The organism is Bacillus sp. RC51 (assembly GCF_044908115.1).
Taxonomy (GTDB): Bacteria; Bacillota; Bacilli; order Bacillales; family Bacillaceae_G; genus Bacillus_A; species Bacillus_A mycoides.
On record NZ_JBIYCW010000004.1, the window covers coordinates 57672 to 114430 of the forward strand.

65 protein-coding genes and 2 pseudogenes (2 of these 67 cut by a window edge) are annotated in these 56759 nt (G+C 32.7%); 52 read left to right on the top strand and 15 right to left on the bottom strand.

The features are described from left to right. From ABH959_RS10670 to ABH959_RS10680, 3 genes are all read right to left on the bottom strand, one after another. Nucleotides 1-339: the start of an MFS transporter gene (locus tag ABH959_RS10670; RefSeq protein WP_113937513.1), read on the bottom strand. The gene continues 864 nt to the left of window position 1, outside the view; 339 of the gene's 1203 nt are visible here — the first part of the coding sequence; it begins with the start codon at nt 337-339; its stop codon lies beyond the left edge, outside the window. Nucleotides 340-631: 292 nt separating this feature from the next. After that, nucleotides 632-1066, bottom strand: a complete 435-nt coding sequence (exsC, locus tag ABH959_RS10675; protein ID WP_113937512.1) for an exosporium protein ExsC — start codon at nt 1064-1066, stop codon at nt 632-634. 168 nt (nt 1067-1234) lie between these two features. Further along, nucleotides 1235-1387, bottom strand: coding sequence for a YqbF domain-containing protein (locus ABH959_RS10680; protein WP_078179002.1), 153 nt, complete (start codon nt 1385-1387; stop codon nt 1235-1237). A 484-nt stretch (nt 1388-1871) separates the two neighbouring features. On the opposite strand from ABH959_RS10680, the gene ABH959_RS10685 reads away from it, so the two are divergent. From ABH959_RS10685 to ABH959_RS10720, 8 genes and pseudogenes are all read left to right on the top strand, one after another. Continuing rightward, complete coding sequence (locus tag ABH959_RS10685; protein ID WP_016101211.1) at nt 1872-2210, top strand: hypothetical protein; 339 nt, start codon at nt 1872-1874, stop codon at nt 2208-2210. A gap of 227 nt (nt 2211-2437) precedes the next feature. Beyond that, the gene (locus ABH959_RS10690; RefSeq protein ID WP_002127814.1) at nt 2438-3223 is read left to right on the top strand and encodes a class I SAM-dependent methyltransferase; all 786 of its coding nucleotides are present in this window, start codon (nt 2438-2440) and stop codon (nt 3221-3223) included. A gap of 69 nt (nt 3224-3292) precedes the next feature. Further along, entirely contained in the window at nt 3293-3481 is a 189-nt protein-coding gene (locus tag ABH959_RS10695) for a DUF3970 family protein (RefSeq protein WP_002013371.1), read from the top strand. Between the two features lie 77 nt (nt 3482-3558). Further along, nucleotides 3559-4524, top strand: a complete 966-nt coding sequence (locus ABH959_RS10700) for a nucleoside hydrolase (RefSeq protein WP_113937510.1) — start codon at nt 3559-3561, stop codon at nt 4522-4524. A gap of 124 nt (nt 4525-4648) precedes the next feature. Next, nucleotides 4649-4891, top strand: a complete 243-nt coding sequence (locus ABH959_RS10705; protein ID WP_002013368.1) for a GlsB/YeaQ/YmgE family stress response membrane protein — start codon at nt 4649-4651, stop codon at nt 4889-4891. A 92-nt stretch (nt 4892-4983) separates the two neighbouring features. Then, a complete protein-coding gene (locus ABH959_RS10710) occupies nt 4984-5379 on the top strand; it encodes a hypothetical protein (protein WP_002084959.1) in 396 nt (131 codons plus the stop codon). Nucleotides 5380-5636: 257 nt separating this feature from the next. Further along, a pseudogene (locus ABH959_RS10715) lies at nt 5637-6482 on the top strand (aminopeptidase). A 24-nt stretch (nt 6483-6506) separates the two neighbouring features. Next, nucleotides 6507-7211, top strand: coding sequence for a YjgB family protein (locus ABH959_RS10720; RefSeq protein WP_113937509.1), 705 nt, complete (start codon nt 6507-6509; stop codon nt 7209-7211). Nucleotides 7212-7225: 14 nt separating this feature from the next. Here the strand turns inward: ABH959_RS10720 and ABH959_RS10725 are convergent, their stop codons facing one another. Continuing rightward, nucleotides 7226-8431 carry an MDR family MFS transporter gene (locus tag ABH959_RS10725; protein WP_404492564.1) on the bottom strand — a complete coding sequence of 402 codons (1206 nt, stop codon included), beginning with the start codon at nt 8429-8431 and terminating at the stop codon, nt 7226-7228. Nucleotides 8432-8493: 62 nt separating this feature from the next. Here ABH959_RS10725 and ABH959_RS10730 point away from each other — a divergent pair, with 62 nt between their 5' ends. From ABH959_RS10730 to ABH959_RS10750, 5 genes are all read left to right on the top strand, one after another. Then, entirely contained in the window at nt 8494-10269 is a 1776-nt protein-coding gene (locus ABH959_RS10730) for an SgrR family transcriptional regulator (protein WP_113937624.1), read from the top strand. A gap of 157 nt (nt 10270-10426) precedes the next feature. Beyond that, nucleotides 10427-11050: a YhbD family protein gene (locus ABH959_RS10735; RefSeq protein ID WP_113937507.1), complete on the top strand. Its 624-nt coding sequence runs from the start codon at nt 10427-10429 to the stop codon at nt 11048-11050. 13 nt (nt 11051-11063) lie between these two features. Next, a complete protein-coding gene (locus ABH959_RS10740; RefSeq protein ID WP_002189907.1) occupies nt 11064-11774 on the top strand; it encodes a bactofilin family protein in 711 nt (236 codons plus the stop codon). 25 nt (nt 11775-11799) lie between these two features. Then, on the top strand, nt 11800-12507 hold the full coding sequence (locus tag ABH959_RS10745) for a polymer-forming cytoskeletal protein (RefSeq protein WP_113937506.1): 708 nt from the start codon (nt 11800-11802) through the stop codon (nt 12505-12507). Between the two features lie 23 nt (nt 12508-12530). Further along, nucleotides 12531-14066, top strand: coding sequence for an MDR family MFS transporter (locus ABH959_RS10750; protein ID WP_113937505.1), 1536 nt, complete (start codon nt 12531-12533; stop codon nt 14064-14066). A 54-nt stretch (nt 14067-14120) separates the two neighbouring features. Here ABH959_RS10750 and ABH959_RS10755 read toward each other — a convergent pair whose 3' ends face one another. After that, nucleotides 14121-14441, bottom strand: coding sequence for a hypothetical protein (locus tag ABH959_RS10755; protein ID WP_113937504.1), 321 nt, complete (start codon nt 14439-14441; stop codon nt 14121-14123). 402 nt (nt 14442-14843) lie between these two features. On the opposite strand from ABH959_RS10755, the gene ABH959_RS10760 reads away from it, so the two are divergent. Then, a complete protein-coding gene (locus ABH959_RS10760; protein WP_113937503.1) occupies nt 14844-15623 on the top strand; it encodes a BC_2878 family exosporium-associated protein in 780 nt (259 codons plus the stop codon). Nucleotides 15624-15990: 367 nt separating this feature from the next. On the opposite strand, the gene ABH959_RS10765 is transcribed toward ABH959_RS10760, so the two are convergent. Next, complete coding sequence (locus tag ABH959_RS10765) at nt 15991-17214, bottom strand: ATP-grasp domain-containing protein (protein WP_113937502.1); 1224 nt, start codon at nt 17212-17214, stop codon at nt 15991-15993. 123 nt (nt 17215-17337) lie between these two features. On the opposite strand from ABH959_RS10765, the gene ABH959_RS10770 reads away from it, so the two are divergent. The 4 genes and pseudogenes from ABH959_RS10770 (at nt 17338) to ABH959_RS10785 (ending at nt 21780) form a co-directional block, all read left to right on the top strand. Further along, the gene (locus ABH959_RS10770; protein ID WP_113937623.1) at nt 17338-18435 is read left to right on the top strand and encodes a YheC/YheD family endospore coat-associated protein; all 1098 of its coding nucleotides are present in this window, start codon (nt 17338-17340) and stop codon (nt 18433-18435) included. A 152-nt stretch (nt 18436-18587) separates the two neighbouring features. Next, nucleotides 18588-18895: pseudogene (locus ABH959_RS10775) on the top strand (GNAT family N-acetyltransferase); the annotation flags it as partial. A gap of 718 nt (nt 18896-19613) precedes the next feature. Further along, complete coding sequence (locus ABH959_RS10780) at nt 19614-20309, top strand: CsxC family protein (RefSeq protein ID WP_002065863.1); 696 nt, start codon at nt 19614-19616, stop codon at nt 20307-20309. 127 nt (nt 20310-20436) lie between these two features. Further along, nucleotides 20437-21780 carry a BC_2427 family protein gene (locus ABH959_RS10785; protein WP_404492565.1) on the top strand — a complete coding sequence of 448 codons (1344 nt, stop codon included), beginning with the start codon at nt 20437-20439 and terminating at the stop codon, nt 21778-21780. A gap of 363 nt (nt 21781-22143) precedes the next feature. Here the strand turns inward: ABH959_RS10785 and ABH959_RS10790 are convergent, their stop codons facing one another. After that, nucleotides 22144-22575, bottom strand: coding sequence for a GNAT family N-acetyltransferase (locus tag ABH959_RS10790; protein WP_340952621.1), 432 nt, complete (start codon nt 22573-22575; stop codon nt 22144-22146). Between the two features lie 226 nt (nt 22576-22801). On the opposite strand from ABH959_RS10790, the gene ABH959_RS10795 reads away from it, so the two are divergent. After that, nucleotides 22802-23662: a DegV family protein gene (locus tag ABH959_RS10795; RefSeq protein ID WP_113937499.1), complete on the top strand. Its 861-nt coding sequence runs from the start codon at nt 22802-22804 to the stop codon at nt 23660-23662. Between the two features lie 52 nt (nt 23663-23714). On the opposite strand, the gene ABH959_RS10800 is transcribed toward ABH959_RS10795, so the two are convergent. Next, a complete protein-coding gene (locus tag ABH959_RS10800; RefSeq protein ID WP_002110388.1) occupies nt 23715-23918 on the bottom strand; it encodes a hypothetical protein in 204 nt (67 codons plus the stop codon). A 463-nt stretch (nt 23919-24381) separates the two neighbouring features. Here ABH959_RS10800 and ABH959_RS10805 point away from each other — a divergent pair, with 463 nt between their 5' ends. Beyond that, entirely contained in the window at nt 24382-25650 is a 1269-nt protein-coding gene (locus tag ABH959_RS10805; RefSeq protein ID WP_113937498.1) for a helix-turn-helix domain-containing protein, read from the top strand. A gap of 216 nt (nt 25651-25866) precedes the next feature. On the opposite strand, the gene ABH959_RS10810 is transcribed toward ABH959_RS10805, so the two are convergent. After that, nucleotides 25867-26454 (bottom strand): GNAT family N-acetyltransferase, encoded by a 588-nt coding sequence (locus tag ABH959_RS10810; RefSeq protein WP_002084997.1) that lies wholly within the window; start codon nt 26452-26454, stop codon nt 25867-25869. Between the two features lie 285 nt (nt 26455-26739). Here ABH959_RS10810 and ABH959_RS10815 point away from each other — a divergent pair, with 285 nt between their 5' ends. From ABH959_RS10815 to ABH959_RS10840, 6 genes are all read left to right on the top strand, one after another. Continuing rightward, the gene (locus tag ABH959_RS10815; RefSeq protein WP_113937497.1) at nt 26740-27108 is read left to right on the top strand and encodes a DUF3888 domain-containing protein; all 369 of its coding nucleotides are present in this window, start codon (nt 26740-26742) and stop codon (nt 27106-27108) included. Nucleotides 27109-27318: 210 nt separating this feature from the next. After that, entirely contained in the window at nt 27319-28944 is a 1626-nt protein-coding gene (locus tag ABH959_RS10820) for a M3 family metallopeptidase (RefSeq protein ID WP_113937496.1), read from the top strand. Between the two features lie 13 nt (nt 28945-28957). Beyond that, on the top strand, nt 28958-29659 hold the full coding sequence (locus ABH959_RS10825; RefSeq protein WP_113937495.1) for a 5'-methylthioadenosine/adenosylhomocysteine nucleosidase: 702 nt from the start codon (nt 28958-28960) through the stop codon (nt 29657-29659). Between the two features lie 29 nt (nt 29660-29688). Then, nucleotides 29689-30363, top strand: coding sequence for an HAD family hydrolase (locus tag ABH959_RS10830; RefSeq protein WP_113937494.1), 675 nt, complete (start codon nt 29689-29691; stop codon nt 30361-30363). 88 nt (nt 30364-30451) lie between these two features. After that, nucleotides 30452-31474 carry a phosphotransferase gene (locus ABH959_RS10835; protein WP_404492566.1) on the top strand — a complete coding sequence of 341 codons (1023 nt, stop codon included), beginning with the start codon at nt 30452-30454 and terminating at the stop codon, nt 31472-31474. A gap of 29 nt (nt 31475-31503) precedes the next feature. Further along, on the top strand, nt 31504-31953 hold the full coding sequence (locus ABH959_RS10840) for a GNAT family N-acetyltransferase (RefSeq protein WP_113937492.1): 450 nt from the start codon (nt 31504-31506) through the stop codon (nt 31951-31953). 42 nt (nt 31954-31995) lie between these two features. On the opposite strand, the gene ABH959_RS10845 is transcribed toward ABH959_RS10840, so the two are convergent. Beyond that, nucleotides 31996-32412, bottom strand: a complete 417-nt coding sequence (locus tag ABH959_RS10845) for a hypothetical protein (protein ID WP_113937491.1) — start codon at nt 32410-32412, stop codon at nt 31996-31998. 121 nt (nt 32413-32533) lie between these two features. Here ABH959_RS10845 and ABH959_RS10850 point away from each other — a divergent pair, with 121 nt between their 5' ends. From ABH959_RS10850 to ABH959_RS10860, 3 genes are all read left to right on the top strand, one after another. Then, nucleotides 32534-33181: a response regulator transcription factor gene (locus ABH959_RS10850; protein ID WP_113937490.1), complete on the top strand. Its 648-nt coding sequence runs from the start codon at nt 32534-32536 to the stop codon at nt 33179-33181. Beyond that, nucleotides 33174-34550 (top strand): sensor histidine kinase, encoded by a 1377-nt coding sequence (locus tag ABH959_RS10855; RefSeq protein ID WP_113937489.1) that lies wholly within the window; start codon nt 33174-33176, stop codon nt 34548-34550. The genes ABH959_RS10850 and ABH959_RS10855 overlap by 8 nt, the downstream gene beginning before the upstream one ends. Nucleotides 34551-34686: 136 nt before the next feature. Beyond that, entirely contained in the window at nt 34687-36483 is a 1797-nt protein-coding gene (locus ABH959_RS10860) for a Xaa-Pro dipeptidyl-peptidase (protein ID WP_113937488.1), read from the top strand. Nucleotides 36484-36561: 78 nt separating this feature from the next. Here ABH959_RS10860 and ABH959_RS10865 read toward each other — a convergent pair whose 3' ends face one another. Then, complete coding sequence (locus ABH959_RS10865) at nt 36562-36840, bottom strand: hypothetical protein (protein ID WP_113937487.1); 279 nt, start codon at nt 36838-36840, stop codon at nt 36562-36564. Between the two features lie 203 nt (nt 36841-37043). Between ABH959_RS10865 and ABH959_RS10870 the strand changes: the two genes are divergently transcribed. The 8 genes from ABH959_RS10870 to ABH959_RS10905 all read left to right on the top strand — a co-directional run bounded on the left by ABH959_RS10870 (nt 37044) and on the right by ABH959_RS10905 (nt 41871). Further along, nucleotides 37044-37805, top strand: a complete 762-nt coding sequence (locus ABH959_RS10870) for a class I SAM-dependent methyltransferase (protein WP_002085011.1) — start codon at nt 37044-37046, stop codon at nt 37803-37805. 112 nt (nt 37806-37917) lie between these two features. Next, nucleotides 37918-38478 carry an AAA family ATPase gene (locus ABH959_RS10875; RefSeq protein ID WP_404492567.1) on the top strand — a complete coding sequence of 187 codons (561 nt, stop codon included), beginning with the start codon at nt 37918-37920 and terminating at the stop codon, nt 38476-38478. 142 nt (nt 38479-38620) lie between these two features. Then, entirely contained in the window at nt 38621-38884 is a 264-nt protein-coding gene (locus tag ABH959_RS10880; protein ID WP_002142115.1) for a hypothetical protein, read from the top strand. Nucleotides 38885-39078: 194 nt separating this feature from the next. Continuing rightward, complete coding sequence (locus ABH959_RS10885; RefSeq protein ID WP_113937484.1) at nt 39079-39294, top strand: hypothetical protein; 216 nt, start codon at nt 39079-39081, stop codon at nt 39292-39294. Nucleotides 39295-39503: 209 nt separating this feature from the next. Continuing rightward, nucleotides 39504-40004 (top strand): transglycosylase SLT domain-containing protein, encoded by a 501-nt coding sequence (locus tag ABH959_RS10890; RefSeq protein WP_113937483.1) that lies wholly within the window; start codon nt 39504-39506, stop codon nt 40002-40004. A gap of 166 nt (nt 40005-40170) precedes the next feature. Continuing rightward, a complete protein-coding gene (locus ABH959_RS10895; RefSeq protein ID WP_000789035.1) occupies nt 40171-40401 on the top strand; it encodes a hypothetical protein in 231 nt (76 codons plus the stop codon). 385 nt (nt 40402-40786) lie between these two features. Continuing rightward, a complete protein-coding gene (locus ABH959_RS10900) occupies nt 40787-41278 on the top strand; it encodes an ankyrin repeat domain-containing protein (protein ID WP_113937482.1) in 492 nt (163 codons plus the stop codon). Next, complete coding sequence (locus ABH959_RS10905; protein WP_113937481.1) at nt 41275-41871, top strand: DJ-1/PfpI family protein; 597 nt, start codon at nt 41275-41277, stop codon at nt 41869-41871. Before ABH959_RS10900 ends, ABH959_RS10905 begins: the two co-directional genes overlap by 4 nt. A gap of 48 nt (nt 41872-41919) precedes the next feature. On the opposite strand, the gene ABH959_RS10910 is transcribed toward ABH959_RS10905, so the two are convergent. Then, nucleotides 41920-42846 carry an aldo/keto reductase gene (locus ABH959_RS10910; RefSeq protein ID WP_113937480.1) on the bottom strand — a complete coding sequence of 309 codons (927 nt, stop codon included), beginning with the start codon at nt 42844-42846 and terminating at the stop codon, nt 41920-41922. A gap of 288 nt (nt 42847-43134) precedes the next feature. On the opposite strand from ABH959_RS10910, the gene ABH959_RS10915 reads away from it, so the two are divergent. From ABH959_RS10915 to dltD, 8 genes are all read left to right on the top strand, one after another. Continuing rightward, complete coding sequence (locus ABH959_RS10915) at nt 43135-43491, top strand: FtsB family cell division protein (RefSeq protein ID WP_002085024.1); 357 nt, start codon at nt 43135-43137, stop codon at nt 43489-43491. Next, the gene (locus ABH959_RS10920) at nt 43430-43705 is read left to right on the top strand and encodes a hypothetical protein (protein ID WP_113937479.1); all 276 of its coding nucleotides are present in this window, start codon (nt 43430-43432) and stop codon (nt 43703-43705) included. The genes ABH959_RS10915 and ABH959_RS10920 overlap by 62 nt, the downstream gene beginning before the upstream one ends. An 88-nt stretch (nt 43706-43793) precedes the next feature. After that, a complete protein-coding gene (locus ABH959_RS10925) occupies nt 43794-44120 on the top strand; it encodes a DUF3870 domain-containing protein (protein WP_002012954.1) in 327 nt (108 codons plus the stop codon). A 104-nt stretch (nt 44121-44224) separates the two neighbouring features. Next, on the top strand, nt 44225-45286 hold the full coding sequence (locus ABH959_RS10930; RefSeq protein WP_181777938.1) for a dipeptide epimerase: 1062 nt from the start codon (nt 44225-44227) through the stop codon (nt 45284-45286). 39 nt (nt 45287-45325) lie between these two features. Next, nucleotides 45326-46327 (top strand): C40 family peptidase, encoded by a 1002-nt coding sequence (locus ABH959_RS10935; protein WP_113937477.1) that lies wholly within the window; start codon nt 45326-45328, stop codon nt 46325-46327. A gap of 20 nt (nt 46328-46347) precedes the next feature. Further along, nucleotides 46348-47970: a peptide ABC transporter substrate-binding protein gene (locus ABH959_RS10940; RefSeq protein ID WP_113937476.1), complete on the top strand. Its 1623-nt coding sequence runs from the start codon at nt 46348-46350 to the stop codon at nt 47968-47970. Nucleotides 47971-48083: 113 nt separating this feature from the next. Further along, the gene (locus ABH959_RS10945; RefSeq protein WP_002136774.1) at nt 48084-48617 is read left to right on the top strand and encodes a GNAT family N-acetyltransferase; all 534 of its coding nucleotides are present in this window, start codon (nt 48084-48086) and stop codon (nt 48615-48617) included. Nucleotides 48618-48886: 269 nt separating this feature from the next. Then, complete coding sequence (dltD, locus tag ABH959_RS10950) at nt 48887-50068, top strand: D-alanyl-lipoteichoic acid biosynthesis protein DltD (RefSeq protein WP_016095607.1); 1182 nt, start codon at nt 48887-48889, stop codon at nt 50066-50068. A 47-nt stretch (nt 50069-50115) separates the two neighbouring features. Here dltD and ABH959_RS10955 read toward each other — a convergent pair whose 3' ends face one another. Beyond that, nucleotides 50116-50340 (bottom strand): hypothetical protein, encoded by a 225-nt coding sequence (locus tag ABH959_RS10955; RefSeq protein ID WP_002032598.1) that lies wholly within the window; start codon nt 50338-50340, stop codon nt 50116-50118. Nucleotides 50341-50485: 145 nt separating this feature from the next. Here ABH959_RS10955 and ABH959_RS10960 point away from each other — a divergent pair, with 145 nt between their 5' ends. After that, nucleotides 50486-50983 (top strand): DinB family protein, encoded by a 498-nt coding sequence (locus ABH959_RS10960; protein WP_002136771.1) that lies wholly within the window; start codon nt 50486-50488, stop codon nt 50981-50983. A 28-nt stretch (nt 50984-51011) separates the two neighbouring features. Here the strand turns inward: ABH959_RS10960 and uptA are convergent, their stop codons facing one another. Continuing rightward, on the bottom strand, nt 51012-51617 hold the full coding sequence (uptA, locus tag ABH959_RS10965; RefSeq protein ID WP_016101251.1) for an undecaprenyl phosphate transporter UptA: 606 nt from the start codon (nt 51615-51617) through the stop codon (nt 51012-51014). Nucleotides 51618-51899: 282 nt separating this feature from the next. On the opposite strand from uptA, the gene ABH959_RS10970 reads away from it, so the two are divergent. The 3 genes from ABH959_RS10970 to ABH959_RS10980 are packed head-to-tail and all read left to right on the top strand — an operon-like array spanning nt 51900 to nt 54439. Further along, nucleotides 51900-53015, top strand: coding sequence for an HD domain-containing protein (locus ABH959_RS10970; RefSeq protein WP_404492569.1), 1116 nt, complete (start codon nt 51900-51902; stop codon nt 53013-53015). A gap of 37 nt (nt 53016-53052) precedes the next feature. Continuing rightward, the gene (locus tag ABH959_RS10975; RefSeq protein WP_404492570.1) at nt 53053-53559 is read left to right on the top strand and encodes a GNAT family N-acetyltransferase; all 507 of its coding nucleotides are present in this window, start codon (nt 53053-53055) and stop codon (nt 53557-53559) included. Nucleotides 53560-53599: 40 nt separating this feature from the next. Continuing rightward, nucleotides 53600-54439 (top strand): metallophosphoesterase family protein, encoded by an 840-nt coding sequence (locus ABH959_RS10980; protein WP_404492571.1) that lies wholly within the window; start codon nt 53600-53602, stop codon nt 54437-54439. 192 nt (nt 54440-54631) lie between these two features. Here the strand turns inward: ABH959_RS10980 and ABH959_RS10985 are convergent, their stop codons facing one another. Then, nucleotides 54632-55396, bottom strand: coding sequence for a DUF1836 domain-containing protein (locus ABH959_RS10985; RefSeq protein WP_002065900.1), 765 nt, complete (start codon nt 55394-55396; stop codon nt 54632-54634). A 257-nt stretch (nt 55397-55653) separates the two neighbouring features. Between ABH959_RS10985 and ABH959_RS10990 the strand changes: the two genes are divergently transcribed. The 3 genes from ABH959_RS10990 to ABH959_RS11000 all read left to right on the top strand — a co-directional run. After that, nucleotides 55654-56103 (top strand): hypothetical protein, encoded by a 450-nt coding sequence (locus ABH959_RS10990; RefSeq protein WP_002085037.1) that lies wholly within the window; start codon nt 55654-55656, stop codon nt 56101-56103. Continuing rightward, the gene (locus tag ABH959_RS10995; RefSeq protein ID WP_000447767.1) at nt 56091-56399 is read left to right on the top strand and encodes a YxcD family protein; all 309 of its coding nucleotides are present in this window, start codon (nt 56091-56093) and stop codon (nt 56397-56399) included. Before ABH959_RS10990 ends, ABH959_RS10995 begins: the two co-directional genes overlap by 13 nt. 156 nt (nt 56400-56555) lie before the next feature. Beyond that, nucleotides 56556-56759, top strand: the 5' portion of a protein-coding gene (locus ABH959_RS11000) for a hypothetical protein (RefSeq protein WP_002142100.1). The gene runs 519 nt beyond the window's last position; 204 of the gene's 723 nt are visible here — the first part of the coding sequence; its start codon is at nt 56556-56558; the stop codon falls past the right edge of the window.

The window sequence follows — 56759 nt, forward strand, 5'->3', positions numbered from 1 at the left end:
ATAAAATGCTGCGGAAATTTGAAGTACAATCATAAATGCAATCATGAAAGCGATACTTTCATATTGAATAGCGAAAAACATGAAAATAACACTAATAACACGACCGAAGCCAGCGTAAAGAAGAACTTTCTTTTTTTCATATTGATCAATAACACGCCCAGCCATTGGACCGACTAGAACACCAGCTAACAGTCCGATAAATAATATAACGGATTTCATAAAATCAGAAGGGACGTATTTTTGCATAAATTCAAGATTACCAAGAATACCAAGCCATAACCCTAGACCGGCAATAAACTCCCCAATTAACACAATCCAAACATTTTTATTACGCCACATAATGTAAAACCTCTCTGTCTTTTAAAATGAAAAACTCGTATATAAAACCTCCTTATTTTATGTATTATTTTTAACGAACTTTTTTAGAGTCAGAGTCTATATTACGTGTTTCATTAATGGATTTCAATCTTTTTGATTTGTAAAAAATGATGAATTAAGTGATACAATGGGTAACTAAAAATACAAAAAATTCACAAGTAAATTCAAAGGGAAGGTAAGTGTGGGGAAAATAAAAAAAGTAAGAACGCAGATAATACGTCTTACTTTTCTCAAAAAACCAAAATAGATTAAATTAGCAACACTTATGATCTTGTCCAATAGCTAAACCGCTAAAAGACAGAGGACCAACAATGTCTGCACTTGCACCACTAGTAAGGTTTTCTACAGTTAATGAATATTCGTGAGTCCCGCAGCTAACATTTTGATCTATAGCTTGAAATGTTTGCGCGTAAAATTGCTCAGAATCTGTAGATTCAATCCCTACTTGAGCGTTGAAAATTTCTGTATTGTCACGGAAAATTCGGAATAAAACTTGTGAAATCTCAGTTATACCTTCAACCCCAACTGTAGCAATTAATTCTACTCGATTATTAAGTGCATCTCTTCTTGAAATTTTTAATTTAATATTTGCTAGAATTGCTTTTTCTGGGGAATGGGGAATTGCAAAAGTTGTTTCACCGGTTTTATTTAAAGGTTGAGTAGCTTGGTAATCAATGATATGAGTCATATTCGTCACCTCCTCATATACTAAAATATGAAGGTAACGATGAATTAGCTTGGACATATACTATAAGATTTTAAGAGAATTGAGGAGTAATGTTGAATAAAGGGAGATAATATAAAAGCATCAAGAAAAACCCAATTATGAGAGTCGTTTTTTGATGCTTTTCATACTTTAGGCGGAATATTCTTCTTTACGTACTTCGAAGAATTCATTCCGGCGTAAGTAATTAAAAATTTTTTCTGAAACCTCTTCTTCATGAGACACTAAGAATCGTTGATCAAAAGCATAGAAAGATTGACCTTTAATTAATTTTACGTAGTATATTTTACACGCCCCCTTTAAATTAGGATTCTTAAATACTTTATATTATGATGACCTATCTGGTTGTTAATAATACTTAAAGTTTCAAAGGGGAGAAGTATAAATTCAAAAAAATATTGAAACAGCTTACAAATCTGTAATGTTTTTGTCACCTTTGCCGATAGTTAAAATTAACCAGTATCTTCTATACTACAAATAGGTTCCATAAAACAAGGGGGTAGAAAGATGGAGGAAGTAATTGGAGAAGTTGTAGCAGGGATTTGTGAATTTGTAGTTGAAGTTACGGTGGATGTTTTAGGAGATTTAGTTTCCGGAAATGATGAAGAGAAAGAAACATTATAAAATTTGTAAAAAGTTTAAAGATAAACAATGTATAAAAGCTGATTTCTAAAGGGAAGTCAGCTTTTATATTTTTTACATTATATTAATAATATCTAAATATTAATCTGTTATGATATTAATGAAATCAATAAAGGAGATGACCGATATGAATATGCCGAATTCTAGATGTGATGTACCTGATTCTAGTACGATTGTAGCGAATATAAATGAAAAAGAATATCACTTTATTGTTCGTATACATCCACTTGCAGGAAAGATGATAGCGCTATTTGAAAATGGGAAAGAATATGGCTTGCTTGATAAGGAAATCGCTAGTAGGGATAAATTTATTAGGTCAGAGCTTACTAAGTTGAAGCATTTCAACATAGATATTCTTTATGATAGTCCTGGGTGGATATGGATTGGCATGGACCAATATGGATTGCATGCAAGAGAGGCTACTAATAGCGAAGTAGAAGTTATTGTGAAGTTACAGGGGGATTAAGTTATTTAGACGTGTAAGAAGATCCTCAAATATAAGAGATACTTTGTAGGGTTGTGGGATAATTACCCATAACTTTTTTTGTTTTGTGCTTAAAAATAAAAGAGTTAAATTTTTTTGATAGAAGGTCTCTAATACAAGAGACGAGACTAAGCTAAAAGAGGATTTGAAATTATATAAAGAGAACTTATAAATTAAATATAATACTTTATAGAAAGAAGATGATAAAAGTGAGTAAAGAAGAACTTGTGAAACAACAATTTGGTAGTAATGCAGAGAAGTATGTGAAAAGTAAAATTCATGCAAAAGGACTGGATTTACAATATGTAGTTCAGCAAGTTGAAACTCGTCATAATACTCGTCTTCTTGATATTGCTACTGGTGGCGGACATGTTGCTAATTTGTTAGCCCCAATGTTCAAAGAGGTAGTCGCTCTTGATTTAACAGAAAAAATGTTAGAAAAAGCAAAAGGTTTTATAGAAGGGAACGGACATGAAAATGTATCATTTGTAGCAGGACATGCAGAAAGGTTACCATTTGCTGATGAATCCTTTGATACAATTACATGCCGAATTGCAGCACATCACTTTGTTGATCCTTTGCAATTTATTTTTGAAGTAAATCGAACGTTAGAAGATAATGGGTTATTTATATTAATTGATAACGTTTCACCAGAAAATAATGAGTTTGATACATTTTATAACTTTATCGAAAAGAAGAGAGATCCAAGCCATGAACGAGCTTTGAAAAAAACAGAATGGATTACTTTATTAGAAAAACATGGTTTGCAAATGCAGTCATGTCATACTTTTGACAAGAAGTTCGATTTTGATTGGTGGTGCGATATGATGGATGTTCCTATGCAAAAACGTGTAAAGTTAACAGAGTGTATGATGAAAACATCAAATGAAATGCAAGAATTTTTCAAAATTCAATTTGGAAACAATAAAATAGAATCATTTTATACTGAAATGGCACTGTTCGTATGTAAAAAAAGTTCAACATTAAAAAGATAAATTTCTTGCAGTCTTTCTAATGTACGATATACTTAGTACAGAGAAAATGAGAATTGAGGAATAGTAATAATGATTCGTGTACGTATTGAGGGAACTGAGGAAGAGATGCTTGAATTTTTAGAGAAAATGCCTGACATTCCTGGGTTTGAAAAAACACATATGAGAGAACCGAGAAAAGGGAATAATCCGAAATATGATTCAAGCAAAAGTGTACTAGCATATTTATCTTATAAAAAGATTGAAGTCGCCAATAAATAGGCGGCTTTTTTAATTGTCTCTGTTTCACCGCCTTGTCTTTTTCGCATAATAATGATAGTAGATTATGCTGAAGAGGGGTGAGGAAAGTTAATAAAAAAATAATCTTTTTCGGAGATTTTGGTATTGATGATGCAGTAACGTTAATTTATGCGAATAAAACATGCAAATTAGATATTATCGGTATCGTTGCAGAGTACGGAAATGTATCAAGAGAAATTGTTACGGAAAATGTTTATTTTTTAGAAAGATACTATGCTACAAAAGTGAAGATTATTGAAGGTGCCAGTAGACCAATGACAGCTGAAGAACCTTTGTTTTTCCCTGAAATTCATGGGGAGCACGGTTTAGGTCCAATTATTCCACCGAAGATGAGAATTTGTGACAGAGAAAATTTTTGTGAATTGATTAAATTAATTGAGCCTTGTCCAGAAGATGTTATTATAGTCGCGACGGGACGATTAACAACACTTGCAACATTATTTTTATTGTACCCCAATTTAATGAATCGAGTATGTTCTTATTATATAATGGGCGGTGCTTTTCTATTTCCGGGAAACGTTACACCTGTATCAGAAGCTAATTTTTACGGCGATCCAATTGCCGCGAATATCGTTATGAAATATGCGCAGAATGCTACTATATATCCGTTAAATGTAACGCAGCGTGCTCTTATTACCCCTGAAATGGTCGATATTATTGATAAAGAAGGAACAGGGCAAGCGAAACTTATTAAGCCAATGATTGATTTTTATTACGAGAACTTTTACAAAAAAGAATATCCAGGTATTGGTGGGAGTCCGATTCACGATTTACTTCCGTTCATTTCATTTATAAATGATGATATTTTTGAATATAAAAAATCAGCAGTTTGGATAAGTACGACAAATGATGTAACGAGAGGTCAAAGTGTTGCAGATTTTAGAAAAATAGCTGAGCCGACGAGGTTTGATGATCGTCCTATACAAAGAATTGCCGTTGAATTCAATTATCAAGCGTTTAAAGACGAATTTATGAGAACAATATTGAAGCCAGATTGTCCTTAAAAGGTTGAGCAGATTTGAATGATTTTCATAAGACGAATAACTTACGAAAAATGAAACATAACTAATGGTAAGCAATTGTTTCTGATTATAATTTTTATCGTTCAAAAATAAAGGAGGTAATGATATGATTTGGTCTTTAATCGTTGGTGGTATATTAGGATGGTTTGCAAGTTTAATTACTGGGAAGGATGTACCTGGCGGTGTAATCGGTAATATTATTGCTGGTATTGTCGGTTCTTGGCTTGGTACAGCGTTACTTGGTAAATTCGGACCTGTTATAGGCGGATATGCGATTGTTCCGGCTTTAATAGGCGCGATTGTTTTGATTTTCATCGTAAGCTTTATATTCCGTGCAATGCGGAAATGAATACAGGGGACTGTTTACATTTGTAAGCAGTCCCTTTGTATTATGTTGTCTAATCTGTTATGCTACTGTTATACAAACAGGAGGTGTCAGCATTGAAATCATTTACAGTAAATTTTCATCAAGAGGATAATGCAAAGGCAACAACAGTACATAAATTAAGTGAAGAGGACTTCGAGAAAGCAACAGAAAAAGGTACTCGTCATCTATTTGATTTAGATACAAACGTTGGTTTCTTCGTATTCTTTGATGCTGAAGATACAGAAGGAAATGAGCAATACTTAATGTTACAATATGAAGGAGATCATGAAGAACCAAGTGCTTGCTACGGATTTGATTTGAAATTGTTCTATCAATTTTTAGCACTATACTTAAATGATCTTGAATTCCAAGGTGAGACAAATGAAGAAGAGGAAGAAAATGGTCCAATTCATCATTTAGCGCACTTACTTTACCATATCGTTGAAGACGGTAAATCTATCGAAGTGTAAAAATACATATTTGAAGCTGTCCTTTAATAGGGCAGCTTTTTTAATTATATAAATAGGCAATTTTAATGGATTTCTGACGGCGAAAAATGGTTTGATTAAATTTCAGAAACCCCAAAAATATTAAACCAGCAGGGAATGATTATTCACTCCCTGCTGGTTTTTTGCATTTAAAGGAGCCTTTGTGACAGTGTATTTTAAGTTATAGAAAAAGGATATAACGAGTAAGGAGAGAAGGTGTAAATAAGGAGATGAATAAGATGATTAACAATACAATTCCAAGCTTTTTAAAGCTTTTGGAAAGCAATGATATAGGATTACATGACTTGAACAAATATTATGATATGCACCCAGAGGCATTCGAAGAGTATTTTAAGTTTCACTGTCCTAAGACAGAAGAACGTCTCTCTAGTGCGATTGAAAAGTATCCTGCAAAACTAGAAGACATTCGTATTATTTCAGAAATTTTACCATCAATTATTCAAGAAGTTAGTAAGGACTATCGCATTCAATTTGGTAGTAATATAGATTTGACTTTTCATCTATTTGTAGGTGGATTTGGTTCTAATGCATTTGTGGAAAGGGAGATTATTGGGGATATATTTTTTGCGGCTGAGAAATTATCTCCTGTAAGGGAGCACCTCCGTGTTATCGTTGCTCATGAAATCGGACATATATATCATAATGTAGCATTACAAGAGAGTGGAATGGATTGGACTAAAGCAGAATGGAATGATGCCCCGGTAAGTTTATATCGTGAAGGGGTCGCGACCTATTGATCACAACTAATAGTTAAAGGTTTAAGTGAGTCCGTTTACTATTCATATAGTAGTAATGGTGATTCATCGTTACAATATTATAAAGAAATTGAAGAGCGCATTAAGAAACGTTTTTTACAGAATTATGTTGAAAGATGGACAGTTGAAAAAGAGAAAGAATGGTTCCGTCTATCCGGAGGGAACTATTTCGGATACAATCGACTCGGTTATTTTTTAGGAACATCGTATATGGAGTATATTGTGAATACTTTCGGGGAAAGCGAAGCACTTACTTTTTGGACCAAAAATAATTTGAAGAGTAGTGTAATGGAATGGTTACAAAAGTGAATATGTTGAAGAGGGAGGCTGAAAATGATGAAAGTATATATGAAAGTACTTATATTTTTCCTAACTTTAACGTGTGTAGCGGCTTTAACCGCATGTACTAACGCTGAGGAAAAGAAACAAACTAATTCAACATCAGAAAATAGTACGGAAAAAAAGAGCGAAACGTCAGAAACGGGTAAAAAGAATGAGGATACCGCTCAAAAAACAGAGAAAGAGTCTGTGGAAAAACCAAAAGGTCATGATTCGGTAAAACCTTCAACGGAGTCTAATACGAAAAATACAGTGCTTAATCAAAAATCAATTAACCATGTAAAAGATTTATTTGAGCAAGCGAAAGAAGGTAAAGTACCTAACGTACCATATGCAGCACATACAGGTGACATCGAGGAAATAGAAAAAGAGTGGGGAAAAGCAGATAAAACTGATCAAGCAGGCAACGGGATGTATGCAACTTTTACAAGTAAAAATGTAGCATTTGGCTTTAATAAAGGATCACAAGTCTTTGACGTACGCTCTTACCATTCAGAGCTCAAATCGATTACGTTACAAGAAATCGAAAAGGCTTTAGGAAAACCAGCGTCTGTTAAAGAAAATGGTAATGATAAAATTTATGTTTATAAAGTAAATGACCAGTTTGAATTGAAATTCGCAATTCCAAAATCGACTGGTAAAGTACATCATATTTCTGTGTTCTCACCGGAGGATAGTATTAATAAAATGGCAGGTTAAATGAAGAGCTGTTCCTATAGGGACAGCTCTTTTGTTTTGTTTCTTTCTAACGATTGAACAAAAAAAGCTTGAATGATACCACCGATTATTAATAAGAAGGCACAAATATAAAATAGAGTACTACCACTTAATTTACTTAATAACAATGCACCTACAAAAGGCCCGCAAGTTCTTGAAATATCCCAATGTATACCGTATATAGAAAAATATAATCCGCGTCTATGACTTGGAGCGATTTGTGAAATGAATCGTAGTAAGTGATTCAAAGCTATACTTTGCCCAATTACTAAAAAGAGCAATGTGAAGAATAATGACCATATTGTTGTGGAATAACCGTAGCCAATCGCAGCTAACGTATAGCAAGTATAGGAAATAACAATGATTTTAGGCATAGAAAACTGTTCAGACCATTTCACAAGGGAAATTTGGAGAATCACTTCCATGACAGCTTTACAAGTTGAGATAAACACGAGTACAAATAGAAAATTTGGAAATACACTTTCGGCGAATATACGATAATTTGATTCGGTTTGGGCGTAGAAAAAACTAATCGGTAGCGTAGAAATCATAAGTCCAAACACAGCGTAATGCTTTGAAATAAATTGTTTTGGCGAATATACTTCTTTAGTTTTATTAACGTTTTTCATGAGTGGAGCTGTTTCAGGAAGTTGCGTCCAAACGAGAATAGCATATAGCGTAAGGGCTACACCTTGCAAAATAAATAAATACTCAGGGTGACTAGTATAGAAAAAGGCGCCGATTAATGGGCCAATTACAGAGCCGATTGCTCCCGTAGTATGCAGAACAGCAAATATTTCTGCCTGTTGTTCTTCCTTCGTTAAGTCAGCGATTTGTGCTCGCTGTGCCGGAATATATAAAGAGCGTCCAATACCATTTACTACATACAATAAGGCGAAAAAGGCGACCGATTCAGCAAAAACGAATCCGCTTACGGCAAAAGCTTGTAAAAGTAATCCGAGTAACATTATTTTCTTTCGGCCGTATTTATCTGTTACACCCCCAGCGATTAATGTAAACACAATATCAGCGAGAGGCTGTAATCCGAAAAGAAGCATTGTAACGATGACATTACCATTTAACGCTTTATTAACGTGAACAATAAAAATGATAGCTAACATCGATTCAGTCGTTCGGACTAACAATTCACCGAACAATCGAATGAGAATAGGCTTATTATAACGTTTTAAAAGATACTTCATTTTTATTTCCTCCTTTCTATATTGAAATGATAAGATGGAAGCCAGAAATGAAAAAGGGTAGAATGAAAGAGGAAGATTTTTCATCTTTTAGGGGGCGTTTTATGATTATTTTGGAGCAATATATGCACCTGTGGCTCCAGTATGGAAATGGGAGAGCAGAGGGAGAACAATTAGAAATAACAATACAAAATATATCTGAAACTTTATTTTGTACAGAGCGAAATAGTAAATTAATCATAAAAAAATTAGAAGAATTTAATTGGATTATGTGGTTTCCAGGCCGAGGGAGAGGAAATCGTTCAAAGTTGTTATTTCAAAAACATCCACTTTCTTTAATTTTAGAAAGAGGAAAAGAAATAACGAAACAAGGGGACGTAAAAAGTGGAAGTGCATTTATTGAAAGATATAGCTCGTATTTTCCATCACTTCAAACGCAATTTCAAACGTGGATTGATTCGATATTCGGTTATCAAGTCGAAAGGACATCTAAAGGGAGAAGAGATGTGCTACGTTTGCAAGTCCAAATGAATCTAGATATTGCATTAGATCCTGTATACGCTACGATGCGTTCGGAATGTCATATGGTAAAACATATATACGACACGTTAGTGTATATAGACGGAAATACAAACAGTGTAGAGCCAAGACTTGCGTTTTATTGGGAATATGATGACCAGAAATATATATGGACCTTCTACTTACGAAAAGGTGTTCAGTTTCATAACAGGAAAGAATTTACTGCTTATGACGTTGTACATACATTTAAACGATTCTTGAAAGCGAAAAATAATCCGCATGCGTGGATGTTACAGCACGTTGAAAGTTTACATATTCTTGATGACTACATTGTGCAGATTCGTTTATCTACAGATAATAAGCTGTTTTTACATGCTTTAAGTACAGAACAGTGTTCTATTGTAAATGAAGATGGAGATGGAAGGTTAATCGGTACTGGACCGTTTCGATTATGTGAAAAGAATGAGGATGTATTCGTATTAGAAGCAAATGATTTATATTTTCGCGAGCGACCATTTCTCGATCGAATTGAATTATGGAATGTAGAGAACAGCGTAAATACGTGCGATATTTTAGCGAAAGCACACTATAACAATATAGAAAAGCATCATAAAGAACTAACTAGACTTGAGTCGAATGTAACATACATTACATTAAATACCGCAAAAGAAGGACCTATGCAAAACACGATGTTTCGGAAAGCTCTATATAAAATCATTCATAGCAATGCACTTATCGAGGAATTGCAAGGAGCGCGCGGAGAAATAGCAGAAGAATTGGTTCTAACAAAGGGTGGCACTATACATATAAATGAGGACATATATACTCTTATTAAAGAGAGCTCTTACCGTAATGAAACACTGCGACTATATACATTTACAGAACAAGATCATGTTGAAGATTCATATTGGATACAAAAAGAGTGTGCGAAGTATGGCGTCACTATTGAAGTCGTTTTTCTTGAAACAAAAGAGTTATTGCAAGCAAGTACGATACAAAAGGCTGATATAATACATGATAGTGCGACAATTAGTGAACGTATTGAAGAAAGTTTACTATATATGTTTCTTACAAAAAACAGCTTTATTCATCAGCATAGCAATATAAAATTTAACGAAGTATTACAGCCTTATTTTACAGAAAATCAATTAGAGAAACGGGTGACACTGTTACGCGATATGGAGGACACACTGTTACGTGAAATGCATATCATTCCTTTATATCGCAATAAACAGCGAGTAAGTTCACACGAAAAAATACAAAATATAATGATTAATTCACAAGGCTGGATTGATTTTTATGATATATGGTTTAAAGCTTGATATATATAGGTTCTTACGCATTTAAAGATATGTGTAAGAACCTTTTTTGTATGTAAGACAGGTTTGTTTCACACATTGTTACGCTACTTGTTATAAAAGTCTGTTTACAACGTAACAGTGTTATGTTACATTGTTATCAGGAAGGAGTGACATACAGTTGAGTACAGATTTAATTTCGAAAAAAGATTTATTAGAACTAGCTGGTATTTCATACGGACAGTTATATAGGTGGAAGAGAAAAAATTTAATACCGGAAGATTGGTTTGTACGGAAGTCAACGTTCACAGGCCAGGAAACATTTTTTCCGAAAGAAAAGATATTAGAACGTATTGATAAAATCCAAACGATGAAAGAGGATTTATCACTTGATGAATTAGCAAATATGTTCTCACCGAGCGTGACAGAAATTCATTTAACAAAAGATGATTTGTTACGTAAGGGTATTGCATCAGAAACAGTTTTACAATTCTTTATAGAACAAACGAACAAAACGGCAGATTTTCAATTTGCAGATATTCTTTATGTATACGTGTTAGAAGAACTTCTTCAATCAGGAGACGTTAGCTTAGAAGAAGGGAAAATGGTTTTACAAGTTTTACGTGAAAATTATGAAGCGATTAAACATAAAAATTGTGACTTACTTATTATTCGGAAGTTAGGGATTTCTACATGCTTCTTAGTATCAAGCGTTGAGGATTTAATTTTTGAAAAGGGAACAAAGATTGTTTTACGTGTAGCAATTATGAAATATACCGAAGCATTAAAAACTAAACTGTTGTAGTGGAGGAGAAATAATGCGTACAGAAAATTTAATTATAAACGGATATGGTTCATCAAACGGTGGAGAGTTTCATAAAGTGCAACTAAATGGAAAAGGAACTGTTAATGGAAACGTTGAGTGCGACCAATTTGAATGTAATGGTTACGGAATTGTTACTGGTGATTTGAAAAGTAGCGATGCGAGAATTAGCGGATCAGGTAAAGTTGAGGGTACAGTTAGTGCAGAAATGATGCGAATCGATGGGAAAGGGACAATTACACAAGATGTAAAGGCTACCACTTTAAAAATTGCAGGAAAAGGGACGATAGGTGGTAATGTAACTGGTGAAGAATTTAAAATCAATGGTCAAGCGACGATTGATGGTAATTGTGAAGTTGATATTTTTTCTTCAGAAGGGCAATTTACAGTTGGTGGATTATTAAGCGCAGATGAAATTAATATAAATATTCATGGTACATGTAGAGCGAAAGAAATTGGTGGCCAAACCATTAAAGTAAAACATAGATTGAGTGCTTTTAGTAGACTATTTAAAACAGTATTTGGCTTACAGTTAGAAGCTGAACTGCTGGAAGGTGACAATATCGATATTGATTATGCTCACATTAAAACAGTAAGGGGAAACAATGTTACTGTAGGACCGAACTGTGAAATTGAACTAATTGAATATACTGGGGTTCTTACTGTTGATAAAAGCGCAAATGTAAAAGAAATTAAGCAAGTTTAAGTTTAAAAGGGAGAGAGGAATCGGTATGGAAAATCAACATAGTCTTACTGTAAATGGATCAGGTAGCTCAGCAGGTGGAGAGTATAACAAAGTAAAGATACGCGGCGAAGGAACAATTTCTAATCATATGAGTTGTAATGATTTTAAAACGTATGGTACGAGTGAAGTACGTGGCAATATGAAAGCGAAAAATTATGTCGTGTATGGAGATAGTGAAGTACAGGGGAATATGGAGGCGGAATATGTAAAAGTATATGGCAATGCCCAAGTACAAGGCGACGGACAAATTAATAAAACAAAAGTTAGAGGTATGATAGAATTTAAAGGGAAGCTATCCGGTGATTTCGTAGATGTGAAAGGCGCTTTAAATGTAAAGGGAGATATAGAAGTAGAGGAATTATTACTAACTGGTGGTCTTGAAAGTGATGGTTTGCTTAATGCTGAAAATATTGAAATCTCACTTCGTTATGAAGGAAGTAAAGTGAGAGAAATCGGTGGGAAAAAGATTACAGTACGTAAAAAATCGAGATTTATTCCTTTTACAAGTCATGCAGGAAGCCTTCAAACATCAATTATTGAAGGGGATGATATTTATTTAGAACATACAATAGCAGACGTAGTAAGAGGAAATCATGTTATAATTGGCCCTGGCTGTGAAATTAGTGTAGTAGAATATCACACTAGTTTTAATCAGAAAGGTAATGCAGTCGTAAAAGAACATAAACAAATATAAGTAGTATGAGGGAGAGCAAGGTTATGGTTGAGAAGAATAATAAGCTCGGTTTTGTTGTGGCGGGCTTATTGCTAGGGATTTTAATGGCATCAATGGATAATACCATTGTCGTAACAGCGATGGGAACAATCGTTGGTGATTTAGGAGGCCTTGAAAACTTTGTATGGGTCGTTTCTGCCTATATGGTTGCAGAAATGGCAGGGATGCCGATTTTCGGTAAACTATCAGATATGTATGGTAGAAAGAGATTCTTTATTTTCGGTTTAATCGTCTTTATGATTGGTTCGGCACTTTGTGGAACTGCTGAAAATATTACACAGTTAGGTATTTATCGTGCCATTCAAGGTATTGGCGGCGGGGCACTAGTGCCGATCGCATTTACTATCGTTTTTGATATTTTCCCTCCTGAAAAGCGCGGGAAAATGGGTGGATTATTCGGAGCTGTATTTGGTTTATCAAGTATCTTTGGGCCATTACTTGGCGCATATATTACGGATTATATTAGCTGGCACTGGGTGTTTTATATTAACTTACCACTTGGAATTTTAGCACTTATTTTTATTACATTATTTTATAAAGAGTCACGAGTTCATAGAGAACAAAAGATTGATTGGTTTGGCGCAATTACTTTAGTTGGTGCAGTAGTTTGTTTAATGTTCGCCTTAGAATTAGGCGGACAAAAGTATGATTGGGATTCTAGCTTTATTTTAAGTTTATTTGCTGGGTTCGCTATTTTAGTAATTGCTTTTATTGTTATTGAACGAAAAGTAGAAGAACCAATCATTTCATTTGAGATGTTTAAACAACGTCTATTCGGAATGAGTACAATTATTGCCTTATGTTACGGGGCGGCATTTATGTCAGCAACTGTGTACATTCCGTTATTTATTCAAGGTGTATACGGTGGTACGGCAACAAACTCAGGATTATTGTTATTACCAATGATGTTAGGATCAGTAGTTACAGCGCAGTTAGGTGGATTTTTAACATCGAAACTTAGCTACCGAAACATTATGATTATTTCTGCTGTAATTATGCTAATTGGATTATTCTTATTAAGTACATTAACGCCAGAAACAAGTCGTATATTATTAACAATTTATATGGTTATTATCGGTTTTGGAGTTGGTTTCTCATTCTCTGTACTAAGTATGGCTGCTATTCATAACTTCGGTATGGAGCAACGCGGTTCTGCGACTTCAACGAGTAACTTCATTCGTTCATTAGGTATGACACTTGGTATTACAATCTTCGGGATGATTCAAAGAACTGGTTTCCAGGATCAATTAGAAGAATCGTTTAAAGGTATGAGCGGAGGAATGAATACAAACGCTTTAGGAGATTCAAGAGCTATTCTATCAGAATCGGCAAGATCTCAAATTCCGCCGCAAATATTAGATAAAATTATTGAAGCTCTCTCTAGTTCAATCGTTCAGACATTTATGTGGGCGTTAGTCCCCGCAAGTTTAGCGTTCGTATTCATTTTCTTTATGGGAAATGAGCGCATGGTATATAAGAAAGAACAAAACAAGGTGAAAAGTGAAACATCAAAAGCATAAAGAAAAAGCTCCTTTCAATTTTGAAAGGAGCTTTTTCTTATGTACGGAGTCGAATTAGCCTTCGATAATTTCGTATTCTTCGTCTGCTAATAATAAAATTTGTGTTTTCTTACCTTTGTTTTCAACTTCGATTACATCATATGTACCTAAGTCTCTTAGCTTGCTTTGAGAAGCGTTAACCATAACTTCCATAGAATCAATTAAGATATCTTCTTCAACGTATGATTCAGGTAATGCCATATCTTCAGTATCTAATACACATGTATATAGATTTTGTAAGTTCTCAGCAGTTGGGTTTTGTTCCTCAACATCAATGATGTTTTTTACTGCTTCCATATTTTCTTCTTTTGCTTGATATACTTTAATTTTAGTCATTGTTTTAATCTCCTTTATAACGTAATCTTAGAGGCTGCAATTCATCCCGCAATAACGAGCAGTAGACTCCCACCTCAAGATGAAGAAGTAAATGATGAGGACGGCGGGAGATGACTGCCCGATTGGTGAGGGCTAACCATTAGTAGGAGATAAAGTTCCCTGCTAATAGAAGTTTCACTTTATTATAACGCTTTTTTGTTGAAAGATGAAATTGTTATATGCATTTATAGTGAAAAATATATTTTATTACTTATTTGAGGAACGATTAGTTTCTTAATTTGACAGGCATATGTCTGTATACTTATCTAGACTAATATTAGAGTTATATTGTCCAAGCTTTTCTTACGTGCCTTTCATATTATATTTATTAGGTAAAACATATAGGAAAGGAATGGAGAATCAGTGGATTGTGAGCCGAAACGTGATTGTCAATGTTGTCAAAATAGTATATGTGAATTTTTGAAAAGGTTAAATCCTTATTCTAGGGTTGAGAGTATCGTAATAGACGGAAACGAAATAGTTGTATCCTATTTTATTTCATTTAATGAGATAAAAGGTATAGTGTCGTTTGCACAAGAAGACAGTGAGGTAATATTTGTAGATTGTTCAAGAATTGATGCGATTCGAATAGGGAAAGTTTGTAGTTGTAAAACGAAAGTTAAATTTATTGAAGAGGAATTCAGTTTACTTGGAAATGTTTGTCCACATTGTTTAACTGAGGGAAGTACACTATTCTTCGATTTTAATAACCCTGAATTAAGTTTATCTTTACAGGCAAAAATGATTGATCCACCTAGATGTGTTGAATTTGTAGATGAGCTTGGGAATGTAGTAAAGCAAATTACTATAGTAGGTGAAGCGATTGTTTCTAAGGATTTTGTTCCAGTACCTGAACTGTTAGATTTTCGATTAATTTTATCGGATACAGCTGGGAATCCTTTGAAATTTGGATTGCTATTTATTAATTTCCCTGATGTTACTTATATTATTATTTTAGCATCAAGCGGATATCTTTCCATTTCGAACTGTTTAAAAATAGAGAGTGGAACTAGTAATGCCGAAATAGAAGAGATGAAAAAGATGATAATGAATGACAATAATACGTACAAGTCAATTATTAAGTTGACTAAAATATATAAAAATGGTGCGACGGAATCTTTTATTTCTAAGAAGGAGTTATAACGTATCTATTGATTAACCCTCTTAGTTAAAATTTTATGTTTCGAAAAAATTTATAAAATAATAAAAAACATTACTTTGTTATTATTCACGGAGAACATTTTTAATTAGATAAAAGCTCATTTGTAAGTATTCGAAAAACTATATAAAAGTAAATGCTTAATAGTAGCTTCAGAACAGAAGAAGTCATTTTGGAGTCGCTTGTTGGGTAAATAAATTAAAATTTCATAATAAAAAAGTTCACTCCTTCTATAAATGTAGATAAGGAGAGAACTTTTTTATTACGCATTATGATAATTAGAATTGTAAGAAACTTGATTTTAGTATATTTTTATGAGTTGGTGTATATATCTTGTTTTTTATGTTGCATTTATTCTTTTTGGATTTCAAATGAAATTTCTTTGGCTGCTTTTAAAGCTATTTTTTTAGCTTCTGTTTTAAAATAGGATGCTGCTAAAACGTAGCCACATCGATGTCCCATTGATGTAGGTGGTTTTAAGACAGTTCCTTTTTTAGGTTTTATATAAACTTTCTCTACACCAGGATATTTAGAACTACGGTTCTTTCCTGTAACTCGAATTAGTTTTCCTTTAGATTTAACTGTTAGGTAATGAGTGTATACATATTTATGATGTTTTTTATTTAGTGAAGGTTTATTTCCTAACATTAACTGAATAGTCTCTTGCACTAAGTTGATTCCATGTCCAATTTCAATTATATCATTCATTGCTCCACCTGATATTCTGGGGTTTATCTCAATTAATTTCCAATCATTATTTATTCTCCGGAGTTCTAGATGACAAGCTCCATTTTTCATATTAAAAGCCTGAATAACAGAATTAACTGCATTGAAAAGACTAGTATATAGACTTTTGTCTACCTGTCCTAGTAAAGAATAACCAGTAACAATAAAACGTTCAAAGAGTGTAATTTCTTGTTCAATTACTGCTATAATATGGACTTTTCCATTTTGAACTAAAATTTCGACTAAGTACTGAGGTCCATCTACATATTCTTCAAGAAGAATTTCTTCATTAGGTAGTTTTTTTAAAAGACTTTGTATAGATAAAATTAATTGATTTTTATTTTTTACTAATAATACATCTTTTGATCCTGATGATTTAGGGGATTTCACAATAAGAGGGAAATTTATCTTTTTATTTTTTTTAAGAAAAGATGATAATGGTTCTGTTGGTTTGTAAATTAAATAGTTGAGTGAGATTGGTAAATCTTTAAGGACATTACGAGTTAATATTTTGTTTTCCATCCGATAGATAGCTTCAGTAGATACAATATTTGAGCAGAATTTTTCTGATAAACGTGCAGCCAGATAAACAAAGGGATCAATAAAACTAAAGATCCCTTTTATGTTCTTTCCTGATTTATTTAATTTTTCAATTGTTGTAATTATATTATCATAATCATTTATATCGGTGAAAATCATCTGATGTACATCAGGGAATGTATCACGTTCTTCAATAAATTTTGTTTTTTTTGTTAACAAAACTGTAAAGAAATTAAGTTTTTCAGCTGCTTTGATTGCTTCCCTACTTGATCCAGATTTATTTGTTTCAATAAAAACAATAGTATCCATCTTATGCCACCCTAACCTTAATTATTTTATAAACCCTTAGATATAATATTTCTATAGGTAGAATATTAAAATGAGGGGAAGCTTGTTCTGGATTTTTCGAAAAATGGTTGAATGAAGGAGAACATGAATATATATATAATGAAGTTGATATTTGTTTTGAAAAAGATCTTTAAAAAGAGGGGAAGAGGAACCGATATGACTATAATTGGTATGCTTCATCATCGGAAAGATCCGAATGTCGTAAAGAAAGCATATACTTATGCTGCTGTAGCCAAAGCTGAAGGTATAAACTTTTTTTATTTTACTTTAGGGAAAGTAAATATAGAGACTGAGAAGATTTTAGGTAAAACTTATGAAAATGGTGAATGGGTTGAACAAGAATTTTCTTTTCCTGATGTTATTTATAATGCAAGTGTTCATGTTAGTGATAAAAATCAGCAAATTTTTGATTATCTATATGATAAAGTTCCATTCACAAGTCATTCAATCGGAGATAAATTAAGTGTATATAACAGAATAAAAAAAGCAGAAAAATTTAAGCAATATCTTATTCCTTTTTATGAATTAAATGATGTTAATAAGTTTTTTGACATGATTGATCGTTATGGAAAAGTTATTATTAAACCAATTTCTGGACATCAAGGTAAGGGTATCGTTTTCATTGAAAAACATGGGATGAATTACAGTATGAATGAGTCAGAACAAATTTCATTAATAAATAAAAAACAATTGCTAAGTTTTTTATCTGATAAGATTCAAGAGAAAGGTTACATAGTTCAACAGTTTATTTCATGTCAAATGAAATCTGGTCATGTTTATGATTTTCGATTGCATGTTCAAAGAAATGGAGAAGGAAAGTGGGTTATTACTTCAATATTCCCGAGAATAGGTCCATTAGGAAGTGTTGTATCAAATATGGCTAGCGGTGGTTATAGTACTTATTTAGATATTTTTTTAAAAACGGAGTTTGATAACGATTGGTATAATATTCAAAGGTATTTAGAACGATTTGCGGTAAGTTTTTCTAACCATTTTAATTCTTTATATAAGGATGTATTATTTGATGAGTTAGGAATTGATGTTGGGATTGATGAAAACCAAAAATTGTGGTTGTTTGAGGTGAATTGGAGACCAGGTGTACCTAATATATTTAATCTTGAATTAGATGTAGCTAGAAATTTAGTTCACTATGCTAGATACTTAGCTGATAAACATAAATAAGAAAAGGAAAATAGAAAATTGCGAATTTAAAGTAAGCGTAAAGTAACTCCAAAATATACATTAAAAGTTGATTTTGGAGTTATTTTTTGTTTACTTCACTTTTTTCGGCACTCTGCATCTAGATGGAAAATCCGTTGACCACGGCAAGACTTTATCAATTGATAGATGATTATATAAATCGAGGTATTGGTTATAGTATTTTCTATAAAGGAGACGTTGTATGCGGTGCATCATCATATAGTATTTATGATGATGGGATTGAAATTGAAGTTGCTACTGATCCGAATCATAGAAGAAAAGGATTGGTGACTGCAGTAAGTACGGCTTTAATATTGGATTGTTTAGAAAAGACGAAATATCCAAACTGGGATGCAGCGAATAGCACTTCTGCTAAACTAGTGGAAAAGCTTGGATATGTTTTTGATAAGGCGTATGATACTTTTTTGTAAATAATAGGTAAATGAACGAGTTTGTACGAATTGAATTTTACAACATAAAAAGGCTAGAAAATCCAATTAAATTAACATCAATTAGCCCTTTTTTATAATTACAAAGATAAAATATCCAAAGATAATTTTACCTAAACTAAAGGTGTTAAGAGAGATGTTAATTAATAGTATTAGAGGGGAGAACAACGACAAGATTGTTTTCATTAGAAGTATTGATAAATTCTATTGGAAAAGGTGAGAGTAAAAAAACGATGTGAATGATAAAGATGAAGTGATTCCACAACAATGTAGGTATAAAAACCGACTTTATTAAGTCGGTTTTTATTTTTTAACAATCAGGTGTTACCCAATATTAAATTGCAGTTGCAAAGATATTATGAGATGAAGAAATCAACAAACTTAAATTTATCTGCCTTAATAAATGTAAGAATAGATTTTTTGAAAGTTTCTTCGAAAATATGGTTATCTTTTTTACTATTGAACTTAATTAACGTATCATTGTATTTTTCCACGTTGAGAGTTAAGAAATTCTATTTTTCATAGGTAAATATACATGAAAATTAAGTACATTAAGTTATGTGTATTTGACTATTAAAGAGAGAGTACTCTTTTTATTTGTAAATGATAAAAGTGACTATGATACAAACCCACGCATTAATAGAAGACAAACATATACAGTATAGAGAGTTAAAAAGCTCTAAATTTTTCATATAAAGGAGATTATAAAATATGAGTGAACAATGCCCAATTAATGTACCATGTCAGGTAGCGGGACAAACCCAAACACCATTAAGTGATGCTGCAGCAACACCAATTACTACTCCAGGAGCACCAATCGTAAAAATACCAGTTGTATTAGCGGAAAGAACAATTCAAATTGTTGTAGAAGCCGATGTTCCATTAGATCCTCCAGCAACTGAGATTAAACGTGTCTTAAAAAATGTATTTTTAACACAAGGTAAGTTAGTTCCTGTAGCATTTACTCCGGTAGTTGGTACACCTTACAACCGAGTTACAAGAGGAAAATTATTTGTACAAGGGTATATTCGTAAAAATATTGAATATGCAAATGATGAGTGTAATGGAGTTCTATATGATCGTATTGCAAATGTTCCATTTTCTGGTTTTGCAGATCTAACAGAAGCTGATTTTCTATCACTAGCTTTAATAGCTGCTTCTTCAGACACTACATCTCATTTTATTAATCCTAACAACGGCGATTTACCACGTTTAGATAAATACTTCTTCCAAAATTCGGTTTTTTATAACGAACAACCATATGTCGAATTAGTAAGTGCTCAATTTTTCGAATTAGACTTTTCACCTTGTCCAACAGAATTAAACGAGCCATTTGGAACTCTTCGTGAAAAAATTGTACTAGACCTTACTTTAAAAGTTTTACAAGTACAACAAGTACAAGTATAAGACTAAAAAAGCATTGTCTTTAATAAAAAGACAATGTCTTTTTTATTATTATAAAACATATATAATGATGGAATGGTCGCGTACAAAAAGCATATTTTTATGAATTTCATCAGATGGGGGGATGGTGATGAATAAGCCATGGGTTGGTAAGGAAATATGGAACAAAGTTTACAAATGGAAAATGCTGAATGTTCAAGATGATTCGCGCGAAATAAGAGAAAAAAAGGAAAGTAAAGAAACAGAGTCAAAAAAAGAAGATGAAGTAATTGAATTAGAGGAAGAAAGTGAAAAAACTAGATCAGCAAAAGAAGATAAAGCGATTGGATTAGAGGAAGAAAATGAAGAAATTGAATCAAAAAAAGAAGAAAAAGTAATTGGATTAGAGAAAGAAAGTGAAGAAACTGAATCAAAAAAAGAAGAAAAAGCAATTGAATTAGAGGAAGAAAGTGAAAAAACTGGATCAGCAAAAGAAGAAAAAGCAATTGGATTAGAGGAAGAAAATGAAGAAATTGAATCAAAAAAAGAAGAAAAAGTAATTGGATTAGAGAAAAAAAGTGGAAAAACTGAATCAGCAAAAGAATATGAAGAAAGAGAATTAGAGCAAGAAGAAATAGCAATTGAATCAAACAAAGAAAGTGAAGAGACTGAACCAGCAAAAGAAAATAAAGTGATTGGATTAGAGAAAGTAGAAGTAGCAAATGAATCAGAGAAAAAAAGTGAAGAAACTGAATCAAAGAGAGAAAGTATAGGTTTAGGATCAAAAATAGAGACTTCAGTGCATTCAATGGTAGTGAAAACGCCATTTTCTATTATTTCAGAAGTGTCTAGCTTTAAAGTATTTCCAAAAATAAATGTGAAAAATCAAGATGCATTTGTATTTCGAAATGAAAAAGATGCGGAGGAGCGTGAATTAGATTCTAAGTTATTAACTACAGTGCAACAATATCATTCGGAGGCTTATTGTAAATTAGTTTCTTTAAATCTTCATGAAAAGAGAGTGCTTGTTGAATTATATAATCAAAAAGTTAAAGGGAATAATGAAGAGAATAAGGTAGAGACATCTTCATGGATTCCTATTCACAGCATAATATTAGAGAGTGGAAATGAAGGAGAAGTAAATAATTATATAACAGCCAGACTACCAGTAGAAATAGGAAAATATAAAGGTGAAATTAGTTTACGAGAAAAAGTGGTATTTACAGAAAAAGTCATAGGAATAAAAGAGGTGGAACAGGAGATTGTTTTGACAAAAACCGAATTTTTAGTACCTAAAGTAAAGAAGAATGGACAAAATAAATTTATAGTTGAAAAAGGGAGCTTATTGGTAGAAGGATATATATATCAATGTATTGAATACATATCAGAACAAAGTACATTTCATGACAATGTGTATCAGTTAGTACAAAATATTGTATTGGAATTAATCATTCAAGTGATACAAGAACAGGAAGTACAAGTGCGAATTACATAAAAATGATTATATTCCCTTGATTAGCTCATTATTTTTATTCGTAGCGTATCAATGCGTAATCTTTTGTAAATCATTCAGTGCTATAGAATATCCTCCAAACGGTTTATCCTCAATGAATTCATTTTAATATTTATGAAGGATGATATTATTGCTAGCTAGGATAGTTACTTAATTGTATGAATTTCTTCAGGTTTATGTTTTAAAAAGGTGCTAACAAGTTTGTCAACGAACTTGCTAACACTTATTAAAAATAGGCATAAAATGTGGCGTATATGTTGTTTGAATAAAGAAGCTAATTCACAGATAATTTCTTGTATAATTTGATGTGTAATACAAAGTGCATTGACTCCTTTTTTACAAAACTCACAACTTAAATAGTAAAACATGTTTATCGTAATTTTCCAAACACCAATTATATTTTTTTAGAATAATTGGGTGGACAACTTCTTTCGTAGTATCGACTTCAGTATAGCCATATTTTTTATAAAAGTTTTCTAGTTCCTCGAAAGGAAGACAATACACATTTTGTATTTGTAATTTTTTCGCAGTTTGTACTAAAAATGATACGAGTTCCCCAGCTAATTGTAGACCCCTGAATTTAGGGAGAATAAAAATCCCACCCATTTCAATAGTATTTTCATCTATTTGGACTAAACGTCCAACACCTGCATACTCGTTGTTGTATGTAATGATCGCAACTGTGTCTCGTGTTAAATCACTTGGTACAAATCCTATCGATTCATAATGATTATTAACCCATTCTAAATCATTAGATGTAGCTAGTTGAATACTCATATGTATCCTCCCTCAGAAAAAATGTAATATTCTCATTATACACAGTGTAATAACTTGTAAAAAGAGGCTAAAATGAAATCATTTTTATTTGCAGTTCAAGTTTTGAATAATAGTGCATACAATATAAAGTCTTTTCCTTTCTTCATTTTAGTTTTACGTATATAATTTAAAAGTAATATTTTTTATTTTATTTATTATATATTTATAACAGAATAGAGGTTTAAAAATGGGTGTTAAAATCATTACGGATAGTGCGGCGGATTTACCGGTAGAATTGCTGCAAGCATATGATATTGATTTAATTCCACTCCGTGTATATGATGAAGCAGAAACAGAGTATTTAGATGGGGTTACATTAAAATCAGTTACATTACTGCAAAAAATGAGAGAAGGCGCAGTTTATAAAACGTCATTGCCTTCACTTGAAACATTCCAAGAAAAATTTATTTCTTATGCAAAAGAAGGTAACCCTTGTATATATTTAGCTTTTTCATCTGAATTGTCTGGTACATATCAATCGTCAGTTCTCATTAAAAAAGAAGTGAAAGAAACATACACTGATTTAGATTTAGAAATTATTGATACAAAATGTGCCTCACTCGGTCAGGGTATTGTCGTATTAGAGGCTGCAAAAATGGCAAAAGAGGGCGCATCAAAAGAAGAAATATTAAACCGTGTCGCTTTTCTAATGGAGCATATGGAGCATATCTTCACTGTAGCTGACTTACAGTACCTTGTTAGAGGTGGACGTTTAAGTAAAGTAGCCGGTTTCATCGGTGGTTTGCTAAACATTAAGCCAATCTTAAATGTGGATGAAGGAAAACTTGTACCACTTGAAAAGGTACGAGGGAAAAAGAAAGTATTAAGCCGAATTGTTGATATTATGGAAGAGCGTGGGAAAGACCTTAAAGGTCAAACAATCGGTATGACTCACGGTGATGATTTAGAAACTGCCGAAGCATTAAAAGCATTAATTACTGAAAGATTCGGTTGTGAAGTATTTATCGTAAATACAATTGGGGCTGCAATCGGAGCGCATACAGGACCAGGTGCGTTAACATTATTTTTCTTAAATGAAGTAGAGTAAAGGATTGATCTTTTGATCAATCCTTTTTTCTTTAAATAAAATATAGAATTTACTATTTATTAGTGCTTTGTTTTATAGGTAAGAAGGTATAAAGGAAACAAGTGAAGGCTAGTATGAAACTAAATATTTCAGTATCATCAACTACTAAACCATTGTTCCACTGATAAAGGAAGGATGCTAGCAATAAAAGAGTAGCAGCGCCTCCAACATATCTTGCTATTTTTCGTGTTGAATCTTTTTTTGTTTTTACAATCATATTTGTCATCCTTTCATATTTACTAAATAATTCGACAAACTAATTTCTAGGATGTGATATTGATAATTCATCTATTGAGCTCATTTAATTTATTTTCATTTACAATAGATGTCTTCCATGTACTAGGTAAATGTAATTAACCATTCGATCTATTTTAAGAATGATAGTTTACATGTAGTTAAATCCTTTTCATTAAGTTTATCGTAATTCAAGTATATGGCGCCGTCTTTGTTAATAACAAGAAGTAAAATTGTATGAAAAAAGTGGGCAAAAACCTTAAATTTAAACCATTAAATTTAACAAGCTATCTAGAAATAATCATAATATGAATGTAATATTAAAATAAATGATACATTTTTTTACATTTGTGAAATTGTATATTTTATATAGTATGAAAGATTAAGAAATACATAATGACTTATTTAGTGAAAAGCATGAAATGGTTAATTAGGGAGAGAAAAAGATGGAAATTGGGGAACGTATTCGGCAAGTTCGTATGCATAAAGGATTGACACAGGGGGAGCTCGTATCAGAAATATGCTCAGTAACATATTTAAGTAGAATTGAGAGTGGGAAAATCAAACCATCATCTTCTTTTTTAAAACAAGTTTCTAAGAAGCTGGGTGTTGATTGCGATTTTCTCATAGATGGCAATTACGAGGAGATAAAGCTTACTATTCTTGAAATATGTAATAAATATAAAAAAGATAAAATTATAACTGAAGCTGAATTATCTTTGTTAGAATTATACGTTCGTGAAGTGGACGCAATTCCTTTATTACTAAAGACGTATGGCGTCATCATATACTATCATGTCCGAAATAAAAACTTATTATATGTGAAGTTATTTGTAGATCAAGCTTCGCAAATGATTCCAAGTCAGGTGGAAATGCAAGATACTGAGGATTATATTTATTACTTAAGAGCTCGAGGTCTTTATTTTTCTAATAAAGGTGAATATTTTACAGCATATGAAGTTTACAAAAAGATAGAAAATATGCTGGAACTAGAAGAGACAGAGTTGCACGCAGATACGTATTACAATCTAAGTATAGTAAGTCAGAATCTTAATAAAGATCAAAGTATTAGTCGCATATATGCAAAAAAAGCATATAAATTGTATAAAAAGTTTAATATAGAACAATATAAAATTTATGCGCTAATACTTCTTGCGATGCAATATAACAAAGATAAACAGTATGAACAAGCATATGAAATTTTAAAACAAGTAGAAAATGAATCAAAGGTGGAAAATGAGCCATTGAATTTATGTTTTTTGAAATATAATTACGGGAAAATTTATCAAGCATTAAAAGATTATAAAAATGCAATAAAGTGTTACAAGGAAAACTTGATTCTTTGTGAGTATTTACCAAACAAAGAAGGTAAGGTATATACAATTCGGAATTTAATAGAAATTTATATAGAATTAAAAGATTGGCAAACAGTAACTAAACTTATAGATGAGGCATTTGAAATTTTATCGATTTGTGATGTACCGTATGCCCATGTTCAACTATATGGATTTAAAGCGGAAAAATCTAAAATATGGACAGATTATAATGGATATGAGAAGAATATGAAAACAGCAATTGAGATGGGGATAGAAAAACAGCAATATAGCTTGGTTACTGAATTAGCTTATAAATTAGGAGATTATTATTATGAGAATCGTTCCTATAAATTATCTGCAAAGTATTTTAAAATATCAGCTGAAAATAAAATGGATTAAAACAGGGTTTCAGTAATATGTTTTCTTAGTTTATAAATTATTAGGGGTTATCCTAAAGAGTACGTGTTTTAACGCCCTTAGGGAGAAACTTTTTTTATCCCGCATTAGCGGTTCTGTATGGAAAGAACCGCTAATGTGAATTGCATATGCGAAGCAAAATAAAAAAGAAAAAGCCAATGTCCTTAACGTATGGAAATTGGCTTTTGTTTATCTGTATTATAGAAACTGGCCAACTGGAAAATCAAGATTGATAGTGGTATGGCACAACATTGATTTATGGAAGTTCGCTTTCTTTGAAAACAAACGCATTAAAACAACAACTTCTAAGGATTCACTAGATAAAGCATCTTCATCTTCTCTACCAATAAGCACTATATCCGGTAAAACAGGCCAGGAACCAGCGCGATTATAAAAGTGAGCTAAAGATGGTTTACATGTGAATATACCGAAATCTATATTGCTTTGTTTTTCAATCCATTCAGTAGCTGCAGCAACTGTTTGTAAACCTAAGCCTTGCCCATGATAATCTGGATCAGTCGCTACACAACTAAGTCCGGCTATATTAAATATTTGCCCATTATGATGGATAGTTTTGCGCACTACACCTGCATAGCTGACTAACTTTCCATCTATGTAGGAATAAAATGAGCGTACATTAAATTCTTTAAGGTGAGTTTCTGAAATTGTTTCCTTAGGCGTGGAATCGAAATCTGGCCAAACCTGCTGTAGCATTACAGCAATTTCGCGTCGTAATGCATCAGATGCTTGATTATAGTCGGTTGATTGTACAATATGAGTTGTCATAAGTTATTCTCTCACTTTCTACTATGTTTAAATTCTATATATACTCAGTAAAAGCCAGCATCTTTAGATATCGTTAGGGTGGTATTTTTTTCAATTTGTTTGAAATATATTTAAAAATCAGTTCCAGTCATTCGAGCTAGCATAAATGTTATTAAAAATATTGACTCGCAAGTAAAAGCTCTGATTTATTTGATGCTTAATAAGCTAAGAATAACATAAAGAGAATAGTCATTATTTTTTAGAGCATCCTAAAGTTTATCATCTAATAAGCCTGGAGTGAATCTCATGCTAAAGAGTAAACTATCCCTAATAATTTACGGGATTCTAATAATGGTCATATTTGCATCTCCGAAAGAAGGAAACGCAGCTAACATATCTGATAAAGATTTTTATGATTCCTATAACACTTTATTGGCTCCGTATGCAAGTCGAACGATTCAAAGCAAACTTGGACCTTCGCATCAGTATAGTTTAACTGATGTGAAGGTTATAAAAATTGACCGATCCCCCAAATACACTTTTAACTTCATTGTCGTTGCAAAGTATCGAACTTATACAAACGCCCATAACCCACCAAATCATGTTGTAACAATTACTTATAACATTAATCCAAGTGGAGTGAAAGTTATAAACTTCAAACAAAAGAAAGAGTAAATAAACAGTGTAGTCTATACGAACCTAGAAATTCCCTAGTAGAAGTAGTAATACTTACAACTTATATAAATAGGAAGAAATAGAAAATGAAATATCAAATTACATTCATATAAGTTTGAACATTTCAAGATATTAAAATTTTGATAGTTCATATATAATAGTGAAAAGAGTAGATTTTTGTAACTATTTGTAAAAAAAGGAGGGTGCAAAATGAATAAAATAATACAAGCCCAATCTCAATGGGATTTGGACAGGCTATATCCTCAAGAACAAAACTTCACGTTTTCTATAGAAACGATAGAAAGATTAAAAATTGAATATAAAGCAACAAAAGACTCAGTAATCCTTTCACAACTTATACAGGCTATCGAAAAAGCAGAGTATTACTTATATTGCCGTGCTGCTGAAGATGAGAAGCATCCTGAAAATACTTTACTAAGTGTAAAAGTAAATCAATTAAAGAAAGAAGTTCAACTATTAATAGAATCTAGTAAGGGACAAAGTGTTAATACAAATCATTCAAGTATTAAACTAATAGAAAATGAATTAAAAGCTTGGGAAGATATGTATACACAATTACGAAATAAAATAGAAGTAATACACGATAAAGAGACTTTATCATTTGGACAAGCAAATTACGTTGTGATGAATAGTGATGATCATAATGAAAGATTAATAGTATTTGATTCTCTTACAAATGCTTTGAATAAGGAAAAAGATATCTTTGCTACTGTATTGAATCAAATAGGAAGATTACGTCATGCTAAAAGTGATGAAATGGAAGGAACAGAGATTTTAAAACAATCACTACAAGCAAATGGCATCTCTGAAACTGCATTATCCCAGATGTGGAATGCAACGGAACAAAATCTTACGAAGCTAGTAATTGCGTTAAACGGTTATAAAAAAGGAAAGAATTCAATTACATGGTACGAGCTAATGACATGGAAAGAAAGTAATGAGACTGTTATTCCTTTTTCAGTAGCAGTAAAAAACATATATGATGCACTAAAAAATATAGATGAAGAATTGGCACAGTTCGCACAGAATGCAATAGCGAATGGCTGGATCGATGCTGAACCGAGAGATAATAAACCACCGGGTGGATTTTGTGCTCCTTTTTTCAGTGAAAAAGAATCTCGCATTTCACTTCGTTATGATGGAACAATTGATAGTGTAAGAGTACTTGCTCATGAACTAGGACACGCTTGGCATTTTTATGTTATGAGTCTTGAACAATCTACAACATTTTTAGATGATTATCTGCCAATGAGTACAGCTGAATCAGCGTCTATTTTCTTTGAAACGGTAATCATGAATTATTTAATTCAAACAACAGATTGTGTAGAGATGAAAAAGTCATTGCTTAGCTGGAAAATAAGAAATAGTTTTAATTATGTTATGGCAATTCGTGCATCGTTTCAGTTTGAGAAGAAGTTTTATGAAGAATGCAAGGAAGGTCCTTTAAGTGCTGATGAAATTGAGAAATTATCTATAGCCGCGCAAGAAAAGGCATACGGGAATGCACTAACAGAATATCAACCGTTTGTTTGGATGAAATACGTTCAGTTTTATATAGCAGATGTTCCTTTTTACAATTATCCATACACATTTGGGTATTTAGCGAGTTTTAGCTTAATTGAAATAGCAAAGGAAAATAAAAATAAAAATGCATTTCATTTGAGGTATAAAGAGTTTTTACGAGAAACAGGAAAGGCCACAGTTGAAGAATTGATGAAAAAACATTTTGATATTGATCTAACGGAGTATGAATTTTGGAATAAAGCTTTTATGCAAATTCATAAAGATATTGATGAATATTTGCAAATTAATTAAGGGGACTACATACATGAACAGAATCGGCATTATCGGAGCAATGCAAATGGAAATAGACTTACTATTAGAAAAACTAATCATTAAAGAGGAATATACTATTGCGGGAATACCTTTTTATAAAGGAAACTTCATGGATACAGAAATTATTATTACGCGATGTGGTGTAGGAAAGGTAAATGCTGCCGCATGTACACAAATTTTAATTAATAAATTTGATGTGGATTCTATCATTAATACAGGTGTTGCGGGTGGATTACATCCGGATGTGAAAATTGGCGATTTAGTTATTTCTACAAATGTTACGCATCATGATGTTAATAAACATCAAATGAAGAATCTATTTCCGTTTCAAGAAGCTTTTCATGCAAGTGAGGAATTAAGAGATTTAGCCCGAAAAGCTGTTAATAGTAGTAGTTTAAATATTACTGTTCATGAAGGAAGAATCGTCAGCGGAGAATGCTTCGTCGAGGATTCAAAATTAAAGGAGCAATTAGTCACTGAATATGCACCTCATTGTACAGAAATGGAAGGAGCAGCAATTGGACATGTTGCTTATATAAATGACATACCGTTTCTCGTTTTGAGATGCATTTCTGACAGTGCAGATGATTCAGCGCAAGTTTCATATGATGACTTTGCGAAAATTGCAGCGAATTATTGTTCAGAAATTATTGTTGAGATGCTTAAAAATATTTCGAGTAAAGCTGTATTGTAGTTCATAAGTAAAGAATGGGAGAGAATATCATGTTACAAGCACTAATTTTCGATATGGATGGAACTTTATTTCAAACAGATAAAGTTTTAGAGTTATCACTAGATGATACATTTGATCATTTACGGTCACTACAATTATGGGATACGATAACACCAATTGATAAATATCGTGAAATTATGGGTGTACCTTTACCTAAAGTTTGGGAAGCTTTATTACCTAATCATTCTAATGAAGTAAGGGAACAAACAGATGCATATTTTTTAGAAAGACTAATTGAAAATATAAAGAGCGGAAATGGTGCCTTATATTCGAATGTAAAGGAAGTTTTTAGTTTTATAAAAGAAAATAACTGTTCCATTTACATTGCTAGTAACGGTTTAACGGAATATTTACAGGCAATCGTATCTTATTATGATTTAGACCAATGGGTTACTGAAACGTTTAGTATTGAACAAATTCAATCGCTTAATAAAAGTGACTTAGTAAAAAGTATTTTGAAAAAATATGATATAAAAGAGGCAGCGGTAGTTGGAGATCGTTTATCCGATATTAATGCGGCAAAAGATAATGGTTTAATTGCGATTGGATGTAATTTTGATTTTGCACAAGAAGATGAACTTGCTCATGCTGATTTAGTAATTGATGATTTAATGGAACTGAAGGGGATATTACCAGAATTGAAGAATTCTTACACTACAAATTGAATAAGTGAACAGACAAATGAATGCTCAAAATAATATATTTTAGGGCATTTTTGTTTTGTAATTATTACATAGAAAAGTAGGTGGAAAAATGGATAGTATCAAATATTACTTAGACTTTGAAGGTATATGTAAAAATTCTTTACTTGGCGAGATGTTGAATGTTCCAAAATCTATATGTGGTGGGCTTTTACATCGGATGTATGTTATTGAAACAACAAAAGGAAAGTATGCGATAAAACTTCTAAATCCTCAAATAATGCTTAGACCAAAGGCGATGCAAAACTATATTAATTCAGAGAAAATAGCTACTCGCGTATCTAAAAAGGTACCAGCTCTCCCAGCCAAAGAAATTAAAGGTGATTCTATACAAAAAATAAATGATCAGTTTTATCTCATATTTGATTGGATAGAAGGCGAAAGGCTGAAAGACGATGAAATAAATAATGTCCACTGCGAAAAAATAGGTGAAATCCTTGCGGAAATACATAAAACGGATTTTGGGGAGTTAGATATAACCAATGATGGGTTGGATAATGACCAATTAATCGATTGGAATTATTATTTGCTAAGAGGTAAAGAAGATCATTTGGAATGGGGTGACTTATTCCTAAAAAACAATGAAATTCTTAAAAAGTGGAACGCAGCAGCAATTGAATCATCCGAAATGCTTTCAAAATCAAAGGTAATAAGTCATAGAGATTTAGATCCTAAAAATGTAATGTGGAATAATAATAAACCAGTGCTTATTGATTGGGAATCAGCAGGTTATATAAATCCAATGCAAGATTTAATTGAAACCGCAATTTACTGGTCAAAAAATGAACAAGATGAACTTGAAAAACAAAGATTCTCCTCTTTTATTAGTGGCTATAAAAATAAATATGGTGAACTACACGCGAACTGGAAAATAGTATTAGCAGCTGGATTTTTAGGAAGGCTAGGATGGCTTGAATATAATTTAAAACGCTCGTTACGAATTGAATGTACAGACGAAGAAGAACAGAAATTAGGAACGATTCAAGTAGTAGAAACAATACATGATATTAATTTCTATGCAGATACAATTCTTAAAGTGGTTAATTGGTTAAATAATGATAAAGAAGAAGTTTGAAATGATTTCGATAGAAAGAGTAGGTAATTATGCTACAAGATATACAAATTAAGAAAATTGAAGATTTACTAAAATATGAGATCAATCATCTTATCGAAGAAAGTACAAAAGAAGGATTTAACTTCTTAATAAAACTAATAAATGAATATGAAAGTAAAAGAAATACATTTAGTAAAACGGGCGAATGTTTATATGGCATTTTTCGAGGTGATACGTTAATTGGAATCGGTGGATTAAATCAAGATCCGTATACGAAAGATAATAAGATTGGCCGATTGAGGAGATTTTATATTTCAAAGGATTATCGGCGCATCGGATTAGGGAAGTTGTTATTAAAGAAACTATTAAGACATGCGGAAAAGTATTTTCACGTTGTTGTTCTACATTCGGATACAAAGCAAGGTGATGAGTTTTATAGCGCAAATGGATTTGTAAAAGGAGAATATTATAAAGGTTCGAGTCACTATATAATATTGTAGAAAGGTTCCATGCTCATTGCGTATGGAACCTTTCTTATGCAATTACATCTTAACATTCATTTGTTTCAATAAACCCTTCGGATTACCTTTTACATAATAAAAATGCGGATTATTTTCATCATCGTAAAGCATAATGTAAGGTTTTTCGTTAAGTGGGAGAAGGATGAGTACTTCATCAATTGTTGTATGTAACCATTGATTTGTAATAGGAACAGGTTTCGATAATGGGATTTTTATCATATGTCCATCTTTCGGAACGACGTTTAAGTTTTTGAACGGGCCAGTAATGGATTTAGCATATTGAACAGCTTCTTTTTGAATAGCTGGATCTAAAGATTGTTTTTGAACGACCATTTCTTTTTTACAATCAAATACTTCAATTTGTTTATTTGTATTTGCGAACGCATTTGTTGATAATAAAAAGAAGAGAAGAGTAATGACTCCTATTTTTTTGAACATGAAACAACACCTCACACTTACTATACCCTCAAACGTTGTAAATATTTTTATGTCACATTGATGTAACAAAGAAGTTGTATGATAAAATTGATATTTGTTTATAAGTAATGGAGGAAATGTAATGAAAGTATTAATCGCAGATGATGAACAAGATATGCTGAAAATTTTAAAAGCGTATTTTGAAAAAGAAGGCTTCGAAGTTTTATTAGCAAAGGATGGAGAGGAAGCACTTCAAATATTTTATGATGAGAAAATTGACTTAGCTATTTTAGACTGGATGATGCCGAAAAGTAGTGGTATTGCTGTCTGTCAGGAAATAAAAAAGAATTCGAGTGTAAAAGTATTAATGCTTACTGCGAAAAGTGAAAGTGAAGATGAATTAGCAGCTCTTCAAAGTGGGGCAGATGAGTATGTGAAAAAACCATTTCACCCAGGAGTGCTAATTACGCGAGCGAAAAAGCTTGTACAGCATGAAGAGGTTATTCAAGTTCAAGATTTAAAAATAGATTTCACCAAAAATAAAGTATATAAAAATGAGAAAGAATTAGACATTACAAAGACAGAATTACAATTAATAAAGTGCTTTTTAAATCATAAAGGCACGATTTTAACGAGGAAAAAGTTGTTAGATATAGTCTGGGGATTTGATTATTTTGGGGAAGAGCGAACGGTTGATACGCATGTAAGAAGATTACGTAAAAAAATAGGAGAAAATATTATAAAGACACATCGCGGTTTAGGATACAGTTTGGAGGAAGAGTGTGAATAAACTCGGTAAAAAGTTATTTTTCAGCATCTCTTTAACAGTCATCCTTATTTTTGCCATCTCTTTATTATTAATTAACTATTTTTTACCAAAATATAATGTGCACAAAACACGCGAAAGCTTAGAAGGCATTACAGCGCAAATCCAGTCAATACCGCGTAAAGAGCTGGATGATGCTATAAATCGTATTGAAAATGAAGGTAATGTTACGATTGCGTATACATCAATAAATAGTTCAGAAGATGCTATTAATGAAGAATTACGCATGCAACTTACAAAAAAGAGAGTTGCATTGAATAAACTTTGGATTACAAAAGAAGAAATTACGAAAGTGAAGAACCTCGGACAATCGAATAAAATATATGATCAAGAAAAGATAAAATCTAGTTTTTTTGCGAAATACATTGCGAAAGATGATATGTTGATTTTAGTAGGAGTTTCTATCGCACATTCCAATGAAGTAATTAACACGCTTAACTCATTTTATTTATACATTTTGGGATTCTCACTATTTCTTATTATCGTGCTCGTCTGGATTTTTTCAAAAACAATCACTACACCACTGAATGAATTGAGTGATGTCGCAGAAGATATTTCACGTCTGAAATTTAAACGGACGAAAGTTAAAACAAATGATGAAATAGGTGATTTAGCAAATAGTATAAACATTATGAGTGATAAATTACATGAAGCACATCAAGATTTAACAGATCGAAATGACCACTTAAAACGATTTATGGGCGATGTAACTCATGAATTAAAAACACCAATCGCATTAGTAAAAGCATATTCTATGGGAATAAAAGACGGTTTAGATGATGGCACATATGTTGATACAATCATTAAACAAACAGATCAAATTTCAAATTTAATTGAAGAGTTATTGCGATTCTCTAAACTAGAAAGAGATATTTTACAAAAAGAAGAATTCCCTATTGAACCACTAGTACAAAGTATAATAGATAAGCATAAGATTGAACTGGAGTCGAAAGAAATCAAGTTGCAAGTGAACTATAGTGTTGGTGACACGATTGTTTATGCTGATTTAAATAAAATGAGAATGGTCTTTCAAAATTTAATTTCTAATGCGATAAAATATACAACGAATCAAAATATAAAAATCATATTAGAAGAGAAAAATGGCATTGTGTATTTTCAAATTCAAAATGGTATTGCTGCTGAGGGCAGTAAAGAGATAGATAAAATTTGGGAGCCTTTTTACGTATTAGAGTCTTCACGTAGCAAAGAAAAATCAGGTACTGGATTAGGATTAGCGATTGTAAAAAGTATATTAGAAAGACATGGTTTTGAATACGGAGTTTCGGTAGAAGATGGAGAAATACAATTTTATATGTATATAGAAAGGAACTAATTGTCATTAGTTCCTTTTCTATTATCTTGAAAGATTCGAATTTTTTACAAATTTCTCAACTTTCTATGAAAAATAAACTGAATTTTCTGCATTTTTATTGTATAGTAAAAGAAGGAATATATGGGGAGGGAAGGGCATGAGGAAAAAGAAATTAGCAATAACACTTTCAGCTATATTATCTTTAACAATTACTTCAGGAGTTTCTAGTATGACTGCACATGCGGAAAATAAGGAAGGGAGCTCTGTAAAAGGGAGTGATATTAAGTTAAATGGTCAAGTCTCAGAAGCTTTAACTCCAAACACAAAAATTGAATTAGAAAATGGGATGACGAAGCCAATCTATTCACTTGATGAGGCCATCGTAGAAAATTTATTTGTAGAGACAGAAGTTGATAGTGATCGAGATGGTAAAAAAGATCGTGTATCAGTAAAGGTTATGCGCCCAAAGACAAATCCAGATGTGAAAGTCCCTGTTATTTATGAAATGAGCCCATATCGATCTGGATTGAAAGATGTTCCTGTTTATAGTGTTGATGAAGAATTGAATGCATATGGAGGAAAACCGTATGGAGCTGTTAATCTTGGTTCATACGGAAATTATTACGTTCCAAGAGGATATGCAGTCATTTTAGGTGAAAGTATCGGAACTGGGAAATCAGATGGATGTCCGACCACTGGAGATGAGCAAGAAATATTAGGGACTAAGTCTGTCATTGATTGGGTAAATGGACGTGCGAAAGCATATACAGAGGATGGTAAGGAAGTAAATGCAAATTGGTCTTCGGGAAATGTAGGAATGACAGGAGTTTCTTATAATGGTACGTTACCGAATGCTGTCGCAACGACAGGAGTGGAAGGGTTAAAAACAATTATTCCAATCGCAGCGATTAGTAGCTGGTATGATTATTATCGTGCAAATGGGGCGGTTATTGCGCCGGGTGGTTATCAAGGAGAAGATACAGATAATATGGCAGAAGCAGTACTGACAAGAAAGAACCCTGAAGTTTGCGGGCAAATTATTAAAGAACTAACAGCTGGACAAGATCGTAAAACAGGCGATTATAACGATTTTTGGGATAAACGTAACTATGTAAAAGATGTTAAGAATGTGAAGGCTAGTGTGTTTGTTGTTCACGGTTTAAATGATTGGAATGTAAAAACGAAGCAGTTCGCACAGTGGTGGGAAGCTCTTGGCAAAAATAATGTTCCTCGTAAAATGTGGTTACATCAAGGTGGACATGGCGGAACATCAAGTAATAACTGGCAACAAACCCAAAATAAATGGTTCGATTATTGGTTATATGGAATTGAAAATGGAATTATGGATGAACCGATGGTAGATGTACAACGTGAAAATAAATCGTGGCAAAAAATAAAAAATTGGCCAGATCCAGCAGCTGTACCATCAAAAGTCCGTATGTATTTAAGTAATAAAGCAGTCAATCTACCATTAAGTATGGGATCAGTAAACAATGTTTTCTCATTAGTAGATGATGCTAAAATAAAGTCAAATCAACTAGTAGAAAACCCTGAGTTAGAAATAGCGAATCGATTAGTATATACAATGCCTATACTGCAAAAAGATATGCGAATAAGTGGTACGCCTAAAATTTCAATAACAGGAAATATTGATCGATCTGTTTCGAATTTAACAGCTTTACTCGTTGATTATGGCGGAGCGAGGCCTGAAATTGTAACGAGAGGTTGGATGGATCCGCAAAACTTAAATAGTATAGAAAATTCAACAGCGATTCAACCTGGTAAAGATTACACATTTACATGGGACATGCAGCCAGATGATTACGTATTTAAAGCAGGGCATCAAATGGGAATCGTTTTAATCGCAAGTGATTACGATTATACAATTAGACCGAAAGCAGGAACGAAGCTAACTGTGAAATTGAGTGAAGTGACATTGCCGATTGTGAAATAAATAGTTTTTGATGAAGAGCTTACTATAGTAAGCTCTTTAAATTTTGAAATAGAAATGTCTACAAGCATAGGGAGTGTATTATGCATTTCTATTGGTAGATATAATAATATTTACAACAAATAAAAAAATTGCATTAATGATTAAAAGGCCACTAAAGGTAAAAGCGGCAAAACCTCCAGCTAATCCATCTCCTACTTTTTCTCCAATTACGTGCATAGTGGCAAAGAAAACAATGGGGGAAGAAAGAATGAAAATACCACTGGCTATTTTCCATATTCGTTTATACTGCTTTGCTATAAAGAAAATCAGTGTATTAAATATGATAAGAAGAAAAACAAATCCAATTAATGAATTCATCATATCCTCCTTTCGGTATAAGTCTGAATTTTGGTTTCTATATGTTCATTTTTAAGGGAATATTATACAATATGATTATATTCTATGGAAAGCGAGTGATATATTATGACAGTCAGCTCTTTCGAATTCTCATTAAAATTTGAGGTACGGAAAGATTAAGTAAATTAGAATCTTCCGTACACATAAAACGGAGGAGAAAATAAATGTTTAGTTATTATAGTACACTTTGTACGGAATTATATGATTTCACAAAACCTGTCGGTTACTCTTTGAATGGTGATATTGAATATTATCAAGATCGTTTAAAAAGTTGTAAAGGGAGAATTCTCGAAGCAGCAGTAGGATCGGGACGTGTCATTATTCCATTTCTTGAAGCTGGCTTTAAAGTTGATGGGATAGATTATTCGCCTGAAATGCTAGACTCTTGCCGTATGCGGTGTAAAGAGAGAGGCTTGCATCCTAATTTATATGAAGGAAGCTTACAACAATTTTCACTGCCACATAAATATGAAGCGATAATAATTCCTACTGGATCCTTTTGTTTAATTGAAAATCGTGATGATTCTATAAATGCTCTGAAATGTTTTTATCGACATCTTAATCTAGGCGGGCGTTTAATTGTAGATCTTGCGCTTCCATATGACTGGAAGACGGGTGAGATTCATACATCGACTTTTTCTCTGCCAAGCGGGGACGGAATTACATTAGAAAATAAATCAATTGAAATAGATTGGCTTAACCAAGTAACTGTATCATATTTAAAATATGAAAAATGGAGTAAAGGACAGTTAGTACAAACTGAACTACAACGTTTTGCAATGCGGTGGTATGGAATAGAAGAGTTTAAGCTCCTTTTAGAAAGTATAGGTTTCACTGACATTACTTGCTCTGCTGACTATGTTTATGAAAAGCAACCGTCAAATGCAGAACAAATTATTACTTTTGAAGCTGTACGAAAGGAATAATATAGGAACTATTCATGAAAATAAGGCAATCGACACAACATCGACTGCCTTATTTTCAATTTTAGGATATGTTTTATTTCATTGTTTATAGAGAAAGATCGGAGGAAAACAAATGAAATTCATCTTAATATTTGGCCCGCAAGCAGTCGGGAAAATGACAGTCGGACAAGAATTAGCGAAACTAACAGATTTGAAAATTTTTCATAATCACATGACCATTGATTTAGTAAGTCCGTTTTTTGATTACAGTACAAAGGAAGCAAAAAGATTAGTAAGTTTGTTTCGTAATGAAATATTTGAAGAAGTGTCTAAAAGTGATTTATACGGAATGATTTTTACATATGTATGGGCATTTGACCTTCAATCGGATTGGGAGTACATAAACCATGTAGTAAGTATTTTTGAATCAAAAGGCGCAGCAGTATATTTTGTAGAGCTCGAGGCAGAATTAGATGAAAGATTAGAGCGAAATAAAAGTCCACATAGACTAGAGCATAAACCGAAAAAAAGAGACATTGAATGGTCTGAAAAAAATTTAAAAGAAACGATGAAAAAACATAGATTAAATTCATTTCATGATGAAATTGAAAAAAAAGAGTACATAAAAATTAATAATACTCATTTGAATGCTAAAGAAGTAGCTGTAATGATTAAGGGAAAATTCCGATTGTAAAATACTTAAATGCTGTTACGTTTTCATTGTCCAAGCATTCTCCTACTAACTACATATACTATTTATGTTAAAGTCAGTCACTATTTTAAATGGGCTGTTATTTTACTATAAATGACACTTTAGAGAAGTGGGAGGAATAAACTTGGAAAACGAAGAACAAGGAAGAATTGAAAATCAAGTGTATTCAAATCGAGTAGTGAGATCAGAATTTGATGAGAATTGGGAAACTTGTATTTCAAAAAGTGGTTATGTAATCTATGTAGCTACAAGTGATCATGCTGAAGTAATAGTTTTACTTTCAGATGGTTCAAGTAAATTATTAATCTTCGAAAAAGGTGGTAAAGTAGTAGTAGGTGGCGGTGGAACGAGTCATTACAGCAAACCGCATATTGCAAGAAACATTTAATGTAAAAATGATAATCGAGAAGACGCTGGTAACCTTATAGTCTTTAATTTGTATATGGAGATACGTATCCTGAAGTGAGTTTTTGTTTTAGATTCTGGCGTTTTTTGTAACAAAAATAAGATGGAAAAGATCTTTAACGTATAAAGGTCTTTTTTGTTTTATTCACAAATAAAATTAATAGAGGTGAGCTATTAATGAAAAATATTGGAACAACCTATGTTCTTTCGGGAGTTCTCCTATTTGGCCTTACATATATAACTTCCGCAATTTACGCGGGTTCATTAGAAATTTGGGATAGACTAAGCGGGAAATTCTTTACTGCATTTTATGAAATTCATGGTACAACTTTATCTATAATTTCAATTTGTCTTATAATAGTGGGGATATACTGTATACATAAAAAAGTGTAGTGAAAAACAATCAGCCTTTCAGGTACTATACATGAAAGGCTGATTGTTTTTCTGTGTTGAAGGAGTCTTTTAGAAGAATTGTAGTTTTTAGATTGATAGTTAAAACTGTAACTGCTTATGTATAATTAATATTATTTCGTCAAATGAATGTCACATAAAAGTCTTATAGTGTATATAGAAAGTGAAACATATACAAAGCAGGAGATGAAATGATGAAAAAGGCACTACAATATATATTCATATTATTTACGTTAGTTACTTTAAGTTATGTAATTTATATTAACTATGAAAAGCAGAAAGAGATTAAAAATAATAAGCAAGTAATTAGTGAAGTTGCAAAGAGGTATGATATTCCAGATTGGATACCATTATCAATTGCGGATCATGAAACAAAATTTAACCGAAAAGCAATAGGAGATAACGGAACATCTTTTGGATTATTCCAATTACATCGTGGTGGATTAGCACCAGTGCAATTATCGGAAGAGAGTTTAGTGGATTCGCGTATAAATACAACGATAGCAATTTCAAGTATGGTCAAATCGTATGAACGTGGTGTGAAAAAAGGATTGCAGGATTGGGAGTTGCTTAAATATGTTGCTAATACATCAGGGTGGCCAGGAAACTTAGGGGGAGAATGGACAGATAATAATACGAAATATAATAAAGGGCTAGAACAATCATATCAATTATATAAAAAAGAGAAGTAGATATAAAAAGGCATTTTCAATTTGGGGAAATGTCTTTTTTATGTTATAGTATAAAAGTGTTTGGGCGTTATGTTATTTCGATATATCTTCAAATTTGTTATGTAGTATTTTTATATTAAATAACTACTAAAATCATTTTTTTATATAAGGAGTAAGAAGTAGGAATATGAAAAATATAGATTTTATACTAGAAAGTGATGAAACATTAAAACCGTCAGAACGATTAGTACTATTATTATTAGAGAAGCATAGAATGTTATATACGAACGATCTATTAGCTCTTTCAAATTTATCATATAAAACATTAACAGATTCACTAACAGCACTCGTTTTAAAGTCTTATGTTTTAAAGGATACAGGTAAGGGAAGAAGGCAGAATTGTTATAGATTAGTATGATAAGAGTACTGCTATAGATTCTTGCTATATACGTATTTTTCAAATGTAAGGATAAATTCCATTTTTATTTTCAAATGATAAAAAACTATTAATTTAAGTAAATAGCCGGTTTTGATATGTAAAGAGTTCATGGCTGCTAAATATATAATTTCATTTCATTTTTAATAATGTTTATTAGTTGTAAGTGAAAACGATATTTTTTTAAAACGATTATAAAAATGAAACTAAAAAACAATCCACTCATTAGAGTCGGTTGTTTTTTTATTAGGATAACGAATTATAAAAATAATATTATTATGTAAACTTAATTATTTAGAAAGGAACATGTGATTATTAATGGAATTTATTAAGGGGTACTTAATATTTCTATACATGGAGGTTCATTATGGAACAAATCATATCAATATCACAAGCAGTCATAAGCGGGGAAAAAGAAAAGGTAGTAGAAATCATTAATACGGATCCAAGTTTTGTTAACTCATTTAGTGAAGATGGATGGACACCGCTTCACTTAGCTGCTTATTTTGGACAGAAAGAAATTGCAAGTTTCCTTTTAGAACAGGGAGCAGAAATACATATTAGAGCAAAAAACGAAAATGAAAATACACCTCTTCAAGCAGCAATTGCGAATAAGCAAAGCGAGCTTGTAGCTTTCTTAATTGAAAAGGGATCAGATGTGAATGCTGTGCAAAGTGGTGGCTGGACAGGACTTCATGAAGCAGCGTTATTAGGAAATGAAGAAATCATTATATTACTTCTTGAAAATGGTGCTAATAAAATGATTAAGAAAAATGATGGGAAAACCGCATATGATATTGCTTTAGAAAAAGAGCATGAATCCCTATTACATCATTTGCAAGAGGAAGTGAGCTTATGATTAGCCAATGGAATGTAGGGGTTTTTCTTTTTAATGAAGTGGAAGTGTTAGATTTTGCGGGTCCATTTGAAGTTTTTTCCGTTACAGCAACAAGTGAAGGTCAACCATTTACAGTTCATACTGTTAGTCAAGATGGAGAAATGATTACAGCGAGAAATGGATTAAAGGTACAACCGGACTATAGTATCGAAAACTTGCCTCCAGTTGATATTTTAATTATTCCTGGTGGGTTAGGTGTTAGAGAAAACGAAATGAAAAATGAAATAATAACAAATTGGATCCGCGAGCAAATGAAAGAAGTAAAGTTAATGACTTCTGTTTGTACCGGTGCGCTTTTACTTGCGAAAGTTGGATTACTCGATGGCTTCAAAGCGACAACACATTGGGCAAGTATTGAAAGTTTTAGAAATGATTTTCCGAATGTGGAAGTATTAGAGAATGTAAAGTTTGTAGATGAGGGGCATATTATTACGTCTGGTGGAATTTCAGCCGGAATTAATATGTCATTTCATATTGTGAAAAATTTGTTGGGTGCTGAGGTTGCTGAAGAAACAGCGAAGAGAATGGAATATGATATTGATTTACAATATTAAAAATAAAACAAGATGAGCAGTTGGATATTTCCAGCTGCTCGTCTTGTTTTATATTGACTGAATATGCGCTAATTCCTCATCTGTAAGAATCGGGCGGATAGACGAGTCTGCATTTTCTTTCGCTTGTTTTTCTGTTTTTGCGCCAGGAATTGCGACCGATATCGCTGGATGAGTGAGGACATAACGAAGTGCAAGTTGCCCTAAGGTTTGATTTTCATTTGAGAGTAATCGTAGTTTCTCTACTTTTTGTAAATCATCTTGAAACCACTTTTCTTTTGGCCATTCTTGGCGTAAATCTCCGTCAAGAAAAGTTGTTTTATTTGTAAACTTTCCAGTTAATATCCCCATTTTTAAAGGGCCGCGTATAACAGCTCCTAAATTGTTCTCCTGTAGGTAGGGCAGTATGTCGTTTTCTGGTTTTCGGTTTAATATGTTGTAATCAAGTTGCACAACATCAATTTCATCATTTTTATTGAAGTGTTTTATATATTGTATGTCGTGAGTTGAAACACCAACAGCTCTTACTTTTCCGTCCCGTTTTAATATTTCAAATGCTCGTAAAAATGCTTCTGTTTCTTCTTGTTTATCCCACCAAATGTGACAGAAATAAACATCAATATAATCTGTTTCTAGGCGTAGTAAGCTAGTTTCAAATACTGCGATCACTTTTTCGGCAGTATTATAAACAGGCTCTCCACTTGGATCATAGTGATGCCCAATTAAACCGCCTTTCGTTGATAAAACGATATTATTACGGTGCTCTCTTATCGCTTGAGTTACTAACCTTTCACTATGTCCTAATCCGTATACATCAGCAGTATCAATAAAGTTTACGCCGCATTCAATGGCTTTCTTCATAGCGGTTATAGATTGTGTGTCGTTAACAGGACCCCATTCATCGCCGCCAATCGCCCACGCTCCAAAGCCAATTTCAGAAACAGTAATTCCAGTTTTACCTAATGTACGGTAGTGCATCATTTTCCCTCCTTGTAAGCATGTTATAACATCGGTATGCAAAACTAGAATTTATATGTGTAAAAATATTTTCTACAATTGGGGAAAAAGAATAACATAAACTACTATTTTATAGCAGCATAAATAAAAATTCTCATTTTAAATACAGAGATGTCGTCGAACGCTATCTCTAATTGGTTAATTTGTGAGATTTTTTTGTGAAGGAGGTTATTTTATAAGAATAGAATTTAAGTTAGTAAGAGATCGTGCCTATGGTAGTGAGAAAATATGGGTTAGGGGGATTTGAAAATGAGGAAACTCAAAAGAGTCAATGTTCCTAATATACCAGAGCAACTATCACAGCCTAACGACAAGCGAACTATAAATAAGAAGAAGTTAAGGCGTTTTATTTTCATGTTCATTTTTATTGCTGCGACTACTTTGTACGTTCAATATATTTTAACGAAACAACAAGAAGTAATTAATGGCAAAAAAAATACTATAACAAATCAAAAGAAACAATTAGTTTCTTTAAAGAAAGATCAAGGTTCTTTAAAGACTAACATTGAGAATTTAACCGATAATGAAGAAGAGATTTTAAAGTTTGCTAGAAAAGAGTATCAATTTTCTAAGTCAAACGAAACAATATTCGTATTGCCAAAGTGAAGTGGTGGAACAGTTAGCGATAGCTAACTGTTTTTTGATGTATGAGGGAAAAGTTGTTTGTAGTGTGAATGTCATGGTACAAGGAGCAATGACATATTGTAAAAATGAGAAGTTTGAGCCAATTTTAATTGTTTCAAGAGATTTTCATAATTATGGAATATATGTCAAAATAAATATTGTTAAAATTCTGTCAATTGTATATAATACAAGGTAAGCGGATACATTTTTTAATCAACGTTGAGTTAACAGCTTATACGTCTGTTAAGAAAACCGTTATCCTCGTATAAGAAAGGAAGATAGCTGTGTACGCTTCAAATACAATTTACGTCGTAGGGGATGCGAAAGCACCTCAAAATAATCCCATTACCGAAAAGTTCAAAAGTTATTTTGTAGCATTTGTACTTGAGAAGGATACAGGGGAAATTGTAGATGCAGATTGCTCAGCCACAATTGCATTAACATCTCAATTTGTTAAATATTTGTTTCTACATAAAAATATTAATGACCCAGCATTAGTAACAGAAATAAAAAATCGATACTTCGGTTCGTCTCAAAAGGCGCTACTTGTAGCGCTAAAGGATGCACAGAAAAAATATAATCAGATCGCTGCTTTGTCTACACATTCATAGACAAAATCCAGCCGTAAGAATCTTCTTATGGCTGGATTTTTTTGTTTCGCATTAACGGAAAAGCCACCCGGGGATTAAAGTATCACTCTATAAACAATGAAAGGATGAACAAAATGAAAATTACCGATGTGAAGGTAAACCGCCGACATGTAAAGCTTCATACACCGTTTAAAACTGCGCTTCGCACTGTAACGGAAATCGAAAGTATAGATGTGTTTATTCATACAGATGAAGGGATTGTTGGAAAAGGAGCTGCTGCAGCAACACCGGTTATTACAGGTGATTTTACCAACGGGATTGAGGAAGCAATATTAGGGCCAATTCGCTCCGTATTAGTTGATAAAGATGTGCTACAATTTCAAACGTTATTGTTACACATTCAAATGAGCTGTATAGGAAATACAAGTGCGAAAGCGGCGGTAGATATGGCTTTATACGATGTATATTGTCGATTTCACAACATACCGTTATATGCATTATTAGGTGGGAAGAAAGAGATTTATACTGATATTACAGTAAGTGTGGATGAGCCTTTATTAATGGCAAAAGAAGCGAAAAAGCATATCGAAAAGGGATTCCAAACATTAAAAATTAAGGTGGGTAAAGAGGCACATTTAGATTTAGAACGCATAGAGGCAATTCGAAATGTAGTACCAAAGAATACGACGTTACGTTTAGATGCAAATCAAGGATGGAATCCAAAAGAAGCGGTTTCTATTATTAGAGAAATGGAGAATAGAAATTTAAATATAGAATTTGTAGAACAACCAGTTCATGCGAAAGATTGGGAAGGATTAAAGTACGTGAAGGACAATGTACAAACGCCTATTATGGCAGATGAAAGTATGTTTTCGGCAAGCGACGCATTAAAGATTGTCCAAGGAGGATATGCAGACCTACTTAATATTAAATTAATGAAATGCGGCGGCATACGAGAAGCCTGGAAAATTGCAGATATTGCGGAAGCAGCAGGTGTGAAATGTATGGTTGGAAGTATGATGGAATCTTCACTTTCAGTTAGTGCTGTTGCCCATTTAGCTGCGGCACATCCGAACATTCATTACTTTGATCTTGATGCACCGTTATGGTTAATGGAAGACCCGGAAGGAATGACTTACAATGGTCCAAAGGTAAACCTGCATTCTGTAGTGAATATACAATCTTAGAAGTAGTACCTAGTAAACTATCTTTTAAGGGGGATATATATGAAAAAAGTAGGAACTGCATTTTTGACAACCTTATTTATATTTTCATCGTTTACATCGGCAAATGCTGAAGATAAGAAGGATAATAAAGCATTTATAGATGTATCTGCTGCAACGTTATGGACTGCACCTGACTCATTACGCCCAATTGATGCACCGAGCGCAACAAATCCAGTTGATTTATGGAAGTGGACGAAATCAATGACGCTAGATGAGAAGCTTTGGTTAACGAGTGCAAATAAATTAGAAACGCAAGCGCTACTCGGTCAAGAAGTAACAGTAATTGATAAAAAAGGTGATTGGGTAAAAGTACTAGTGCACGGACAGCCAACGCCGCGAAATGAAGAAGGGTATCCAGGGTGGATGCCTGAAAAACAATTAACGTATAATCAAGAATTTGTAGATAAAACAAACGAACCTTTCGTATTAATAACGAAACCGACAGCAATTGTATATATTAACCCTTCTGAAAAACATAAATCGCTTGAAGTCAGCTATAATACGCGATTACCGCTACTAAGTGAAGATACGATTTCATACCGCGTATTATTGCCAAATGGTCAGAAGGCGTGGCTACGGAAAAATGATGGAACTGTTTACCATTCTCAAAATGATATTCCGACTCCAACCGCTGATGACTTAATAAACACCGGAAAAATGTTTTTAGGATTACCGTATATATGGGCTGGTACAAGTGGTTTTGGATTTGATTGCTCTGGATTTACACATACGATTTATAAATCACATGGCATTACAATACCGAGGGATTCTGGGCCACAATCAAAAGCAGGAATTGCGGTTGATAAAGAAAACCTACAAAAGGGCGATTTAATATTCTTTGCACATAATCAAGGAAAAGGTAGTGTTCATCACGTTGCCATGTATATTGGTGATGGAAATATGATTCACTCACCAAGAGCTGAAAGATCGGTAGAAATTATACCGCTAAATACACCAGGATATATAGAAGAATACGCTGGTGCTCGTCGTTACTTACCTTAAAAAAGATAGGGGGGCTTTATATGAAGAAGGTTGTTCGCTACTCATTAGTTAGTACTCTACTTGTATCTTCATTTTTAGTAGGCTGTGCTAAAGAAAAAACAGCTACAAAGCCGAAAGATGAGAAGAAAGTATTGCAACTATTAGAAACGGGTGAAATTCCGTCACTAAATTCCGGAAAAGTAACAGACGCCGTATCGTTTAATGTTTTAAACAATGTAATGGAAGGGTTATTCCGTTTATCGAAAAATGATGAAGTGATCCAGGCTGGAGCACAAAAATATGAAGTGAGTAAAGACGGAAAGACTTATACATTCCACTTGCGTGATGCGAAATGGTCTAACGGCGATCCAGTAACAGCTCATGATTACGTATATGCTTGGAAGCAACTTATAAATCCAGATACAGCCTCTCAATATGCATATATCGCGTACGATGTGAAAAATGCGGAGAAGATAAATAAGAAACAATTAGGCTTAGAAGAATTAGGTGTGAAAGCAAAAGATGATAAAACGTTCGTTGTAGAGCTGGAACATCCTGTACCGTATTTTACGAAACTACTCATTTTACCATCTTTCTATCCAATTAATGAAAAATATGCGAAGGAGCAAGGTGATAAATACGGGTTAGAGGCAAATAAAGCGATATATAATGGGCCATTTACATTATCAGAGTGGAAGCACGAAGCGAGCTTTACAATGAAGAAAAACGATAAATATTGGGATAAAAAAGAAGTGAAATTAGATGAAGTAAACTACCAAATTGTTAAAGAAATTTCAACTTCGGTAAATTTATATGAAACAGATAAAGTAGATAGAGCTGTCATTTCAACAGAATTCGTAGATAAATATAAAAACAATAAAGAGCTAAAACAATATACAGATCCGGTTATGTACTTCTTCCGTTTTAATGAAAGTGTACCGATTCTTAAAAATAAAAATGCAAGGCTTGCGCTAAGTACAGTGTTTGATAAGAAAGGGCTTGCGACTTCATTTTTAAATGATGGATCAGTTGCTGCGAATTATTACGTACCAAAAGGATTTTTAAAAGGACCAGATAAGAAAGACTTTAGAAGTACGGTAGGTGAGTTTAATAAGACTGATGTAAAACAAGCGAAAGAATATTGGGAAAAGGCGAAGCAAGAGACGGGCACAAATGAAGTGACGTTAGAGCTATTAAACTATGACTTAGAGAACTTTAAAAAAGTAGGAGAATATATTAAAGAACAGCTTGAGAAAAACTTACCAGGGCTAAAAGTTAATGTGAAATTACAACCACATACGCAAAAACTAGCGTTAGAGAAGAAAAAAGAATACGAAATGTCGTTATCACGTTGGTTACCTGATTATCCAGATCCAATGACATACTTAGAAGTTTTCCTTTCGGGAAGTACCGTAAATAATACAGGATATGCAAATCCAGAGTATGACGCGTTAATTAAGAAGATTAAAACTGAATTAGGTAATGATGAAAAGGCTCGCTGGAAAGCAATGCAAGATGCTGAAAAAGTACTTCTTGATGATGCAGTAATTGCACCGGTATTCCAGCGCGGATTATCTTACTTACAAAAACCGTACGTAAAAGATTTATATGTTCACCAATTTGGTCCAGCAACTAGCTTGAAATGGGCGGACGTACAAAAGTAAAGAAAGAGGAAAAACAGACTTCACGTATGTGATAGTCTGTTTTTCCTTAGTTAAAGCCGATGATAGTTCATGGTATAATTTACTAGTCTATAAACAGTATTAGGAGGGGCACTATGTCTGTATTTGTAAAGGGGAAAGTAATACATACGAAAAGATTGGTGATGAGAAAACCGAATATAGAAGATGTTGATCAATTTTATAACATATTGAAAAAAGAAGCGGTTGGTCAATGGCTTGCTAAATCAAGAGGTATGTCAATAGATGAAACTAAAGATTATATGAGTCAACTTATATTGCATTGGGAACAGTATGATTTTGGTGTATGGCTGTTATTCAAAAATGAAACAGGCCAGTTATTAGGACATTGTGGTTTAAGAAAGGTAAATGAAACAGGTGAAACAGAAATTATGTATCTCCTTGATCCAGAGTATTGGAGGAATGGATATGCGTCAGAAGCAGCAGAGGCTTCCATTCAATATGCAACAGAAACGATGAATTTAAAAAGAATAATTGCTAGGGTTAAAGTAGCTAATGAGAATTCGAAAAAACTTTTACGAAAGCTAGGCTTTACATATACTCAAGATGTTGATCATAGTGGGCGTTTATTATCATATTTTGAACTCAATACATCATCTGATGGATTATAGACATTTTACGTGTTTTTTCACTGTTTAAAAATAAAATTATTACTAAAATTCCAGTGTGAAATTTATGTAGAATCTTGTATAATTAACATGTTTCTTTGGAAACACTTTCTTGCTCTATAAGTATTTAACTTAATAGTGCAAAGAAAGGGAATACATACATGTAAATAATAGATAAATAGAATGGAACATGTATAGAGAAAAAGGAGAAAAATGATGACGTGTCAAAAACAAGGGTTACAATTTAATAGTACTAGAAAGAGGAATAGCAGATGAAGATGAAGCATGCTTTCGGACCAATTATTTTAGCCTGCGTACTTTTTTTCATTGTATTGCTTATTCCATCTAAGAGTTTAGTATCACTATTAAGCGATAAAAAGATAGAAGATGCAGCAACTTCCTTACAAAAAGAGAAATTACAAAGTGTTTTCTTGCAACAGAAAATGTTAGAGAATTCGCAGTATTTACCGATGTATGGTTCATCAGAGTTTTTACGAATGGATGCATATCATCCATCTAACTATTTTAAAGTAAATCCAGCAGGTTTTACTCCATTTTTAATAGGGACTGGTGGCACGCAAAGCTTGGCTCATATATTAAATATGACGTCTACAATGGATGAATTAGAAGGTAAAAAGGTAGTCTTTGTTCTTTCACCACAATGGTTTACAAAAACCGGTGTATCACAAGGGGATTTTACAAATAATTTCTCCAAACAACAAGCCTATCACTTTATTTTTAATGACGAAATAAAGCCTGAAATGAAGAAAAAAATCGCGAAACGTTTACTAGATTATAAAGTTGTTCGTAAGGATGCGATATTAAGTAGTTCGCTAGAAAGTATTGTATATAACGATACAAAACATAACATAAAAGCTGGACTAGCTAAACCGCTAGCGTATATGTACCGGAACATTTTAGATCATCGAGATTTATTTAACTCTCTATTTAAGATCGAACCGATGAAAGAGGAAACAAATATGGGATTACGTTCGCTTTCTTGGGAAGATGCACGTAAACATGCGGAACAAGAAGGTAAAGTAGGATCCACAACAAATACATTCGGAATTGAAAATCCATATTATTATAAACATAATTTAAAGAAAAAATTAAAAGGTTTAAAAAACTTTAGAGCAAATGAATCGTATGATGATTCACCAGAATATGATGACTTACAAATTGTTTTAGATCTTTTCAAAGAAAAAAATGTAAAACCACTCTTTATTTCTGTGCCTGTAAACGGACCGTGGTATGATTACGCTGGTTTCCCAAAAGAACGTCGTGATGTGTATTACAATAAGGTTCGCGATCAAGTTGAGAAAGCAGGATACCCAGTAGTCGATTTTTCTAGCCATGAATATGATAAGTATTTCTTAAAAGATACGATTCATTTAGGCTGGAAAGGATGGATCTATTTTGATGAAGCAGTGCAGAAGTTTTACTCTGAAAAATAATGCATAAACAATAGAAACAGGAATGGCAATAAAGCCGTTCCTGTTTTTTAGTATAGAGGATTTTGGTGTGGGCAATTTGGAAAGGCGTGTATATCTTGAATTTGTCTAAAGTCATAATGTTTCATGGCGAACTGGGCTTGGTAAAGGTATTCGTAAACAAATAATTGATTATTTTGAACGCCGCATAAAACGCCGGAAGTTCCTTGCCCATTAATAAGAGAAACACCAACAGGGCGTCCGATTAAGTATGGTACTTTTTGCTGCCAATGCATAGGGGGATCACTCCTTTTTGAGTTACTATACGAAATTACAAATGAATTGTAACTTATCCAAGTAAATCTTAAACTGGAGGGTTTTAATGAAATGTCTAGAAATCATTAATATGAATGAATTATTTGTGTGGAAGAGGAGTGCATTATGGAGAAAGGAAGGATTCTGGAAGAAAAGTTAAATCTAATAGAATGGTGCCAAACATTGAATGGAATATCGGAGGATATATGGTTTCAACCATTTAAAAAAGGTTCATGGGCAATTGCGGATGTAATTTCACATTTTATTGTTTGGGATGAGTTTCTAATGAAGTATAGAATTTCATATTTTGTAAGCGGGAAATCTGTACCTATCGTTCCAACAGATGTTGAGGAAATGAATAAGGGTGCAATAAAATATGCAAGGTCTGGTATTTCAAAAGAAGAACTAATAGATCAATTTAGCTTTACTCGTAAACAATTAGTAGACCAAATTGAGCGAATTCCTGCTCGGAATTTTAATAATGACTATCAATTTGGCACAAAAAAATTGAGGTTAAATAATTATTTTTCATCACTTATCGAGCATGACTTAAAGCATAAAAAAGAAATAATACAATTTCTAATACATGATCAAGCCGATAATAAAAACCGCTATAATTCTTAATGAATTTATAGCGGTTTTTATTATAATCTTAAGCAAGATTTTCACGTTTTTTTGTCCACTTTTTTATTACGAAATATAAAAGTATAAGTACAACGCCACCGATAGCGAACGATTTCACATACGGTCCAGCAATATCGTTAATATTCTCCCAATTTTCACCTAGTTTCTCACCTAAATAAATGAAAATGATAGACCAAGGGATGATCGCAAGTGCTGTTAATGTAGTGAAACGTAGTAATGGCATTTTTGTAATACCAGCAGGAATTGATATCGCATGACGAACGATAGGAATGAAACGTGCAGTGAAAATTACGCCAGTTCCGTATCGATTAAACCAATCTTCAGCAGCGTCAATTTGTTTTTTATGAATGAAAATATACTTTCCGTAACGTTCTAATACAGGGCGACCACCATATCGTCCAATCCAGTAAACAAAGATTTGGGCAATAACACCACCAATTGTACCGAATATAACTGCGCCTACAAATGAGATACTACCATTGAATACTAAATATCCCGCATAAGCAAGGACAATCTCACTTGGAATAATTTCAATCATAAGTCCGAGCATAATGCCCCAATAACCTAATCCTTCAAAAAATGTTAATACTGAATGAATAAAACTACTTAACATTGTTGCACCTTCTAATTTATGAATTTTGAATATAAGCCCCTTTATTTAACAATATAAAAGGTTCACTATATGTAGATTATACCTTATTTATATAGGGGATTGCCATTTCAATTCTTTTATGTCTCTCATAAGTATTATAGTAAAGGATATAAGCCATGTTTTCATGAAGAGATAATGAAAAGATTATTAAAAATTTCTCATATTTAAAGAGAATGAAAGGGTTAGTAGACTGAAAATTTTGTATAATGATGTGAGTGTTGAATTTACAAAGGGGGAGAAGTTATGCGTTTTACAGATCCTATTTACGGATCAATTACTATTCAAGATAGAGATATTATACGATTGATCGATACGAAAGCGTTTCGAAGGTTGGCTCATATTAAACAACAAGGACATACATATTTTTTACACGAGAACGCAATACATACGAGGAACGAACATTCAATAGGTGTATATGTACTAGTTAATAAAGTGATAGAACATCTTACGGAGATTGGTGACATTCATTTGTCAGAATATGAGCGAAAGTTAGTATCTACTGTAGCCCTTCTACACGATGTTGGACATGGTCCATATTCACATTGTTTTCAGCAAATATCAGGTGAGGATCATGGTGATTGGACTGTTCGAATGATTCAGGAGGATGAGGAAATACGCACGATTTTAAATCAGACTTCTGGATTATTAGAAGATGTAACGAAAGCTTTAACCGAAGATGGAGTTTTTCCGATTATAGATGAGCTATTATTTAATTCATTAGGAATGGATCAATTAGATTTTTGGAATAGAGATTTATATTATTCCACGCTTGAATTGGAGGGCTTACGAATAGAAGAATTGATTGCTAATATGCGTTTTATTAACGGTAAACTTGTTATTGAAGAATCAGGAATCCCTTTGATCGAACAACTAATGAAAATAAAAGAAGGGCTTTACAATAATGGCTTTGGCCATCCATTTGTAATAGGGAAAGACTTATTAATACAATCTATTTTTAAAAAGGTAGAGGAGAAAAATCTTTCGTTCTATACTCCTGAGTTACAAAATTTCTTTCATAAAGGGGAGAGGTTAGAAGTAGAGGACTTTCTTCCGTTACAAGATGAAATGATTTTAAATGAAATAAAGTATTTTGCAAAATCAGACGACATAGAAATAGCGGCGTTAATCCAGCTATATTTTTCAGCTTCTAAAAGTTTATCATTTGAAAAGGGACTAGAGGGTGATTTTAAAAAGGAAAATAGCACCTTAGCAGTAATAACTGAAAAAAAGGCTTACAGTTCATACATGGGTGGTATTTATGTTTATAGTAATGATCAGTTAGAGGATATTATAGAACAATCACCTTTCATTCAAGAGATAGTAAAATTGCCTAAAAAAGAATATGCGTATTCAAATTAAATTGGTTCGAAAATTTAAAAATGAATGAGGTGGAAATATGGATTGGAAAGAACGTCTTTTAGAATTGGATGATATGCCAATTATATTAGAATGGTATAACGACGAAGATTTACATAACATAGCAGATGTGAAATCATTTAAGCGATATACAATCGAAGAGCTTCGGCAGTATTGGACTGGAAAATTGTCGCGGTCTTATGCGAGTTATCATGTAATAGTAGTAGAGGATGAAGTAATAGGGAGAGTCGGATTAAAAAAGAAGCAATATGACGATGCGTGCGTGATGGAATACTCTATCCTCATTGGTGTTTCGAATTTATATTCAAAAGGGCTTGGAACGGAGATTACAAAGTATTTTATTAGTAAATCATTTTTAAATCCGGATATACAAGCCGTTGTATTGCAAGTTAGGGAAGATAATAAGAGGGCCATTCGTTGTTATGAGAAAGCTGGATTTAAAAAAGAAAAGTCGTATATAGAGAATCAAGTGAAAGTGTATGATATGCATAGAATTAAGAAAGAGGAAAAAATTACATATAATTAATTCTGAATGTACTGTAAATTCAGGGAGGGAAATGAAATACATGAAACATAAAATTGCTTTACTGGCCGATGTCCATGGTAATGCAACTGCTTTAAAAGCAGTTATCGAAGATTCTATTAAAGAAAGTGTGACTGATTATTGGTTTTTAGGAGATTTAATTATGCCTGGGCCTGGATCGAATGATTTATTTGAGATGTTAGAGAGTATTAACGTTGATACTTATGTTCAAGGGAATTGGGAAGATAGCTTTCTTGATGTGCTTAATAAAAACATTGATATTAATAACGCTACTGATATTTATGTTTCTAGATTAGTGCAGTATCAATGTGAAAATCTGGATAAAAACTATATAAATCATATTAAAAATCTACCATTACATATAACAAAACGGGTGAATGATTTATCTATCAGTATTAGTCATAATTTACCAAATATAAATTATGGAGGAGATTTATGGCCCACTAATAATCAGGAAAATTTTGATCAGTTATTTGATCATGATTATGATATTGCAATTTACGCTCATACCCATCACCAATTGTTACGCTATAGTAGCAATGATCAATTAATTATTAACCCAGGAACTATTGGACAACCTTTTTACAGATGGGACAAGTTAAACTCTGACCTACGTGCTCAGTATGCAATTCTTGAAATTGATGAGGCAGGGATTGCAGAGGTGAGATTTAAAAAAATTTCTTATGATGTAGAAAAGGAATTAAAAAATGCTATTAATAAACAACTTCCGTATATTGATTTATATCGAGAACTGCTCGAAACAGGAAAAACCCATACTCATGATATTGAATTATTACAAAAGATTAATGATAAATTCAATTATAGGGATGAAGTAATTAGATTTATGGAAAAAATCGGTTAGGAATCTAATGGAATGAAATTTAGATTTTAAAAGAATTTCTGATTAAATTGTTTAGTGTAGTTAAGTATCTTACATCGAGGAAAAACAAGCATAACCCTGTTCTCAATATACGACAGGGTTATGCTTGTTTTCGTCTTTAAAATTAAATGCCTTTTTGTTATAAAAAAATAGAAGCAATTCTGCTCCTATTTTTTACGGCTTCACATCTAAATTTTGTAAAAATAACGTTGCTGAAACGTAACGTTTTGCTAGCATTTGTACATAAGCGGTATGTACAGAAAGTGTGGCGATAATAATAGCGTTACGAATTGCTTCGCGTTGTTCGTTATTAATTTGATCGAACTTACTTGCTATTTTATCAGCCTTTTCTTTTACGATATTTTCGATCGTATGAACTGTATCTGTAGCATTTAGTTGTAAGCAATTCCCTTGATTCAGTTCTTCAAATAAAGAAGAATAAGCTACATATAAATGAAGAGGATTAATTAAATCATCACTTCGATCGGCCGGGTCATTTACGATGAGTCGTAATAGTTTGCGAATAGATTCAAAATCAAGCGCTGTTTTTAAATCTTCGACAATGAATAGTAATGCTGCTTGTTCGATTGAGTATTTTTTCCCTTTTTGAGGTGAGCCAATCATTTCTTTTATATCTCGTTTCACCCAGTTTTGCATAGCAGTTACAGAGAAACTCGTGTTTTCAATCTGATTGCCAAGCGCAACTATTTCATTTAAAGAAAAACCGACATCCGTATCGTCAATCTTAATCAATTTTTCAAAAATAGGTGAAAGTGCGGTTGTAATAAAAGCAGTAACGCTTTGTCCGCTTTCAATATCTTTTTTATGTGACTTTGCCCAAGCTTCTTGTAAAATGCCGAGAGGCTTCTTCGTATTCCATCCTCTTAGTGATAGAAGGAGCGTTGCCATTTCGTTTCGTGTGAGATGAAATGTTTCCATCTTTTCACCTCCAAAATTATAAAAAGTTCTTATGAACTTATAATATGTTTTGTTTCATTTAAAGTCAATTCCGTTTTGCTTAATTTTTCCTATGTCATGAAATTGTCGTAAGTAAATAATGCTTGCATATTTCGACAAAAGTTCATATAATAAGTTCATAAGAACCTTTAAAATGGTTTTAAAACAAATCTATCATTCTGAATTTACTAGAAAGGTAGATTTCACATATATCTATATAAAAGGAGAATGGATATAATATGTTGAAAAAACTTGTAGCAGTAATGACAGCATTCATGGTTATCTTTGGGGCTAGTAGCTTTATGTTCGTAGATCATGCGGCAGCGAAAAGTTACAAATCTGGTAAAAAATCATATACACCAAGTTCAGGTCAAAAGTCAAAAGTTGATTTAAACAAAAAAGATTCTAATGTGAATTCACAAAAAACGACAACTGATTCAAAAACAAAAGCAACAAACACAGCGCCAAAAAGTAATAAAGGTGGCTTTATGAAAGGTTTATTACTAGGTGGTCTTGGTGGTTTACTAATGGGTAGCTTATTTGCAAATATGGGAGCTCTTGGTTCTGTATTAGCGTTTATGGTAAATATGTTATTAATGGCTGGTATCGTAATGTTAGCAGTTCGTGCATTTAAATACTTCAAAGATCAACGTAAGAAAAAGGCAGATGAAGTAGCATGGAAACAATAAAAATTTCTGAACAAGAGCTTATAAATGCGCTTTGCGTATATATCGCTGAAAAAAGACAAGTTGGTCCAGAAGAAGTTTCAGTTGAACTAATGTATGATGATGACTACGGTTTCTCTGCAGAAGTAGAGGTAAATGGTCGCCAGCAAATTTTAATTCAAGCAAACTTAATCGAAGCACTACGCTTGTTGCTAGATAGAGAATATAATGTCAATTCATTTGCAGCAAGATTGCAACTTGAATTAGATGATGAAGAAGGCATTTACGCATTAGCGAAATTTAATAATAATGAACAATAAAACTGTTAGAGCTGTATGCTCTAACAGTTTTTTATTTGGATTCATATTGTTAGTATGTTTCTTCTTTTGGGATAAAATCCAATTATTAATAAACTAATGAATTGGTAAAAGCATGTTATTATAATCAAGAATATTTTATGTTAATAGGAGGATATAATGAAAAATAAATTATTAGTAGCATTAGCTACGGTTTGTTTATCTTTAACTGCTTGCAATTCAACAGAACAAACGAAAGATGTACAAGCGAACGAAAAGAAAGATAATAATGTGGAACAACAAACTGGAACTACTAGTCCAAAAGCTAAAGAAATAACAGAAAAAAGTACAGTGGAGAGATTATCTCAAGATCATAATGTGTCA

What these genes read in the sequence shown, in the direction of transcription:
- ABH959_RS10960 (WP_002136771.1), top strand. Translation starts at nt 50,486, where the DNA reads ATGGAGAAAGGAAGGATTCTGGAAGAAAAGTTAAATCTAATAGAATGG.
- ABH959_RS10810 (WP_002084997.1), bottom strand. Translation starts at nt 26,454, where the DNA reads ATGACAACTCATATTGTACAATCAACCGACTATAATCAAGCATCTGAT.
- ABH959_RS10730 (WP_113937624.1), top strand. Translation starts at nt 8,494, where the DNA reads ATGAAAGAGGAAGATTTTTCATCTTTTAGGGGGCGTTTTATGATTATT.
- ABH959_RS10830 (WP_113937494.1), top strand. Translation starts at nt 29,689, where the DNA reads ATGTTACAAGCACTAATTTTCGATATGGATGGAACTTTATTTCAAACA.
- ABH959_RS10835 (WP_404492566.1), top strand. Translation starts at nt 30,452, where the DNA reads ATGGATAGTATCAAATATTACTTAGACTTTGAAGGTATATGTAAAAAT.
- ABH959_RS10955 (WP_002032598.1), bottom strand. Translation starts at nt 50,340, where the DNA reads ATGCATTGGCAGCAAAAAGTACCATACTTAATCGGACGCCCTGTTGGT.
- ABH959_RS10995 (WP_000447767.1), top strand. Translation starts at nt 56,091, where the DNA reads ATGGAAACAATAAAAATTTCTGAACAAGAGCTTATAAATGCGCTTTGC.
- ABH959_RS10850 (WP_113937490.1), top strand. Translation starts at nt 32,534, where the DNA reads ATGAAAGTATTAATCGCAGATGATGAACAAGATATGCTGAAAATTTTA.
- ABH959_RS10990 (WP_002085037.1), top strand. Translation starts at nt 55,654, where the DNA reads ATGTTGAAAAAACTTGTAGCAGTAATGACAGCATTCATGGTTATCTTT.
- ABH959_RS10970 (WP_404492569.1), top strand. Translation starts at nt 51,900, where the DNA reads ATGCGTTTTACAGATCCTATTTACGGATCAATTACTATTCAAGATAGA.
- ABH959_RS10815 (WP_113937497.1), top strand. Translation starts at nt 26,740, where the DNA reads ATGCTAAAGAGTAAACTATCCCTAATAATTTACGGGATTCTAATAATG.
- ABH959_RS10800 (WP_002110388.1), bottom strand. Translation starts at nt 23,918, where the DNA reads ATGATTGTAAAAACAAAAAAAGATTCAACACGAAAAATAGCAAGATAT.
- ABH959_RS10985 (WP_002065900.1), bottom strand. Translation starts at nt 55,396, where the DNA reads ATGGAAACATTTCATCTCACACGAAACGAAATGGCAACGCTCCTTCTA.
- ABH959_RS10840 (WP_113937492.1), top strand. Translation starts at nt 31,504, where the DNA reads ATGCTACAAGATATACAAATTAAGAAAATTGAAGATTTACTAAAATAT.
- ABH959_RS10795 (WP_113937499.1), top strand. Translation starts at nt 22,802, where the DNA reads ATGGGTGTTAAAATCATTACGGATAGTGCGGCGGATTTACCGGTAGAA.
- ABH959_RS10875 (WP_404492567.1), top strand. Translation starts at nt 37,918, where the DNA reads ATGAAATTCATCTTAATATTTGGCCCGCAAGCAGTCGGGAAAATGACA.
- ABH959_RS10890 (WP_113937483.1), top strand. Translation starts at nt 39,504, where the DNA reads ATGATGAAAAAGGCACTACAATATATATTCATATTATTTACGTTAGTT.
- ABH959_RS10885 (WP_113937484.1), top strand. Translation starts at nt 39,079, where the DNA reads ATGAAAAATATTGGAACAACCTATGTTCTTTCGGGAGTTCTCCTATTT.
- ABH959_RS10755 (WP_113937504.1), bottom strand. Translation starts at nt 14,441, where the DNA reads ATGACTAAAATTAAAGTATATCAAGCAAAAGAAGAAAATATGGAAGCA.
- ABH959_RS10930 (WP_181777938.1), top strand. Translation starts at nt 44,225, where the DNA reads ATGAACAAAATGAAAATTACCGATGTGAAGGTAAACCGCCGACATGTA.
- ABH959_RS10895 (WP_000789035.1), top strand. Translation starts at nt 40,171, where the DNA reads ATGAAAAATATAGATTTTATACTAGAAAGTGATGAAACATTAAAACCG.
- ABH959_RS10820 (WP_113937496.1), top strand. Translation starts at nt 27,319, where the DNA reads ATGAATAAAATAATACAAGCCCAATCTCAATGGGATTTGGACAGGCTA.
- ABH959_RS10720 (WP_113937509.1), top strand. Translation starts at nt 6,507, where the DNA reads ATGATGAAAGTATATATGAAAGTACTTATATTTTTCCTAACTTTAACG.
- ABH959_RS10935 (WP_113937477.1), top strand. Translation starts at nt 45,326, where the DNA reads ATGAAAAAAGTAGGAACTGCATTTTTGACAACCTTATTTATATTTTCA.
- ABH959_RS10915 (WP_002085024.1), top strand. Translation starts at nt 43,135, where the DNA reads ATGAGGAAACTCAAAAGAGTCAATGTTCCTAATATACCAGAGCAACTA.
- ABH959_RS10740 (WP_002189907.1), top strand. Translation starts at nt 11,064, where the DNA reads ATGCGTACAGAAAATTTAATTATAAACGGATATGGTTCATCAAACGGT.
- ABH959_RS10785 (WP_404492565.1), top strand. Translation starts at nt 20,437, where the DNA reads ATGAATAAGCCATGGGTTGGTAAGGAAATATGGAACAAAGTTTACAAA.
- ABH959_RS10745 (WP_113937506.1), top strand. Translation starts at nt 11,800, where the DNA reads ATGGAAAATCAACATAGTCTTACTGTAAATGGATCAGGTAGCTCAGCA.
- ABH959_RS10695 (WP_002013371.1), top strand. Translation starts at nt 3,293, where the DNA reads ATGATTCGTGTACGTATTGAGGGAACTGAGGAAGAGATGCTTGAATTT.
- ABH959_RS10805 (WP_113937498.1), top strand. Translation starts at nt 24,382, where the DNA reads ATGGAAATTGGGGAACGTATTCGGCAAGTTCGTATGCATAAAGGATTG.
- ABH959_RS10845 (WP_113937491.1), bottom strand. Translation starts at nt 32,412, where the DNA reads ATGTTCAAAAAAATAGGAGTCATTACTCTTCTCTTCTTTTTATTATCA.
- ABH959_RS10900 (WP_113937482.1), top strand. Translation starts at nt 40,787, where the DNA reads ATGGAACAAATCATATCAATATCACAAGCAGTCATAAGCGGGGAAAAA.
- ABH959_RS10870 (WP_002085011.1), top strand. Translation starts at nt 37,044, where the DNA reads ATGTTTAGTTATTATAGTACACTTTGTACGGAATTATATGATTTCACA.
- ABH959_RS10790 (WP_340952621.1), bottom strand. Translation starts at nt 22,575, where the DNA reads ATGAGTATTCAACTAGCTACATCTAATGATTTAGAATGGGTTAATAAT.
- ABH959_RS10905 (WP_113937481.1), top strand. Translation starts at nt 41,275, where the DNA reads ATGATTAGCCAATGGAATGTAGGGGTTTTTCTTTTTAATGAAGTGGAA.
- ABH959_RS10980 (WP_404492571.1), top strand. Translation starts at nt 53,600, where the DNA reads ATGAAACATAAAATTGCTTTACTGGCCGATGTCCATGGTAATGCAACT.
- ABH959_RS10705 (WP_002013368.1), top strand. Translation starts at nt 4,649, where the DNA reads ATGATTTGGTCTTTAATCGTTGGTGGTATATTAGGATGGTTTGCAAGT.
- ABH959_RS10765 (WP_113937502.1), bottom strand. Translation starts at nt 17,214, where the DNA reads ATGGATACTATTGTTTTTATTGAAACAAATAAATCTGGATCAAGTAGG.
- dltD (WP_016095607.1), top strand. Translation starts at nt 48,887, where the DNA reads ATGAAGATGAAGCATGCTTTCGGACCAATTATTTTAGCCTGCGTACTT.
- ABH959_RS10780 (WP_002065863.1), top strand. Translation starts at nt 19,614, where the DNA reads ATGAGTGAACAATGCCCAATTAATGTACCATGTCAGGTAGCGGGACAA.
- exsC (WP_113937512.1), bottom strand. Translation starts at nt 1,066, where the DNA reads ATGACTCATATCATTGATTACCAAGCTACTCAACCTTTAAATAAAACC.
- ABH959_RS10685 (WP_016101211.1), top strand. Translation starts at nt 1,872, where the DNA reads ATGAATATGCCGAATTCTAGATGTGATGTACCTGATTCTAGTACGATT.
- ABH959_RS10825 (WP_113937495.1), top strand. Translation starts at nt 28,958, where the DNA reads ATGAACAGAATCGGCATTATCGGAGCAATGCAAATGGAAATAGACTTA.
- ABH959_RS10725 (WP_404492564.1), bottom strand. Translation starts at nt 8,431, where the DNA reads ATGAAGTATCTTTTAAAACGTTATAATAAGCCTATTCTCATTCGATTG.
- ABH959_RS10910 (WP_113937480.1), bottom strand. Translation starts at nt 42,846, where the DNA reads ATGCACTACCGTACATTAGGTAAAACTGGAATTACTGTTTCTGAAATT.
- ABH959_RS10860 (WP_113937488.1), top strand. Translation starts at nt 34,687, where the DNA reads ATGAGGAAAAAGAAATTAGCAATAACACTTTCAGCTATATTATCTTTA.
- ABH959_RS10945 (WP_002136774.1), top strand. Translation starts at nt 48,084, where the DNA reads ATGTCTGTATTTGTAAAGGGGAAAGTAATACATACGAAAAGATTGGTG.
- ABH959_RS10770 (WP_113937623.1), top strand. Translation starts at nt 17,338, where the DNA reads ATGAATATATATATAATGAAGTTGATATTTGTTTTGAAAAAGATCTTT.
- ABH959_RS10865 (WP_113937487.1), bottom strand. Translation starts at nt 36,840, where the DNA reads ATGAATTCATTAATTGGATTTGTTTTTCTTCTTATCATATTTAATACA.
- ABH959_RS10750 (WP_113937505.1), top strand. Translation starts at nt 12,531, where the DNA reads ATGGTTGAGAAGAATAATAAGCTCGGTTTTGTTGTGGCGGGCTTATTG.
- ABH959_RS10975 (WP_404492570.1), top strand. Translation starts at nt 53,053, where the DNA reads ATGGATTGGAAAGAACGTCTTTTAGAATTGGATGATATGCCAATTATA.
- ABH959_RS10940 (WP_113937476.1), top strand. Translation starts at nt 46,348, where the DNA reads ATGAAGAAGGTTGTTCGCTACTCATTAGTTAGTACTCTACTTGTATCT.
- uptA (WP_016101251.1), bottom strand. Translation starts at nt 51,617, where the DNA reads ATGTTAAGTAGTTTTATTCATTCAGTATTAACATTTTTTGAAGGATTA.